The sequence below is a fragment of the Streptomyces sp. NPDC002867 genome, from assembly GCF_053591895.1.
Window position 1 is genome coordinate 171,071 of the sequence record NZ_JBSFUR010000002.1, and the last position, 55,444, is coordinate 226,514.

The 55,444-nt window shown below is 71.4% G+C and carries 51 protein-coding genes, 2 tRNA genes and 2 pseudogenes (1 of these 55 only partly in view); 29 read left to right on the plus strand and 26 right to left on the minus strand.

What is annotated here, in order from left to right:
• On the plus strand, positions 1-494 hold the end of the coding sequence (locus ACWD0A_RS02335) for a hypothetical protein (RefSeq protein ID WP_451294037.1). Its footprint begins 1,000 nt before the window's first position; only the last 494 of its 1,494 coding nucleotides appear in the window; its start codon lies off the left edge, out of view; it ends in the stop codon at positions 492-494.
• 22 nt (positions 495-516) lie between these two features.
• Here the strand turns inward: ACWD0A_RS02335 and ACWD0A_RS02340 are convergent, their stop codons facing one another.
• Both ACWD0A_RS02340 and ACWD0A_RS02345 read right to left on the minus strand, forming a co-directional pair.
• A complete protein-coding gene (locus tag ACWD0A_RS02340) occupies positions 517-1,833 on the minus strand; it encodes a serine/threonine protein kinase (protein ID WP_451293785.1) in 1,317 nt (438 codons plus the stop codon).
• Between the two features lie 47 nt (positions 1,834-1,880).
• Positions 1,881-2,429 carry a helix-turn-helix domain-containing protein gene (locus ACWD0A_RS02345; RefSeq protein ID WP_177149333.1) on the minus strand — a complete coding sequence of 183 codons (549 nt, stop codon included), beginning with the start codon at positions 2,427-2,429 and terminating at the stop codon, positions 1,881-1,883.
• A 190-nt stretch (positions 2,430-2,619) separates the two neighbouring features.
• Between ACWD0A_RS02345 and ACWD0A_RS02350 the strand changes: the two genes are divergently transcribed.
• The 3 genes and pseudogenes from ACWD0A_RS02350 to ACWD0A_RS02360 all read left to right on the plus strand — a co-directional run.
• A tRNA-Ala gene (locus ACWD0A_RS02350) sits at positions 2,620-2,692 on the plus strand.
• A complete protein-coding gene (locus ACWD0A_RS02355) occupies positions 2,656-3,444 on the plus strand; it encodes an Lrp/AsnC family transcriptional regulator (protein WP_451294039.1) in 789 nt (262 codons plus the stop codon). The genes ACWD0A_RS02350 and ACWD0A_RS02355 overlap by 37 nt, the downstream gene beginning before the upstream one ends.
• 39 nt (positions 3,445-3,483) lie before the next feature.
• Positions 3,484-3,840, plus strand: a pseudogene (locus tag ACWD0A_RS02360) (DUF6344 domain-containing protein); the annotation flags it as partial.
• A 205-nt stretch (positions 3,841-4,045) separates the two neighbouring features.
• Here the strand turns inward: ACWD0A_RS02360 and ACWD0A_RS02365 are convergent.
• Positions 4,046-4,726, minus strand: a complete 681-nt coding sequence (locus ACWD0A_RS02365; RefSeq protein ID WP_451294041.1) for a DUF5324 family protein — start codon at positions 4,724-4,726, stop codon at positions 4,046-4,048.
• A 279-nt stretch (positions 4,727-5,005) separates the two neighbouring features.
• Between ACWD0A_RS02365 and ACWD0A_RS02370 the strand changes: the two genes are divergently transcribed.
• Both ACWD0A_RS02370 and ACWD0A_RS02375 read left to right on the plus strand, forming a co-directional pair.
• On the plus strand, positions 5,006-5,539 hold the full coding sequence (locus tag ACWD0A_RS02370; RefSeq protein ID WP_451293787.1) for a peptidylprolyl isomerase: 534 nt from the start codon (positions 5,006-5,008) through the stop codon (positions 5,537-5,539).
• A 95-nt stretch (positions 5,540-5,634) separates the two neighbouring features.
• Positions 5,635-6,531 carry a rhomboid family intramembrane serine protease gene (locus ACWD0A_RS02375; RefSeq protein ID WP_451293789.1) on the plus strand — a complete coding sequence of 299 codons (897 nt, stop codon included), beginning with the start codon at positions 5,635-5,637 and terminating at the stop codon, positions 6,529-6,531.
• A 261-nt stretch (positions 6,532-6,792) separates the two neighbouring features.
• Here the strand turns inward: ACWD0A_RS02375 and crgA are convergent, their stop codons facing one another.
• Complete coding sequence (crgA, locus tag ACWD0A_RS02380) at positions 6,793-7,050, minus strand: cell division protein CrgA (protein WP_177149338.1); 258 nt, start codon at positions 7,048-7,050, stop codon at positions 6,793-6,795.
• Between the two features lie 141 nt (positions 7,051-7,191).
• On the opposite strand from crgA, the gene ACWD0A_RS02385 reads away from it, so the two are divergent.
• From ACWD0A_RS02385 to ACWD0A_RS02410, 6 genes are read left to right on the plus strand one after another with little or no spacing between them, the layout of a single operon-like run.
• The gene (locus ACWD0A_RS02385; RefSeq protein WP_451293791.1) at positions 7,192-7,959 is read left to right on the plus strand and encodes a DUF881 domain-containing protein; all 768 of its coding nucleotides are present in this window, start codon (positions 7,192-7,194) and stop codon (positions 7,957-7,959) included.
• Positions 7,960-8,010: 51 nt separating this feature from the next.
• The gene (locus tag ACWD0A_RS02390) at positions 8,011-8,712 is read left to right on the plus strand and encodes a class E sortase (protein WP_451294043.1); all 702 of its coding nucleotides are present in this window, start codon (positions 8,011-8,013) and stop codon (positions 8,710-8,712) included.
• A gap of 57 nt (positions 8,713-8,769) precedes the next feature.
• A complete protein-coding gene (locus tag ACWD0A_RS02395; RefSeq protein ID WP_451293793.1) occupies positions 8,770-8,943 on the plus strand; it encodes a hypothetical protein in 174 nt (57 codons plus the stop codon).
• Positions 8,940-9,578, plus strand: coding sequence for an aminodeoxychorismate/anthranilate synthase component II (locus ACWD0A_RS02400; protein WP_177149341.1), 639 nt, complete (start codon positions 8,940-8,942; stop codon positions 9,576-9,578). Before ACWD0A_RS02395 ends, ACWD0A_RS02400 begins: the two co-directional genes overlap by 4 nt.
• Complete coding sequence (locus ACWD0A_RS02405) at positions 9,575-10,945, plus strand: class E sortase (protein WP_451293796.1); 1,371 nt, start codon at positions 9,575-9,577, stop codon at positions 10,943-10,945. Before ACWD0A_RS02400 ends, ACWD0A_RS02405 begins: the two co-directional genes overlap by 4 nt.
• 39 nt (positions 10,946-10,984) lie before the next feature.
• Entirely contained in the window at positions 10,985-11,662 is a 678-nt protein-coding gene (locus ACWD0A_RS02410; RefSeq protein WP_451293798.1) for a class E sortase, read from the plus strand.
• A 71-nt stretch (positions 11,663-11,733) separates the two neighbouring features.
• Here ACWD0A_RS02410 and pknB read toward each other — a convergent pair whose 3' ends face one another.
• The 6 genes from pknB to ACWD0A_RS02440 form a co-directional block, all read right to left on the minus strand.
• Positions 11,734-13,755: a Stk1 family PASTA domain-containing Ser/Thr kinase gene (gene pknB / locus ACWD0A_RS02415; RefSeq protein ID WP_451293800.1), complete on the minus strand. Its 2,022-nt coding sequence runs from the start codon at positions 13,753-13,755 to the stop codon at positions 11,734-11,736.
• 167 nt (positions 13,756-13,922) lie between these two features.
• Positions 13,923-15,383 (minus strand): peptidoglycan D,D-transpeptidase FtsI family protein, encoded by a 1,461-nt coding sequence (locus tag ACWD0A_RS02420; protein WP_451293802.1) that lies wholly within the window; start codon positions 15,381-15,383, stop codon positions 13,923-13,925.
• A complete protein-coding gene (locus tag ACWD0A_RS02425; protein ID WP_451293804.1) occupies positions 15,380-16,807 on the minus strand; it encodes an FtsW/RodA/SpoVE family cell cycle protein in 1,428 nt (475 codons plus the stop codon). The genes ACWD0A_RS02420 and ACWD0A_RS02425 overlap by 4 nt, the downstream gene beginning before the upstream one ends.
• 26 nt (positions 16,808-16,833) lie before the next feature.
• A complete protein-coding gene (locus ACWD0A_RS02430; protein ID WP_451293806.1) occupies positions 16,834-18,333 on the minus strand; it encodes a Stp1/IreP family PP2C-type Ser/Thr phosphatase in 1,500 nt (499 codons plus the stop codon).
• 141 nt (positions 18,334-18,474) lie between these two features.
• Positions 18,475-18,990 (minus strand): FHA domain-containing protein FhaB/FipA, encoded by a 516-nt coding sequence (locus ACWD0A_RS02435; RefSeq protein ID WP_177149348.1) that lies wholly within the window; start codon positions 18,988-18,990, stop codon positions 18,475-18,477.
• Positions 18,991-19,000: 10 nt separating this feature from the next.
• Positions 19,001-19,864 (minus strand): FhaA domain-containing protein, encoded by an 864-nt coding sequence (locus tag ACWD0A_RS02440; RefSeq protein ID WP_451293808.1) that lies wholly within the window; start codon positions 19,862-19,864, stop codon positions 19,001-19,003.
• A gap of 335 nt (positions 19,865-20,199) precedes the next feature.
• On the opposite strand from ACWD0A_RS02440, the gene ACWD0A_RS02445 reads away from it, so the two are divergent.
• The 4 genes from ACWD0A_RS02445 (at position 20,200) to ACWD0A_RS02460 (ending at position 23,372) form a co-directional block, all read left to right on the plus strand.
• Positions 20,200-20,286 (plus strand) — tRNA-Leu (locus ACWD0A_RS02445).
• 312 nt (positions 20,287-20,598) lie between these two features.
• A complete protein-coding gene (locus tag ACWD0A_RS02450) occupies positions 20,599-22,083 on the plus strand; it encodes a DUF2252 domain-containing protein (protein ID WP_451293810.1) in 1,485 nt (494 codons plus the stop codon).
• Positions 22,084-22,116: 33 nt separating this feature from the next.
• Entirely contained in the window at positions 22,117-22,962 is an 846-nt protein-coding gene (locus tag ACWD0A_RS02455; RefSeq protein WP_451293812.1) for a hypothetical protein, read from the plus strand.
• 65 nt (positions 22,963-23,027) lie between these two features.
• The gene (locus ACWD0A_RS02460; RefSeq protein WP_451293814.1) at positions 23,028-23,372 is read left to right on the plus strand and encodes a rhodanese-like domain-containing protein; all 345 of its coding nucleotides are present in this window, start codon (positions 23,028-23,030) and stop codon (positions 23,370-23,372) included.
• A 145-nt stretch (positions 23,373-23,517) separates the two neighbouring features.
• On the opposite strand, the gene ACWD0A_RS02465 is transcribed toward ACWD0A_RS02460, so the two are convergent.
• From ACWD0A_RS02465 to paaA, 6 genes are all read right to left on the minus strand, one after another.
• Positions 23,518-24,687, minus strand: a complete 1,170-nt coding sequence (locus ACWD0A_RS02465) for an acyl-CoA dehydrogenase family protein (RefSeq protein WP_451293816.1) — start codon at positions 24,685-24,687, stop codon at positions 23,518-23,520.
• Between the two features lie 155 nt (positions 24,688-24,842).
• On the minus strand, positions 24,843-25,898 hold the full coding sequence (locus ACWD0A_RS02470; RefSeq protein WP_451293818.1) for a 2Fe-2S iron-sulfur cluster-binding protein: 1,056 nt from the start codon (positions 25,896-25,898) through the stop codon (positions 24,843-24,845).
• The gene (gene paaD / locus ACWD0A_RS02475; protein WP_451293820.1) at positions 25,899-26,417 is read right to left on the minus strand and encodes a 1,2-phenylacetyl-CoA epoxidase subunit PaaD; all 519 of its coding nucleotides are present in this window, start codon (positions 26,415-26,417) and stop codon (positions 25,899-25,901) included.
• Entirely contained in the window at positions 26,411-27,130 is a 720-nt protein-coding gene (gene paaC / locus ACWD0A_RS02480) for a 1,2-phenylacetyl-CoA epoxidase subunit PaaC (protein WP_451293822.1), read from the minus strand. Before paaC ends, paaD begins: the two co-directional genes overlap by 7 nt.
• Positions 27,127-27,417: a 1,2-phenylacetyl-CoA epoxidase subunit PaaB gene (paaB, locus tag ACWD0A_RS02485; RefSeq protein ID WP_365994931.1), complete on the minus strand. Its 291-nt coding sequence runs from the start codon at positions 27,415-27,417 to the stop codon at positions 27,127-27,129. Before paaB ends, paaC begins: the two co-directional genes overlap by 4 nt.
• Positions 27,414-28,385 carry a 1,2-phenylacetyl-CoA epoxidase subunit PaaA gene (gene paaA / locus ACWD0A_RS02490; protein ID WP_451293825.1) on the minus strand — a complete coding sequence of 324 codons (972 nt, stop codon included), beginning with the start codon at positions 28,383-28,385 and terminating at the stop codon, positions 27,414-27,416. The genes paaB and paaA overlap by 4 nt, the downstream gene beginning before the upstream one ends.
• A gap of 114 nt (positions 28,386-28,499) precedes the next feature.
• Here paaA and ACWD0A_RS02495 point away from each other — a divergent pair, with 114 nt between their 5' ends.
• Genes ACWD0A_RS02495 through ACWD0A_RS02505 form a run of 3 tightly spaced genes read left to right on the plus strand, consistent with a single transcriptional unit; the run spans position 28,500 to position 31,179 of the window.
• Entirely contained in the window at positions 28,500-29,348 is an 849-nt protein-coding gene (locus tag ACWD0A_RS02495; RefSeq protein ID WP_451293827.1) for a DUF5819 family protein, read from the plus strand.
• Positions 29,345-30,529, plus strand: coding sequence for an HTTM domain-containing protein (locus ACWD0A_RS02500; RefSeq protein WP_451293829.1), 1,185 nt, complete (start codon positions 29,345-29,347; stop codon positions 30,527-30,529). The genes ACWD0A_RS02495 and ACWD0A_RS02500 overlap by 4 nt, the downstream gene beginning before the upstream one ends.
• Positions 30,530-30,546: 17 nt before the next feature.
• A complete protein-coding gene (locus tag ACWD0A_RS02505; protein WP_451294045.1) occupies positions 30,547-31,179 on the plus strand; it encodes a TrmH family RNA methyltransferase in 633 nt (210 codons plus the stop codon).
• Positions 31,180-31,236: 57 nt separating this feature from the next.
• Here ACWD0A_RS02505 and paaN read toward each other — a convergent pair whose 3' ends face one another.
• Positions 31,237-32,916, minus strand: coding sequence for a phenylacetic acid degradation protein PaaN (gene paaN, locus ACWD0A_RS02510; RefSeq protein WP_451293831.1), 1,680 nt, complete (start codon positions 32,914-32,916; stop codon positions 31,237-31,239).
• A 122-nt stretch (positions 32,917-33,038) separates the two neighbouring features.
• Here paaN and ACWD0A_RS02515 point away from each other — a divergent pair, with 122 nt between their 5' ends.
• A complete protein-coding gene (locus tag ACWD0A_RS02515) occupies positions 33,039-34,550 on the plus strand; it encodes a 3-hydroxyacyl-CoA dehydrogenase (protein ID WP_451293833.1) in 1,512 nt (503 codons plus the stop codon).
• On the plus strand, positions 34,547-35,146 hold the full coding sequence (locus ACWD0A_RS02520; RefSeq protein WP_451293835.1) for a TetR/AcrR family transcriptional regulator: 600 nt from the start codon (positions 34,547-34,549) through the stop codon (positions 35,144-35,146). The genes ACWD0A_RS02515 and ACWD0A_RS02520 overlap by 4 nt, the downstream gene beginning before the upstream one ends.
• A 134-nt stretch (positions 35,147-35,280) precedes the next feature.
• On the opposite strand, the gene ACWD0A_RS02525 is transcribed toward ACWD0A_RS02520, so the two are convergent.
• A complete protein-coding gene (locus tag ACWD0A_RS02525; RefSeq protein WP_373429431.1) occupies positions 35,281-35,823 on the minus strand; it encodes an Lrp/AsnC family transcriptional regulator in 543 nt (180 codons plus the stop codon).
• Positions 35,824-36,064: 241 nt separating this feature from the next.
• Between ACWD0A_RS02525 and pdhA the strand changes: the two genes are divergently transcribed.
• From pdhA to ACWD0A_RS02560, 7 genes are all read left to right on the plus strand, one after another.
• Positions 36,065-37,204 (plus strand): pyruvate dehydrogenase (acetyl-transferring) E1 component subunit alpha, encoded by a 1,140-nt coding sequence (pdhA, locus tag ACWD0A_RS02530; RefSeq protein WP_307717783.1) that lies wholly within the window; start codon positions 36,065-36,067, stop codon positions 37,202-37,204.
• On the plus strand, positions 37,201-38,205 hold the full coding sequence (locus ACWD0A_RS02535) for an alpha-ketoacid dehydrogenase subunit beta (protein WP_451293837.1): 1,005 nt from the start codon (positions 37,201-37,203) through the stop codon (positions 38,203-38,205). The genes pdhA and ACWD0A_RS02535 overlap by 4 nt, the downstream gene beginning before the upstream one ends.
• The gene (locus tag ACWD0A_RS02540) at positions 38,205-39,659 is read left to right on the plus strand and encodes a dihydrolipoamide acetyltransferase family protein (protein WP_451293839.1); all 1,455 of its coding nucleotides are present in this window, start codon (positions 38,205-38,207) and stop codon (positions 39,657-39,659) included. Before ACWD0A_RS02535 ends, ACWD0A_RS02540 begins: the two co-directional genes overlap by 1 nt.
• Before the next feature lie 171 nt (positions 39,660-39,830).
• On the plus strand, positions 39,831-40,796 hold the full coding sequence (locus ACWD0A_RS02545; RefSeq protein ID WP_451293841.1) for an NTP transferase domain-containing protein: 966 nt from the start codon (positions 39,831-39,833) through the stop codon (positions 40,794-40,796).
• Positions 40,793-42,244 (plus strand): molybdopterin molybdotransferase MoeA, encoded by a 1,452-nt coding sequence (locus ACWD0A_RS02550; RefSeq protein ID WP_451293843.1) that lies wholly within the window; start codon positions 40,793-40,795, stop codon positions 42,242-42,244. Before ACWD0A_RS02545 ends, ACWD0A_RS02550 begins: the two co-directional genes overlap by 4 nt.
• A complete protein-coding gene (locus ACWD0A_RS02555; RefSeq protein ID WP_451294047.1) occupies positions 42,196-43,320 on the plus strand; it encodes a potassium channel family protein in 1,125 nt (374 codons plus the stop codon). Before ACWD0A_RS02550 ends, ACWD0A_RS02555 begins: the two co-directional genes overlap by 49 nt.
• A gap of 10 nt (positions 43,321-43,330) precedes the next feature.
• A complete protein-coding gene (locus ACWD0A_RS02560; RefSeq protein WP_451293845.1) occupies positions 43,331-44,320 on the plus strand; it encodes an NAD(P)H-quinone oxidoreductase in 990 nt (329 codons plus the stop codon).
• Positions 44,321-44,432: 112 nt separating this feature from the next.
• On the opposite strand, the gene ACWD0A_RS02565 is transcribed toward ACWD0A_RS02560, so the two are convergent.
• From ACWD0A_RS02565 to ACWD0A_RS02590, 6 genes are all read right to left on the minus strand, one after another.
• Positions 44,433-44,975, minus strand: a complete 543-nt coding sequence (locus ACWD0A_RS02565; RefSeq protein ID WP_177149370.1) for a bacterial proteasome activator family protein — start codon at positions 44,973-44,975, stop codon at positions 44,433-44,435.
• A 111-nt stretch (positions 44,976-45,086) separates the two neighbouring features.
• A complete protein-coding gene (locus ACWD0A_RS02570; RefSeq protein ID WP_451293847.1) occupies positions 45,087-47,948 on the minus strand; it encodes an FtsX-like permease family protein in 2,862 nt (953 codons plus the stop codon).
• Entirely contained in the window at positions 47,945-48,706 is a 762-nt protein-coding gene (locus ACWD0A_RS02575) for an ABC transporter ATP-binding protein (RefSeq protein ID WP_451293849.1), read from the minus strand. Before ACWD0A_RS02575 ends, ACWD0A_RS02570 begins: the two co-directional genes overlap by 4 nt.
• Before the next feature lie 144 nt (positions 48,707-48,850).
• Positions 48,851-49,489, minus strand: coding sequence for a PadR family transcriptional regulator (locus ACWD0A_RS02580; RefSeq protein ID WP_451293851.1), 639 nt, complete (start codon positions 49,487-49,489; stop codon positions 48,851-48,853).
• A gap of 85 nt (positions 49,490-49,574) precedes the next feature.
• Complete coding sequence (locus ACWD0A_RS02585; protein ID WP_451293853.1) at positions 49,575-50,174, minus strand: hypothetical protein; 600 nt, start codon at positions 50,172-50,174, stop codon at positions 49,575-49,577.
• 220 nt (positions 50,175-50,394) lie between these two features.
• Positions 50,395-51,993, minus strand: coding sequence for a protein kinase domain-containing protein (locus ACWD0A_RS02590; protein ID WP_451293855.1), 1,599 nt, complete (start codon positions 51,991-51,993; stop codon positions 50,395-50,397).
• A 303-nt stretch (positions 51,994-52,296) separates the two neighbouring features.
• On the opposite strand from ACWD0A_RS02590, the gene ACWD0A_RS02595 reads away from it, so the two are divergent.
• On the plus strand, positions 52,297-53,835 hold the full coding sequence (locus ACWD0A_RS02595; protein ID WP_451293857.1) for a protein kinase domain-containing protein: 1,539 nt from the start codon (positions 52,297-52,299) through the stop codon (positions 53,833-53,835).
• Positions 53,836-53,856: 21 nt separating this feature from the next.
• Here the strand turns inward: ACWD0A_RS02595 and ACWD0A_RS02600 are convergent, their stop codons facing one another.
• Both ACWD0A_RS02600 and ACWD0A_RS02605 read right to left on the minus strand, forming a co-directional pair.
• Entirely contained in the window at positions 53,857-54,867 is a 1,011-nt protein-coding gene (locus ACWD0A_RS02600; RefSeq protein ID WP_451293859.1) for a phosphotransferase, read from the minus strand.
• Between the two features lie 309 nt (positions 54,868-55,176).
• A pseudogene (locus ACWD0A_RS02605) lies at positions 55,177-55,407 on the minus strand (response regulator transcription factor); the annotation flags it as partial.
• Positions 55,408-55,444 lie beyond the last annotated feature (37 nt).

Sequence of the window (55,444 nt, forward strand, 5' to 3'; positions counted from 1 at the left end):
TGAGCCCGGAGATGTCGGAGGCGTTCGGCGACAAGCCGTTCCCGCTGACGCTGCGCGTGAACGTGACCGGTCAGCCCGAGGCGGGTCCCGCCTACGAGGGTCCGGCGGGCGACTTCCAGGTCACCGAGGACGACCGGGCCGCTGCCGACAGCGGCAAGAACGCCGACGCCGCGGAGAAGAGCGGCACGATGGCGGTCGTCGCCGCGGCGGGCATCGGCGCGGGGACCGTCCTGGTGCTCGGGCTCGGCGCATGGACGCTGCTCGCACGGCGCCGGGACGGGGCGCAGGAGGGCCCAGCCACCGTCCCGGCGCAGGGACAGGGGCACGTGCCGGCGCCGCAGCAGGCCCAGGCGGTCCAGGCGCAGGACGCGCCGGCGGCCGCGTACGGCCCGCCGCCCGGGTACGGCTATCCGCCCGCGCAGCCGCAGCCCCCGCAGGGGCCGCACGGCCAGGGCTACGGGTACGGGCAGTACGGACCGCCGCCCGGCCGGTAGGCGGAAGAGCGGCGACGTCGGCTCAGGTCTGGGTGAGCGCCCAGATGCCCACGGCGAAGCACAGCAAAGCGACGATCAGAACCGGGACCGCGACCTTCGGGGGCGGTCCCGGCCGCTTCTGTGCGGCGGCATCGGGGACCTGCGGGCGCTGGGCGGTGTAAGCACGGGTGGAAGGCTGTTCGTACGGCACCGGAGCGGTGAGGGCCTGGGAGAGCTGCTCCTGCGCCGGCGCGTGATGGGGGGAGAGGCGATGCGCTGGTACGGGAGCGGGAGCGGGAGCCGGAGCCGGAGCGGGGGCGGCCGCGGGAACCGGGCTCGGCGTGGACTCCGGCTGGACCGCGTGCGGCAGCTGGGGGGAGGGCTGCTGCGGAGGCGGGGCCAGGTGGAAGCTGCCCGTCTCCGAGGCGGACTGCGGCGCAGGGGTGGCGGGCGGCGCCTGCCGGGGCGTGTCCCGGACCGGCTCCGGCCCTGCCGGGCCGAAGCCCGCCGGCAGCGGCCCGAGTTGGTCGAAGATCTCGACCGGCTCCTCGTCGGCCGCGGCCTCGGGCAGCATCTCCACGGCGGCGGTGAGCGCCTTGCGCGCACCCGTCGCCGTGCGGAAGCGGGCCTGCGGATCGGGTTGCAGCAGCCCGGCGAGCACCTGCCACAGCGGCTCGGGAATGCCCTGAGGGGCGCTCGGGGTGCCGTAGTTGGCGAAGTGCTCGATCAGCGCCTGGGAGTCGGGCTTCCGGCCCTGCAGGAGATACAGCCCGACGAGACCGACGGCGAACAGGTCGGCGGTGAAGTCCGGCTCCGCGCCCATCATCTGCTCGGGCGCGAAGTAACCGGGCGTTCCCACCACATAGTTGGTCTCGGTCAGCCGCGGCTCGCCCTTGCGCATGGAGATGCCGAAGTCGGAGACCCGCAGGTGCGGCCGGCCGGTTCCGGTGGCCTCCATCAGGATGTTGGCCGGCTTGATGTCGCGGTGCACGACCCCCTCCGCGTGCACCGCGGCAAGTCCGGACAGCAGCTGATCGAGCAGGGTGCAGACGAAGCGCGGGGGCAGCGGGCCGTAGTCGCCGATGACGTGCGCCAGCGACCCACCGCTCACCAGGTCCATGGTGAACAGGACCTTGTCGTCGTCCGCGGCCCAGCTGGCCGGGGCGAGGACGTGCGGGTGATCGATCCGCAGCGCCTGCTCGCGCACGAAGCGGAGCAGAGTGTGGGCGTCGCTCTGCTGCAGGACCTTCGCCGCCACATAGCGGCGGCGCCGGTCGTCCCAGGCGCGCCAGACGGCTCCGACACCACCGCGTCCGATCGGGTCGATCAGTTCGTACCGACCAGCGAAGACCTCACCCATTGTGCTGCGCCAGCTCCCGGTTTCCCTCGCGGCGGCGTCCGCCTCGTTCAGCTCTGGTGCGACTCGTAGTGGGCGACCGCGTCGGCGGTGCGCCCGGCGCCGTACACCCGGAGGAACTCTGCCAGTTCGGGGTGGGCGGGGGCGAGTGAGTCCGCGGCATCGATGATGTCGCCCGCCGCCGCGACCGAGCGCAGCAGCGACTGGATCTCACGCACGACGCGGCGCACGGTCGGCGCCCCGGACGTGCCCGTGGACTGGCTGGTGCCGGTGAGGACCGAGCCGCCCTGCGACTTCTTGATCTCCTCCATCCGGTCCGTGGCCTCCACGGCGCTCACGCTGCCGTCGGCCACCTGGCTCGCCAGCTCCTGCAGTGCCTGGACGCGCTGGACGACAGCGGGGTTGCCGATCTTGGCACGCTGGCCGCTCATCAGCTGGGAGAGCATCGGAGCCGACAGACCGAGCACGCCCGCGAGCCTCGCCTGGTTGAGGCCGAGGTCGTCGATGAGCCTGCGGAAGAGCGCCCCCAGCGGCTCCCCGTACCAGCTGCGCTGCAGTTCCCGGGCTCTTGCGGTCGTCTCCTGCTGCGCTGCGTCCATTGCGTCTCCCCATCGCTTCCCCAAGCGGCTTCGCTGCTGCGAACCTCGTGGTGCATCTTACGGAGCGTGTCCACGGACCGGGAGTCCCATCGGGAGTCCCAATCCTTTTGCAGAATCACGGGGGTGACCCGGTACTCTGGTGCGCGACGGTGACCGAGGAGCGTGCCTCTCGGTCGTGGTCACCTTTCCCGGGGCCTTAGCTCAGTTGGTAGAGCGCTGTCTTTGCATGGCAGATGTCAGGGGTTCGACTCCCCTAGGCTCCACAACCTCACGAGACTCCCCTGACCTGCGGAAACGCGGATCAGGGGAGTTTTTCGTGGTGTGCGGCGGTTCCGGCGGGTCAGCGAGGCGGACGTCGTCCGGCGACCCCGTCGAGGTGACGGTCCCCGGCAGTGCCGATCTGCTGGGGGACGTGCTCGCCCCGGACGGCGCGCGAGCCGGCGCGCACGCTCGAACTCGACCCGTCGACCGGGCCCTGCCCGGCGAACTCGTCACGGACGGCCGAATGGGCTGGTCCGAACTCGCGCAGCGCACCAGGATCAGCCCCGCGACCGTACGCCGCCGGCTGCGCCGTCCGACGGACGCCGAGGTCCTCACCTTCCGCTGCGACATCGCCGGAGTCCACCGCACCGTCGCGGCGCTGCCCGAGTGCCGCCCGGTCGCGGCCGTCACGGGAACCGACAACCTCTTGGCCACGCTCTGGTGCCACGACATCGGCGACATCCAGCGTCGCGAGACGGCGCTCTGCGCGCGTGCCCCCAGCCTCGCGTTCACCGGCCGGCCGGAGGCCGGCCCATCTCTCCCTGGCAGGCAGGGGGCGGGGCCCGCTGATCAGGCAGGAAACGGGGGCGGGGAGCCCCTGAGGGACACGCGCTACACGACCGCGGCAGGCCGCGCATCCCGTGCGCGGCCTGCCCACGGCGTCGCGGGAGGGGCCACACGGGTGGTGTTCATCCGAAGAACTGCGCGGGAACGGCGTCGCTCCCACACTCCTCGAGATGCGTACACATCATGAGAAAGGTATGTAAAGCGCTCAACCCGAAAGCGAGGGGTCATGGCCGCCTTCAAGGTCAGGAATCTGTGGACCGCGTTCGTCACCGCGTTCTTCGCACTGCTTGCCTCGGTGGGGCTCACCACCGCCGCCGCTGCCGCGTCGCAGCCCGCCGTCCGGACGCCCGACGAGCCGGTGAAGGCCCGTCCGCAGGTCTCCGGCGCCGTCCTGCCGGCCCAGAGCAGGAGGGCGGCCACGACTCGCTGGCTGCCCACGGCCCGGGACCGGTCGCTGCCGCCGACGATGAAGCAGCGCATCGGCGCCGAGGCCCATGGCGCCTCCCCGGCCACCAGGCACCTGCCCGCGCTCGAAGCCGACGCCGCCGACATGGCCGAGGCCGATGCCCCGGCAGCTGTCCCCGCCGTCTCGTCCGCCGTCGCCGCCGCACCCGCCGCCGCGGCGCACCCGACCGGATCCCGGTGGACGGCACGCGCGGCGCTCGCCGCGCGCCCCGCGACCGGCGCCCCGGCCGCCGCCCCGGTCCGTTCGTCCTACGCCGTAGCGGCGTGAGGCGCCGGGAGCGTCCTTCTCTCCCGGCGCCATCGCCCACAGGGACGGAATACGGTCAGCGACCCTCGTCGCGGTCCGAGGACTCCGCCTCGTCCTGCTTCATCCGGACCTCGGGATCGAGATCGGACGTGGTGCTGCCGTCGACGGATGACAGCGGTGCCCGGTCGGAGACCTCCGTGGCGGCGGGCGGTTCCACCAGCCAGTCCGGGTTCGCCTGCTTGTCCCACCACTTCCAGGCGGCGAAAGCGCCGCCGGCCAGTACGCCGGCCAGTGCAACACCCTTGAAGACACGTCCGGCCCTGGAGCGCCGCTCGTGCTTCCTCACAAGCTTCTGGATCTCCTTCACCGTCACCTGTCCGCGCAGAGCGGCCAGAGCGGCAGCAGAACGGGCCGCGGCCTCCTCCCGCACGGGCTGGGCGACGGCCACCGCGTGCCCGACACGCGGAACGGTGTAGTCAGCCGCCTGACGCGCGGCCCTCCGGGCCTGTACAGCAGCCCGGTGCGCGGCCTTGTCGATCTTTGGCGGCACATGCGGCGCCACACGTACGCCGTACTGAACACGGGCCTGAGCAGCGGCCTTGGAGACTTTTGGCGCGAGCCGTACGCGGGCTTCGCGCGCGTAGAGCGCGGCCTGGTCCTTGGCCGTGCCGGCGTAGGGCGCCACCACTTCCGCGGCGTGCTGCACGCTCTCCTTCGCCGTACCGGTCGCGGCGCGCACGCTGTCCATGCGGGTCACGGGATCCTCCTCCTCGGTGGCGTTCTGGTGGGCCTGGGGTTTGTCCCAGTTGGGCACAGTTCCGCCTTTCCACCCGATTGAAAATCATGCCTGTTGAGCGCTCCCTCGGCATGCGGGGCGGGCATCCGGGTCATGTCGGGACCTCGCGGACGACACATGCCTGTGTTCGTGGTCGGGTCGAAGAGCGCCTGTGCGACGGCTACCCCGCTGCCTTTCCGTGTACGCCGCCTCGCCGTGCGAGGATCTGGGGGGTCAGAGAAGACTTACGGAAGGCAGACCGTGGCCGAGCAGCTTTACGCCACCCTGAAGACCAACCAAGGCGACATCGAGATCCGGCTCCTGCCGAACCACGCGCCCAAGACGGTGAAGAACTTCGTCGATCTCGCGACGGGCGAGCGCGAATGGGTCCACCCGGGTACCGGCAAGAAGTCCACGGACAAGCTGTACGACGGGACCGTCTTCCACCGTGTGATCAGCGGCTTCATGATCCAGGGCGGTGATCCCCTGGGCAACGGCACCGGCGGCCCGGGCTACGAGTTCGCCGACGAGTTCCACCCGGAGCTGGCCTTCGACAAGCCGTACCTGCTGGCCATGGCCAACGCCGGCCCGGGCACCAACGGCTCGCAGTTCTTCATCACCGTGGCGCCGACCGCGTGGCTGACGCGCAAGCACACCATCTTCGGCGAGGTCGCGACCGAAGCCGGCAAGAAGGTCGTGGACGCCATCGCGGCCACGCAGACCAACCCGCGCACCGACCGCCCGCTCAACGACGTCGTGATCGAGTCGGTCGTCGTGGAGACGCGCGAGAGCTGATCCCGCGGGATTCCCGTACGGGAACCTTTTCGCCCTGTCCGTCCGTAAGGATGGACAGGGCGGTGTCGCGCGAGCCCGGAAGACGAGGGGACCTCATGGACCAGGCGCCAGGCAGTCCGCAGGAGCCGAAGGACACCCATGGCCTGCCGGGCTGCTACCGGCACCCGGGCCGCGAGACGGGTATCCGCTGCACCCGCTGCGAGCGTCCGATCTGCACGGACTGCATGATCAGCGCTTCGGTCGGCTTCCAGTGCCCGGACTGCGTGCGCACCGGGTCGGGCACGGGCCACGCGCCTGACGCGAACCGGCCGCGGACGATCGCGGGCGGGACGGTGACGGCGGATCCGCGCCTGGTGACGAAGGTGCTGCTGGCGATCAACCTCGTGGTGTTCGTCCTGGGCGCGGTGAACGACCGCCTGGTGGACGCGCTGGCCCTGGTCGGTCAGTGGCCGCCCGCGCCGTTCCTCTCCAGCGAGGGTGTCGCCGAGGGCGAGTGGTACCGCCTCGTGACCTCGATGTTCCTGCACGAGGAGATCTGGCACATCGCGTTCAACATGCTGGGCCTGTGGTGGCTGGGCGGTCCGCTCGAGCAGGCTCTCGGCCGGTCCCGCTACCTGGCCCTGTACCTGATCTCGGGACTGGCGGGCAGCGCCCTCACCTATCTCCTGGCCGATCCCGGGCATGGTTCGCTGGGGGCCTCCGGCGCGATCTTCGGCCTCCTCGGCGCCACCATGGTCCTCATGCGGCGGCTGCGGTACGACATGCGCCCGGTCGTCGCCCTGCTGGCGATCAACCTGGTGATCACCTTCTTCTGGCCGGGCATCGCCTGGCAGGCCCACGTCGGTGGTCTGATCGCAGGCGCGGCCATCGCCTACGGGCTCGTCCACGCCCCGCAGGGCAAGCGGCGCACCCCGGTCCAGATCGGCGTGTGTGCGCTCGTCCTGCTCGTCTCCCTCGTGGTCGTCGTGGCGCGGACCCTCGCGCTCACCTGACCCGGGGCGGCATCTTTCCCCAAAGTTGTCCACAGCGTGTGGCGGATCTTGTGCACGCTGTGGGAACAAGCGTGCCCCTCGTTACTGACCTGGGGTTTCGTGGTCCGAACGAGGGGCCTTCAGCTTCACCGGCCCGGCCGAGGCAATCACATCGGCGTCAACGTCCGGAGAGTTATCCACAGATCGTCTGACCTTTTCCCCTGCTGTGGACAACCGTGTGGATAACCTTAGGGCAGGGCTTGACGGCCGACGGCGCGGAAGCTACTTCCACTGCGTGGAGACACCGAAGCCCGCGGCGATGAAGCCGAAGCCCGCGACGATGTTCCAGTTGCCGAAGCTCTTGATCGGCAGGTCGCCCTCGGTCACGTAGAAGAGAACGATCCAGGCGAGACCGATCAGGAACAGCGCGAGCATCACCGGCGCGACCCAGCTGCGGCTGGTCAGCTTGATGTTCGTGGCCTGCTTCGAGGCCGGCGGCGGCGTGAAGTCGGCCTTCTTGCGGATACGTGACTTCGGCACGAGGGACTCTCCTGTCGATGCGCTTGCGTGACCGCGCAGGTAACTGTGGCTGGCGCCGGGGCCGGCGCGAGGGGGACCATCGGCTCCCCCGGGCGTCCGTTAGCGTAGTGCTTCCGCGGTGCCGAAGGAGATAAGGGTACGTTGCGCAATTCTGCCGACTCCCCGCAAGGGGCGGTTCGCCGCACGAGGTGGCGGCCCGTCCGGCTGCTCACGGCTGCCGTTTTCGCCCTCGCCGGTCTGATCTTCGTCACGAGCTTCAACACCGCCAAGGGCACGGATCTGCGCACCGACGACTCCCTGCTGAAGCTCTCCGACCTGATCAAACAGCGCAGCGCCGTCAACGGCGACCTCGAGGAGTCCACCGCGGCCGTACGCGACGACGTCGACGCCCTCGCCCAGCGCGACGACGGCTCGACCCAGGCGGAGGACGCCAGGCTCAACGCCCTGGAGGAGTCCGCGGGCACCGAGAAGCTGAGCGGCAAGGCCGTGACCGTCACGCTCGACGACGCCCCGCCGAACGCACAGGCCGCTCCCGGCTACCCCGAGCCCCAGGCCAACGACCTGGTCATCCACCAGCAGGACCTGCAGGCCGTGGTCAACACGCTGTGGCAGGGCGGGGCCCAGGGCATCCGGGTCATGGACCAGCGGCTGATCTCCACCAGCGCCGTACGGTGCGTGGGCAACACGCTGATCCTCCAGGGGCGCGTCTACTCCCCGCCCTACAAGATCACCGCTGTCGGTGACCAGGAGGCACTCAAGAAGGCGCTCGCGAAGTCACCCGCGATCCAGAACTACCAGCTGTACGTGGAGGCCTACGGCCTCGGCTGGAAAGTGGACGAGGACGAGCGGGTGACTCTTCCGGGCTACTCGGGCACAGTGGATCTCCACTACGCGAAGCCCGCCGGGTAGCGCTCAGGCCGTCCGGAGGGCGCCGCCGGTCGGTGGAGCCTGGGGGTGCACGTGAGGGTGCGGCTGCTCGTACGGACCTTCAGCGAACTGTGCATCACCGCGGGCACGTTGATCGTGCTGTTCGTCGTCTACGTGATGTTCTGGACCGGTGTCGAGGCCGAGGGTGCGACGGAAGGCGAGATCGACCGGCTGCGGGACAGCTGGACCGGGGCCCCGGTGGCGACACCCGCGCCCGACCGCACGAGGCCGGCCGCCCCCGAGGAGTACGAGCCCGGGAAGCCTTTCGCGGTCATGTACGTCCCGCGCTTCGGGAAGGACTGGGACTGGCCGGTCCTCGAGGGCACCGGCACGGGGGTCCTCAAGAAGGGGCTCGGGCACTACGCGGGGACCGCCGCCCTGGGCGAGACGGGCAACTTCGCGGTCGCCGGCCACCGCCGCACGTACGGCGACCCCTTCAAGGACTTCCCGCGGCTGCGCGCGGGGGACGCCGTCGTGCTGACGGACGGGACGACCTGGTTCACCTACCGGATCGTGAAGGCCCCCTACCGCACGCTGCCCACCGACATCGGCGTCATCGCGCCCGTGCCGGATCCGGTCGAGGCCGGCGCCGCCGGATTCGAGGGACCGGGCCGCTATCTGACGCTGACCACGTGCGAACCGGAGTGGGGCAGCAGCCACCGGCTCGTCGTCTGGGCGCACCTCGATGCGACGCAGCCTGTGACCGACGGCAAACCGCGGGCTTTCCACAGCTGACCCCCGAGGCCCGCGCCGCCCTTTAGTCTGGTGCCGTACCGAACGGAAAGGGACGGCATGTACGGCTGGATCTGGCGGCATCTGCCGGGGAACCTATGGGTGCGGGCGCTCATCTCGCTCGTGCTGGTCCTGGCGGTCGTCTACGTACTGTTCCAGTACGTCTTCCCGTGGGCGGAGCCGCTGCTCCCGTTCAACGACGTGACGGTCGACGGAGAGGGAGCGGCCCGATGAGCACACGCATCCTCGTCGTCGACAACTACGACAGCTTCGTCTTCAACCTCGTCCAGTACCTCTACCAGCTCGGCGCCGAGTGCGAAGTGGTGCGCAACGACGAGGTGTCCCTGGAGCACGCGCAGGACGGCTTCGACGGCGTGCTGCTCTCCCCCGGCCCGGGCGCACCCGAACAGGCCGGTGTCTGCATCGACATGGTCCGCCACTGCGCGGCCACGGGCGTGCCCGTCTTCGGCGTCTGCCTGGGCATGCAGTCGATGGCGGTGGCCTACGGAGGCGTGGTCGACCGCGCGCCCGAACTGTTGCACGGCAAGACCTCGCTGGTCACCCACGAGGGCAAGGGCGTCTTCTCCGGGCTGCCGTCGCCCTTCACGGCGACGCGCTACCACTCGCTGGCCGCCGAGCCCGCCGACCTGCCGGCCGAGCTCGAGGTGACCGCCCGTACGGCCGACGGCATCATCATGGGACTGCGCCACCGTGAACTGCCCGTCGAGGGCGTGCAGTTCCACCCCGAGTCCGTCCTGACCGAGCACGGCCATCTCATGCTCGCCAACTGGCTGGTGCAGTGCGGCGACGCCGGAGCCGTCGGGCGTTCGGCAGGGCTCGCACCGGTGGTGGGCAAGGCACTGGCGTGAGCGCCGTGCGCCCCGGGCACGAGCACGAGCCGGATGACGGGCGGCAGTACGGGGGCGAGGCAGGGCCCGGCTACGACCCCCTGACGGATCCCCTGCCCCCGGGCGAGCACGCCTCCCCCTGGTTCCGCGTGCCGACCGTCCCCGCGGGGCAGGAGAGCCAGGCCCTGCCGTACCCGGAGCCGCGGGCGGCAGGGGAGCCGGTCGACTGGTACGACCGCGAGGGCTACCGCCAGGACTGGTACGGCCCGGAGCCCGTAGGGGAGCCGGAGACGGCCGGGGTACGGTCGCCGTCGCACGCCCCGGTCCCGCCGCATCCGACGGTGCCCGAGGCCCAGCAGGCCGCGCCGCACACGGAGCCGTTCGAGACCGAGCAGGCCCCGGCGGAGACCGCCGTGTTCGAGACCCGGGCCCCCGAGACCCGGGCCCCCGAGACCCGGGCCCCTGAGACTCCGGCCGCGGACCACGGGCCCGCCGTCTCCGCCACCGCCCCGGTGACCGACGACGAGACTATGGCGCTGCGCACGTCCGACACGCGCCGCGCGGCCGAGATGCCTCCGCGCTCCGGCCGGGCCGATCGTCGCCGGGCGGCGAAGGGCAGGGGCCGCAGGCGGCCCGCCCCAGCGGCCGCCGAGAAGCCCGCCGGGCCCACGAAACCGATGTCGCGGGTCGAGGCGAGACGGGCAGCCAAGGCGGCGAAGGACAGTCCGGCCGTCATCGCCAGCCGCGCCATCGGCGAGCTTTTCATCACCTTCGGCGTGCTGATGCTGCTGTTCGTCACCTATCAGCTGTGGTGGACGAACGTGCTGGCGGGGCAGCAGGCCGACAAGGCGGCGACCAAGATCCAGGACGACTGGTCCAAGGGCCGCAAGCCCGATGCCTTCGAACCGGGCCAGGGCTTCGCCATCATGTACATCCCGAGGCTGGACGTCGTGGTCCCCATCGCCGAGGGCATCGACAAGAACGGCGTCCTGGACCGCGGCATGGTGGGCCACTACAGCGAGGGCAAGCTCAAGACCGCGATGCCCCACGACAAGCAGGGCAACTTCGCGGTCGCCGGCCACCGCAACACCCACGGGGAACCGTTCCGCTACATCAACCACCTGGAGCCCGGCGACCCGATCGTCGTCGAGACGCAGGACACCTACTACACGTACGAGATGGCGAGCATCCTGCCGCAGACCTCGCCGTCGAACGTGAGCGTGATCGGTCCCGTGCCGCCCGGCTCCGGTTTCACGCGGCCCGGCCGGTACATCACGCTGACGACCTGCACGCCGGAGTTCACCAGTACCTACCGCATGATCGTGTGGGGCAAGATGGTCGAGGAACGGCCGCGCAGCAAGGGAAAACCCGACGCACTCGTCGGCTGATGACGTCGGCCCAGACACTTCAAGACAGGAACAGGTGCAGTGGCACGTGCACGAAGCCGGATCGCCGGCGCCATCAGTGTCTTCGGGGAGCTGCTGATCACCGCGGGCGTGGTGCTGGGGCTCTTCGTCGCCTACTCGCTGTGGTGGACGAACGTCCTCGCCGACCGGGAGGCCTCCGAACAGAGCGACCGGATGCGCGACGGGTGGGCGAGCAGCGGTCCCGGTGAGCTGGACACCAAGGACGGCATCGGCTTTCTGCACGTACCCGCCATGAAGAACGGCGAGGTGCTGGTGAAGAAGGGCACGGACGCCAAGGCCCTCAACGACGGGATCGCCGGCTACTACACCGACCCGATCAAGTCCGCGCTCCCGTGGGACGACAAGGGCAACTTCACCCTGGCCGCGCACCGGGACGGCCACGGCGCCAAGTTCCACAACATCCACAAGCTGCGCGAGGGCGACCCGATCGTCTTCGAGACGAAGGACACCTGGTACGTCTACAAGGTCTACAAAACGCTCCCGAAGACCTCGAAGTACAACGTGGACGTGCTGCGGCCGGTCCCTGAGGAGTCGGGCAGGAAGAAGCCCGGCCGCTACATCACGCTGACGACGTGCACGCCGGTCTACACGTCGGACTACCGGTACATCGTGTGGGGCGAGCTGGAGCGCACGCAGAAGGTGGACGCACAGCGGACGCCTCCGGCCGAGCTGCGCTAGAGCCCTTCACGGCACGGGAAAGCCCCGGCACCCCTCAGGGGTGCCGGGGCTTTCCCGTGCCGTGAAGGACCTCAGTCGTCGCCGACGCCGCCGATGAAGCCGCCGCCGTTGTTGCCGCCGTTGTTGCCACCGTTGTCGCCGCCACCGCCGAACGTCGCGAGGACGATCTGCTGGCTCGGGTCTGCGGGGGTGCCGGGCGACGGGTTGGAGCCGGTCACGAGGGCGTTGTCGTCCTGCGGGTTGCCGGGGGCGATGGCGACGTTCGTGAAGCCGGCCTGCGCCAGGATCTGCTTGGCCTCGGCCACCCGCTTGCCCAGGATCTCCGAGGGCACCGGGACCTGCGTCTGCTGCGGCCCCTTGGAGACCTGGAGGGTGACCTTGGAGCCCTTGGCGACCTTGCCGGCCGGCGGGTTCTGGCCGACGACCTGGTTCGCCGGCTGGTCCGAGTCGACGTCGACCCGCACCACCTCGAACTCGAGGATCTCCAGCTGGCTCTTCGCCGTCTCGAACTGCTGGCCCACCACGTCCGGCAGGTCCCGCTTGGCCTGCTTGGCCACCGTCAGCGTGACCTCGGTGCCCTTCTCGACCATGGTCCGGCCCGGCGGGTCCTGCTCGAGGACCGTGCCCGGGTCCTCCTCGGCGGACTCCACCTCCTTGACGTCGACCGTGAAGCCGTCCTCCTCGAGGAGTTCGGTCGCCGAGTCGACGTCCTTGTCGGTGACGTCGGGAACCCTGACCTTGGGCGCGCCCTCCGACACGACCACGTTGATCGTGCTGCCCTCGGGGATCTCGCCGGTTTCCGGGTCCTGGTTGCAGATCCTGCCCTTGGGCTGGTCGCAGCGCTCGGTGCCGGACTGCTGGACCTCGACCTTGGCGTTCTCGGCGCGCTTCTCCGCTTCCTTCAAGGTCATGCCCACCAGCTGGGGCACCGGCACGTTGTTGCCGCCGCCGCTGTCGCCGAAGACCGACCGGCCGATGAGCACCGCGCCGATCAGGACGAGGATGCCGGCGATGACCAGCAGGATCGTGGAGGTGTTCGACTTCTTCTGGCGTCGGCGGTCCGGGCGGTCGTCGTATCCGCCGTAGCCGCCGTCGTCGGCGTTCAGCGGCGGGAGCATCGAGGTCTGGCCGGCCGGGTCGGCCTGGCGCAGCGCCGTGGTCGGCTGGTCGTCGGGGCCGTAGCCGCCGCCGTAGCCGACCGCGCCCATCGCGGCCGTCGCCGCGACCGGCTGGCCGTCGAGGCAGGCCTCGATGTCGGCGCGCATCTCGTCGGCGGACTGGTAGCGGTAGTCCGGGTCCTTGACCAGGGCCTTCAACACGATCGCGTCCATCTCGGGCGTGATCTCGGGGTCGAAGTTGCTGGGCGGCTGCGGCTCTTCCCGTACGTGCTGGTACGCCACGGCCACCGGGGAGTCGCCCACGAACGGCGGACGCACGGTCAGGAGCTCGTAGAGGAGGCAGCCGGTGGAGTACAGGTCGGAGCGGGCGTCGACCTGCTCGCCCTTCGCCTGCTCCGGGGAGAGGTACTGCGCGGTGCCGATGACCGCCGCGGTCTGCGTCATGGTCATGCCGGAGTCACCCATGGCGCGGGCGATGCCGAAGTCCATGACCTTGACCTGGCCGGTGCGCGTCAGCATGACGTTCGCCGGCTTGATGTCGCGGTGGACGATGCCGTTGCGGTGCGAGTACTCCAGCGCCTGGAGGATGCCGATCGTCATCTCCAGCGTGCGCTCGGGCAGCAGCTTGCGGCCCGAGTGGAGCAGCTCACGCAGGGTCGACCCGTCGACGTACTCCATGACGATGTACGGGATCGAGACCCCCGCGCCCCCGCCGGGGGCGCCGTCGTACACCATGTCCTCGCCGGTGTCGTAGACAGCGACGATCGCCGGGTGGTTGAGCGAGGCGGCCGACTGGGCCTCACGGCGGAACCGGGCCTGGAAGGACGGATCGCGGGCCAGGTCGGCCCGCAGCGTCTTCACGGCGACGGTGCGGCCGAGCCGGGTGTCGTGGGCGAGGTAGACCTCGGCCATGCCACCACGGCCGAGCACCGAGCCCAGTTCGTACCGGCCGCCGAGGCGACGCGGCTCTTCCATAACCTTCCAGCCCTCTCCGTCAGTCCCGACCGCACCCGTGTGTGGTCCGCCGGTGTGCTGTTCGCGCATACGCTACCGGGCACGTACTGCTTGATCCGCCCGGTAGCGGCAGCTGATACCCGACCGGTATCGCAATGTGCAGGTATGCGGGTCGGGAGTGATCCTCGTCACTCCTGTTCGTCGAGCACCGCCTTCATCACGGCCTTGGCGATGGGGGCGGCGAGGCCGCCACCCGAGATGTCGTCGCGGCGGGCGTTGCTGTCCTCGACGACGACAGCGACGGCGACGGGGGACCCGTTGTCGTCCTTGGCGTACGAGATGAACCAGGCGTAGGGGTTCTTGCTGTTGTTCTCGCCGTGCTGGGCGGTACCGGTCTTGCCTCCGACCTTGACGCCGCTGATCCGCGCGTTGTTGCCGGTGCCGTTCTCGACGACGTTCTCCATCATCTGCTGGAGAAGCTGGGCGTTCTTCGCGGAGATCGGGCGGCTCATCTCCTCCGGCTCGTTCGCCTGGATGACGTCCAGGGTGGGCGACTCGAGCTTGTCGATCATGTATGGCTTCATCAGCCGGCCGTCGTTGGCGATGGCCGCCGTGACCATGGCCATCTGGAGCGGGGTGGCCGCGGTGTTGAACTGGCCGATGGAGGACTGCGCGTTCCCGTCCCGGCTCATGTTCTTGTCGTAGACGGAGGCGGCGGCGCGGACCGGGGTGTCGATCTCCGGGTTGTTGAAGCCGAACCTCTCCGCCATCTCGACCATCTTGTCGCGGCTCACGTCGTCGCCGAGCTTGGCGAAGACCGAGTTGCAGGAGACGCGCATCGCCTCGTTCAGGCTGGCGTTCTCGCAGCCGCTGGCGTGGTTCTCCATCGGCGTGCGGGTGCCGGGCAGGATGTACGGCTCCGGGGTATCGGTCGCGGCGTCGATGTCGTCGATCTTGCCGTACTCGAGGGCCGCGGCGGCCGTGACCACCTTGAACGTGGAGCCGGGCGGGTAGGTCTCGCGGAGCGCGCGGTTGAGCTTCGGCTTGTCCTTGTCCTTCTCCAGGGCGATCCACGCCTTCTCGTCCTTGGCCGAGTAGCCGGCGAAGGAGGAGGGGTCGTAGGACGGCGTGGAGGCGAGGGCGAGGATCTTGCCGGTCCTCGGGTCGATGGCGGCGACGGCGCCCTTCTTGTCACCGAGCCCCTTGAAGGCGGCCTCCTGGGCCTTGCCGTTGAGGGTGGTGACGACGTTGCCGCCCTTCTTCTTGTCACCGGTGAACATCGACATGGTCCGGTCGAAGAAGAGCTGGTCGGAGTTGCCGCTGAGAATGCCGTCCTGGAGCTTCTCGAGCTGGTTGGCGTCGTACGCCTGCGAGGCGTACCCGGTCACCGGCGCCCACATGGGGCCGTTGACGTAGGTCCGCTTGTACGTGAAGTCGGTGTCGTCCGTCTCGACGGAGCCGGTGACGGCCTTCCCGTCGACGATGATGTTGCCGCGCTCGTGGGCGTAGCGCTCGATCTGGACACGGCGGTTGAGCTTGTGCGTGTTGAGCTCGTCGGCCCGGACGTACTGGAGCCAGTTGTCCCGGATGAGCAGGGCGAGGACGAGCAGCCCGCAGAAGATCGCGATCCGGCGCAGGGGCTTGTTCACGGTCGGACCACCTGGGTCATCTCGGCGTCGGGGGACGGGGCGGGCGCGGGCGCGGGGCGGCGCGCCGTGTCGCTGATCCGGATCAGGATGCCGATCAGGGCCCAGTTGGCGATCACGGAGGAACCGCCGGCGGCGAGGAACGGCAGGGTCATACCGGTCAGCGGGATGAGGCCCATCACACCGCCGGCGACGACGAACACCTGGAGCGCGAAGGCGCCGGACAGGCCGATCGCGAACAGCTTGCCGAACGGGTCCCGGGCGGCGAGCGCCGTGCGGACACCCCGCTCGATGAGCAGGCCGTACAGCAGGAGGAAGGCCATGGCGCCGGCGAGCCCGAGTTCCTCACCGACGGTGGCGAAGATGAAGTCGGAGTTGGCGGCGAAGCCGATGAGGTCGGAGTCGCCCTGCCCCAGACCGGTGCCGAGTGTTCCGCCGGCGCCGAAGGACATCAGGACCTGTGTCATCTGGTCACAGGCGTAGGCCATGTTGGTGCCCGCGGGTGCGGTCTCCAGACACCCGAAGGGGTCGAGCCATGCGGCCACACGGGACTGGACGTGGCTCGCGAACTGCGAGACGACGACCGCACCGCCCGCGGACATCAGCAGACCCATGACGATCCAGCTGGTCCGCTCGGTGGCGACGTACAGCATGATCACGAACATGCCGAAGAACAGCAGCGAGGTACCGAGGTCGTTCTCGAAGACCAGCACCAGCAGGCTCATGGCCCAGATCGTCAGGATCGGTCCGAGGTCGCGCCCGCGCGGCAGGTAGAGCCCCATGAAACGGCGGCTGGCCAGCGCCAGCGCATCCCGTTTCACCATGAGGTAGCCGGAGAAGAAGACCGCGATGACGATCTTCGCGAACTCGCCGGGCTGGATCGAGAAGCCGCCGACGCGGATCCAGATCTTGGCGCCGAAGACGTTCGCGCCGAGGCCCGGAACGAGCGGAAGCAACAGCAGAACGAGTGCCGCCGCCATCGAGATGTAGGTGTAGCGCTGAAGGATGCGGTGGTCCTTCAGCATCAGCAGCACACCGACGAACAGAGCGACACCGAGAGCCGAGTACATCAGCTGGTTGGTGGCCTGTGCGGAGAAGTCGGCACGTGCCTGAAGCCGCGGTGACTGGTCGAGGCGCCAGATCAGCACCAGGCCGAGTCCGTTCAGCAGCGTCGCCAGCGGCAGCAGCAGCGGGTCCGCGTACTTGGCGAACTTGCGCACCACGAGGTGGGCGACGCCTGCGAGCAGACCGAGGCCGAGCCCGTAGCCGAGCATGCCCGTGGGCACCTCGCCGTCGAGAGCGAGCCCGGCGTTGAGGTAGGCGAACACCGGAATCGCGACGGCGAACCCGAGCAGCATCAGCTCGGTGTTCCGTCGGCTCGGTGCGTCGATCGCGCCGATCGTGGTCGTGTTGGTGACAACGCTCATGGTGGAGAAGGCCCCCTACGGCCCTGTTACTGCTTGCCGCAGTTCGAGGCCAGCTTCTGCTCCTCCTCCGAGAGGGTGGGACCCGGAGAGGGAGCGGCTGCGTTCGGCTTGGTCTTGGACGTCTGCGTGGTGGGCGTCCCGGCGGCTCCGTCGGCCTCGCCCTCGCCCTCACCGGGCGGTGGGGTGCTGGCGCGGTCGGCCGCCTCGCGGCGCTGCTCGTCCTTCTTGCAGGCGGTTGCCTGGCGGGCGAGCTCGTCGACCTTGGCTCTGGCCTTGTCGAGGCTGTCCTCGGTGATCGTCGCCTCCACCTGCTTGCGCTGGTAGGGCGGTAGGTACTTGAGTTCGATCTCGGGGTGGTCCTTCTCCACATCCGAGAGCGAGACCCAGGCGAGGTCCTGGCTGATGCCCCGGTAGAGCGCGACGTGCTCGTCCTTCGAGCCGACGTAGTACTGGGTCTGGGTCCAGCGGTAGCCGCCGTACAGTCCGCCGCCCACGACCGCGAGGGCGAGGGCGACGAAGAACGACCGCTTCAGCCACTTGCGGCCGCCGCGCCCTTTGACGAAGTCGTCGTCGGTGTAGGACCCGAAGGAGCCCTCCGGCGGCATGCCGCCGTACCCGTCGCCGGATCCGGGCGGGCCGAAGCTGCCGCTGGGAGCCTGCGCCGCCGAGGGGCGGCCGAGGCCCGCCGCGCGGCCGGCCGGGGTCTGCATGGCGCCGCCGTCGTTCAGCTGGTGCTGGTTCTCGGCGACCGCGCCGACGACGACCGGGGTGTCGCTCAGACGTCCGGCCAGCGTGTCCCCGGAGTCGGTGTCGAGGACGTCCGCGACGATGCAGGTGATGTTGTCGGGACCGCCGCCTCGCAGGGCGAGCTGGATCAGGTCCTGCACGGTCTCCTGCGGGCCCTGGTAGCTGGCGAGCGTCTCCTCCATCGTCTGGTGGGAGACGACGCCGGAGAGGCCGTCGGAGCAGATCAGGTAGCGGTCGCCGGCGCGGACCTCGCGGATGGAGAGGTCGGGCTCGACATGGTCGCCGCTGCCCAGCGCGCGCATCAGCAGGGAGCGCTGCGGGTGGGTGGTGGCTTCCTCCTCGGTGATGCGGCCCTCGTCGACGAGCCGCTGCACCCAGGTGTGGTCCTGCGTGATCTGGGTCAGCACGCCGTCGCGCAGCAGGTACGCGCGCGAGTCGCCGACGTGGACGAGGCCGAGGCGCTGACCGGTCCACAGGAGCGCGGTGAGCGTGGTGCCCATGCCCTCGAGCTGGGGGTCCTCCTCGACCATCATCCGGAGCTGGTCGTTCGCGCGCTGCACGGCGCTGCCGAGCGAGGTGAGGATGTCGGAGCCGGGAACGTCGTCGTCGAGCGTGACGAGCGTGGAGATGACCTCGGAGGAGGCGACCTCGCCGGCGGCCTGGCCGCCCATGCCGTCGGCGATGGCGAGCAGGCGCGGGCCGGCGTAACCGGAGTCCTCGTTGCCTTCGCGGATCATGCCCTTGTGCGATCCCGCGGCGAAACGCAGAGAAAGACTCATGCGCACCTCGCCCGTCGGCTCGCCGCTTGACTGTCGCGCCAGCCGGTCTCGAGCCACACTGCCCACCCTCCGGTCGGGAGTCCGTGCCGGTCCCCCGTGGGGACCGCTGCGACTCGCTCGCTCCGCTCGCTCATTGTCGTACTACTTCCGCAGCTCGATGACGGTCTTGCCGATGCGGATCGGCGCGCCCAGCGGAATCGGTGTCGGGGTGGTGAGCCGGGTCCGGTCGAGATAGGTGCCGTTGGTGGACCCGAGATCCTCGACGATCCACTGGCCGTCTCGATCGGGGTAGATCCTGGCATGCCGGCTGGAGGCGTAGTCGTCGTCCAGCACGATGGTGGAGTCGTGCGCGCGGCCCAGGGTGATCGTCTGGCCCTGGAGGGCGACCGTGGTGCCCGTGAGGCTGCCCTCCGAGACGACGAGCTTCGTGGGCGCCCCCCTGCGCTGGCGGCCGCCCGCCTGCTGGCGCTGCTGCTGCTGCGGGGCAGCGGCCTGACGCGCCTGCTGGGGACGGGCGTCCGCCGTGCGGCGCGAGCCGCGCTGCGTGACGCGCGTCCCGAACAGGTCGCTGCGGATGACCTGAACGGCCACGATGACGAACAGCCAAAGAACGGCCAGGAAACCTAGCCGCATGACCGTCAGGGTCAGCTCTGACATTGCCCCCGCTTCACCCTTCGGCTTGCCGGTAAACGATGGTGGTGCTGCCCACGACGATCCGCGAGCCGTCGCGGAGCGTAGCGCGGGTGGTGTGCTGCCCGTCCACCACGATGCCGTTGGTGGACCCGAGATCCTGGATCGTCGAGGGCGTTCCGGTCCGGATCTCACAGTGCCGGCGCGATACGCCGGGGTCGTCGATCCGCACATCGGCGTCGGTGCTGCGACCCAGCACCAGCGTCGGGCGGGAGATCTGATGGCGGGTGCCATTGATCTCGATCCAGCGGCGTACCTGTGCGTTCGGCAGGGCGCCCGGGCCGGGCACGCGCTGGCCGGCCGCGGGGCCGGGGCGCCGGTCGCCGGGCATGCCGGGCGGCGGCGCGGCCGGCATGGGCGGTGCGCCGGCGATGGGGGTCCCCCCGCCGTAGGCAGGGGGAGGGTAGCCGTAGCCGCCGCGGGGTGTGCCCTGCGGAGCGGCGGGTGCGCCGGCGTTTTGTGACGTACTCGACGCCAGAGTGCGGCTGCGCACGCGGTACAGACCGGTGTCGAGGTCGTCCGCCTTCTCCAGATGGACCTTGATCGGGCCCATGAAGGTGTAGCGCTGCTGCTTGGCGTAGTCGCGGACGAGGCCGGACAGCTCGTCGCCGAGCTGGCCCGAGTACGGGCTCAGGCGCTCGAAGTCGGGCGCGCTGAGCTCGACGATGAAGTCGTTGGGGACGACCGTCCGCTCGCGGTTCCAGATCGTCGCGTTGTTGTCGCACTCGCGCTGGAGGGCGCCCGCGATCTCGACGGGCTGGACCTCGGACTTGAACACCTTGGCGAAGGTGCCGTTGACCAGGCCTTCGAGACGCTGCTCGAAACGCTTCAGGACTCCCATGGGGCACCTCCTCCGTCGTTGTCGCCCTGGTACTGCTTACAGATCGTATCCACGCGTCGGGAAATCGGCTGGTTCCCCTTGTCTGCCCCGTCGATGAGTGTCACCTCTCACACGGATCGTAGAGGCGGCCTGAGAACAGTGTCCCGCACCCTGGGTACATCAAGGAGGAGTGGGGGCAGGCCGCTCGTCGTTCCCGCTCCCTTGCCCCGTTCCCTGTTCGTTCCGAGGGGCCCCGAAACAACGGATGTGAATCCACCCTGTGCAGCGTGCTAATCTTCTGCATGTCGCCAGGGGGCAGCACCGGAACGGTGAAGCGCCCGACGACAACACCCAATGCGCGGGTGGCGGAATAGGCAGACGCGCTGGATTCAGGTTCCAGTGCCCGCAAGGGCGTGGGGGTTCAACTCCCCCCTCGCGCACCAACCATGGAGACGGGTCTCCACCGGACGAAAGTCCCGGTGGGGGCCCGTTTCTCGTTGTGCCCGTTGTCGGCCCGGCCTCTGCGGGCGGCCGGGGTGTATGGGCGGGGGTGCGGCGGCTCGATGTTTCACGTGGAACATCACGGGCCGAAGGTGGCCTGGTGGCGGGACATGACGGGCTCTGTGGCGGTGGCCACATGGGCGACCGAAGAGCGGCGGACAGGGTTTTCCACAGGGGCAGACGGCTGTTGTGGCCCGGCGGTACGGTCTTGGCAGTTGATGTTGAGGGCGTACGACGCCGGGGGAGGCCGCGGCATGGACGAGGCCGAGATGTTGGTGCCGCCGCAGCGGCCGGGGAGCGGCGTGGCGGGCGGAGGGGCAGGTGAGCGCATCCCGGAAGTGCCCGGATTCGCTCCCCGCAGGGTGACGAAGGGCACGGCGGCCGGAGGTTCGCCGAAGGACCTGGGCAAGGCGTTGCGGGCGCGGGTGCCGCGGTCCGGGCACGATTCGCTCGTCCTCACGACCGGGCGGCCCGATGCCACGCGGGCGGTGGAGGAGTCCAGCCGGGGCCGCGTGCCCGAGCTGACCCCGATACGGGTGGGGAGGATGGCGGCCTCGCCGTTCGCCTTCCTGCGGGGCTCGGCCGGACTGATGGCGCACGACCTGGTGGGCACCCCCGTGACCGGGATCGGCGCCCAGATCTGCGGCGACGCGCACGCCGCGAACTTCGGCCTCTACGGGGACGCCCGCGGCCGCCTGGTCATCGACCTCAACGACTTCGACGAGACCGTCGTCGGCCCCTGGGAATGGGACGTCAAGCGGCTGGCGGTGTCGCTGGTGCTGGCCGGTCGGGTGGCGGGGGCGGACGAGGACGTCTGCAGGGCGGCTGCCTTCGACGCCGTGGGCGCCTACCGCCGCACCATGAGGCTGCTGGCGAAGCTGCCGGCGCTGGACGCGTGGAACGCCATCGCCGACGAGGAGCTCGTCTCGCACACGGACGCGCGGGATCTGCTCGGCACCCTGGAGCGTGTCGCCGAGAAGGCCCGCAACAACACCAGCGCCCGCTTCGCCGCGAGGTCCACGGAGCCGGTGACGACGGGCGAGGGCGGCGAGGCCGGCCGCCGCTTCGTGGACGCGCCGCCGGTCCTGCGGCGAGTGCCGGACGAAGAGGCGTCGATGGTCGCCGCGTCCCTCGGCCCGTACCTGGCCACGGTCTCCGAGGACCGGCTGCCGCTGCTCGCGCGGTACGCGATCCACGACGTCGCCTTCCGCGTGGTGGGCACCGGAAGCGTCGGCACACGGTCGTACGTGGTGCTGCTGCTCGATCACCGGGGCGACGCGCTGGTGCTGCAGGTGAAGGAGGCACGGGCCTCGGCGCTGGAGCCGCATCTGCGCGCCGCCGGCTTCCCGGTGCGGCAGGTGGAGCACGAGGGACGGCGCGTGGTGCTCGGTCAGAAGCGGATGCAGGTGGTCAGCGACATCCTGCTCGGCTGGACGACGGTGGACGGACGGCCGTTCCAGGTGCGGCAGTTCAGGAACCGCAAGGGCAGCGTGGATCCCGCCGCTCTGGCGCCCGACCAGGTCGACGACTACGGACGGATGACCGGCGCGCTGCTGGCGCGGGCGCACGCCCACAGTGCCGATCCGCGGCTCCTGGCCGGCTACTGCGGCAAGAGCGAGGAGTTCGACGAGGCCGTCGCGTCCTTCGCCGTCACCTACGCGGACAGGACCGAGGCGGACCATGCGGATCTGCTGGCCGCGATCAAGAGCGGGCGCATAGCCGCCGAGCTGGGGGTGTGACCGGGCGGCCCGCCGCGCCCGTAGTCTGGACGGGTGACCCAGGAAGCCGCCGGGGGACCGACCACCCGGAACGACGAAGAGCGCGACGCGCACCAGGACGCACAGCCGAGGCCCGAGGCCCGGCTCGCGCAAGCGGTGCGTGTGGCCGAGCAGGCGCTGATCGAGTTCGAGATCGCGCTGGAGACGTTCCGGGTGGAAGTGGAGAACTTCTCCCGGCTGCACCACCAGAAGCTCGGACCGATGTACGCACGGCTGGACGAGCTGGACGCCCGGATCGCCGAGGCCCGGGCGGCACGCAGCGGCGACCCGGAGGACCTGCGCAAGGCGCAGGAGGCCCGGGCCATGGTGATGCCGATGCCCGGCGTCGACGAGCTGTTCCACGGCTGGGTGGACAGCGACGGCCTGTCCCCCGAGGCCGCCGCGATGCTCACCGAGCAGCCGGTGCGCGCCCCCAAGCGGGTGCGGCCCAGTGAAGAGGCCCGCAAGCTCTACCGGGAGCTCGCGCGCAAGGCGCATCCCGACCTGGCACAGGACGAGACGGAGCGGGCCCGGCGCGACGAGTTCATCGCCCGGGTGAACGCCGCCTACGGCCTCGGTGACGAGGCCCGGCTGAGGGAGCTGGCCGAGGAGTGGGAGGCCGGTCCGGTGGCGCCTGAGCCGCAGCTCAGCGAGAGCGAGGAGCTCTACGCCCGGCTGGAGTGGCTCTCGCAGCGCAAGGAACTGCTCACCACGGTCGCCAAGGAGCTCGAGGAGAGCGCCATCGGCGCGATGCTGCGGATGGCGCCCGACGATCCGGACGCGCTGCTCGACGAGATCGCCGAGCAGTTGCTCGCGCAGGTCGCCGAGCGAGAGAAGGAACTGGCCGGCCTGGTGGAGTAGGTTTTTGCGAGGCCCGCAGGCGGCCCCCCCCGCCGCCGTGTACGTACGAGAGAAGGCATTGCCCCATGAACTTCGCCCCGCTGCCCTCCGTGGAAGCCGCGGCGGTACCGGCCGACGGTCTGGTGCTGGACGTCCGTGAGGCCGACGAGTGGGCGGCCGGTCACGTCGAGGGGGCGCTGCACGTCCCGATGAGCGACTTCGTCGCCCGCTTCGGTGAGGTGACCGAGGCGGTGGCGGACGGACGTCGCGCCTATGTGATGTGCCGGGTGGGCGGGCGTTCCGCGCAGGTGACCCAGTACCTGGTGCAGCAGGGCATCGACGCGGTGAACATCGACGGCGGCATGCTCGCCTGGGACGGCGCGGGCCGCCCGATGGTGGCCGAGGGCGGGGCCCCGGCCTTCGTGCTCTGATCCTGGCCGGGCGGGCGGCACCGGGTCAGCGGCGGCGCCCGCACCGGCGATCCGGCTCCGGCTGCGGCGGACGACCGGCTGCGGCCGGCAGCCGACGGCCCGGGCGGTCGGTCCTGGGACGGGACGTGGCCTCCAGCGCGAGCCGCTAGCCGAGCGGATGGGCGGCGAGCAGATCGCCGAGGGCCTCTTCGTGGGCGGCGGCCGGGCCGAGGGAGAGTTCCAGCTGCTTGGCCCAGGCATGGAAGCGGTGGAGCGGATAGTCGGTGTCCGCGCCGAAGCCACCGTGCAGATGCTGGGCTGTCTGCACCACCCGGCGCACCCCTTCGGACGCCCAGATCTTTGCGACCGACACGTCGGCCGCGACGGGCAGAGCGACGGCGGACGCCGTGCCGGACGCACCGGTCTCCCCCGGCTCCGTCAGGCGCCAGGCGGCCTGCCACAGGGTGGCCTCCATGGCGCGCAGGTCGATGTAGCGGTCGGCCGCCTGGACGGCGACCGCCTGGAACGTCGCCAAGGCAAAGCCGAACTGTTCGCGCTTCGCCGTGTAGCGGCTCGTCATCGTGAGCACCGCTTCGCCGAGGCCCAGCGCCAGCGCGCACGTGCCGGTCGCCAGGAGCCGGTGCAGCCATTCCCACGAGCCGTCCGCGTCGACGACGGCGGAGTCGTCCACCCGGACGGAGTCCAGGGTGACCTCGGCGAACAGCTCGCCGTTGGTGGAGATCTGCTCCGCGAGCGCGAGCCCAGCGGCGTCCTGGGGGACCAGGGCGAACAGGGCACGCCCGTCGTCGGTGTGCGCGGGCACGGCGATCCGGTCCGCGCACTGGGCCCAGGGCACGCCGGTCTGCACCCCGTCGAGGACCCATCCGCCGTCCGACCCATCCGCCCGGCGCGCGGCCACGGCGAGCTCGGCGGGATCGTGGCCGGTGCGGCCGTTCGCCCCCGCCGTCAGGATCAGCTCACCGCGGACGACCCGGGGGAGGATCTCGGCGCGCAGAGCGGGGCTGCCGTGCCGGGCCACCGCCATGGCGACCGCGCTTGTCTCCAGCAGGGGCACCCTGGCCAGCACCTTCCCGGCCTCGCGCAGCACCAGGCACAGGGCGATCGGGTCCAGGCCCGCTCCGCCGTGGTCCGTCGGCAGGACCAGGCCGAGCAGGTCCGCACGCGCGAGGCCGGCCCACAAGGCGCGGTCGACGTCATCGGCCACCGCGCCCGGCGTCAGTGCCGGGCTGGGCACCGCATCAGGCGCCACGTCCGCAAAGACGGCCTGGGCGGCCTCCACGGCCGCTTGCTGCTCCTCGGTGAAGGTGAAGTCCACTGTCCCGTCCTCCCGCACGCACCAGCACAACGGCACCGGTGGAGGCCAAATCTGACGGATCGTCAAGATAGGGCACGGTGCCGGAAATGAACACAGCGCGTGCGGGGCGGAATGCGGGTAGGGGCGATTTTCGGGGCAGGTCGGGACGGACCGCGTCAGCGGTCGAAGTCCAACTCCACCTCCGCTGTGGCCGGATGGGACTGGCACGCGAGGACGTAGCCCGCCTCGGTCTCCTCCGGCTCCAGCGCGAAGTTGCGGTCCATGCGGACGTCTCCGGAGACCAGGAAGGCGCGGCAGGTGCCGCAGACGCCGCCCTTGCAGGCGTATGGAGCGTCCGCACGACTGCGCAGCACGGTTTCCAGCAGCGACTCCCCTTCCTGCACCGGCCATGTACCGGACCGGCCGTCGAGCGTCGCCGTCAGGGACGCATGGGCGGGAGCCACCACCGGAGCGGCGACCGGGGCCGAGCCGTCGTCCACGTGGAAGATCTCCTGATGGATGCGCCCGCGGTCCACTCCGAGTCCGCGGAGGGCCTGCTCGGCTCCCCGCACGAGTCCGAAGGGCCCGCACAGGAACCAGCCGTCCACGTCCGCCACCGGAAGCAGCGCCGGCAGGAGGGCCGTCAGCCGCTCCCGGTCCAGCCGACCGGACGGCAGTCCCGACTGCTGCTCCTCCCGGGACAGCACGGTGACCAGGTGGAAGCGGTCCGGGAAGCGGTCCTTGAGGTCGGCGACCTCCTCCAGGAACATCGTCGACGCCGCCGTGCGGTCGCTGCGGATCAGACAGAACCGGGCGTCCGGCTCCTCGGCGAGCAGAGTCGCGGCCATGGACAGGACCGGCGTGATGCCGCTGCCGCCGACCACCGCGGCGAAGTGCCCGGGGCGGGGCGGCAGGAGGAACCGGCCCATCGGAGGCATGACCTCGACGACGTCGCCGACGGCCAGCTCCTTGAGGGCGTACGTCGAGAACTCGCCGCCGTCGACCAGGCGGATGCCCACGCGCAGGACGGGGACGCCGCCGGCGGGGACGGCCGGGGAGCAGATCGAGTACGTGCGACGGATCTCCTCGCCGTCCACGACCCGGCGCACGGCCAGATGCTGGCCCGGGGTGTGGCGGAAGGTCTCGTGCAGCTCGGGCGGCACCTCGAAGGTGACGGCCACCGAGTCGTCGGTGAGCTGCTCGACGGCGCCGACCCGGAGCGGATGGAACATCTACAGCTCCTTGAAGTGGTCGAAAGGTTCGCGGCAGGAGACGCAGCGGCGCAGGGCCTTGCACGCCGTCGAGGAGAACCGGCTGAGCAGCTCGGTCTCGGTCGACCCGCAGTGCGGGCAGAGCACGGCGAGCGTCAGCTGCACCGGTCCCTCGGCACGGTGGGGGCGCGGCGGCGCTATGCCGAACTCGCGGAGCTTGCGCCGCCCTTCCTCACTGATGTCGTCCGTGGACCAGGCGGGGGAGAGCACCTTGACGACCGAGACGTCCGCCATCCCGTGGTCGTGCAGCACTCGCTCGATGTCCGCGGCCATCGCCTCGACGGCCGGGCAGCCCGTGTACGTCGGGGTCAGCTCGACCTCGACACGGTCGGGGCCGACCAGGTGGACCCCGCGGAGCACTCCCAGCTCCTCCAGGGTCAGCACCGGCAGCTCGGGGTCGGGAACGGACCCGGCCAGTCTGCGCAGCTCCGCCTCCAGCGCCGTGTCACCGGCGGGCGGCTCCTGTGTCCCGGTCACCATGACGCCCCCGGATGACTCCGGCGCAGATGCTGCATCTCGGCGAGCATCCGGCCGAACGGCTCCGTGTGCAGGCCCTGGCGCCCTGCCCCGGCCGACCAAGCGCCCTTGCGCGGCCCGTCCGGGACGGTCAGCGTCGCCTGCTTCAGCACGCCGGTGACGTACTCCAGCCAGGCCGACTCCAGCGCCTCCCACTCGACGTCCACGCCCTCGACCGGCTGGAACATCTCGCCGGTGAACCGCCACAGCGCCTCGCACGCCGCCTGCATGCGCTCATGGCTCTCCGCGGTCCCGTCACCCAGCCGCGCGACCCAGTGCTCGGCGTGGTCGCGGTGGTACGCGACCTCCTTGACCGCCTTCGCCGCGAGTCCGGAGAAGGGGCCGTCACCGGCGGCGAGGGTCTCGTAGAGCATGCCCTGGTAGCCGGAGAAGTAGAGCTGGCGGGCCATGGTGTGGGCGAAGTCGCCGTTCGGCTGCTCGACCAGCTGGAGATTGCGGAACTCGCGCTCCTCGCGCAGGTACGCGAGCTCGTCCTCGTCACCGACGAGCGAGAGCAGCACCCTGGCCTGGCCCAGCAGGTCGAGGGCGATGTTGGCGAGGGCCACCTCCTCCTCGAGGACGGGAGCGTGTCCGGCCCACTCCCCCAGCCGGTGCGAGAGCACCAGCGCGTCGTCGCCGAGCGCCAGGGCCGCGGTGTGCACGGGCGTGCTGCTCACAGGTGCTTCACTCCTTCGGGGATCTCGTAGAAGGTCGGGTGGCGGTACGGCTTGTCGGCGGCCGGGTCGAAGAACGGGTCCTTCTCGTCCGGCGAGGAGGCGGTGATCGCGGCGGAGGGCACCACCCAGATCGAGACGCCCTCGCTGCGCCGGGTGTAGAGGTCGCGCGCGTTCCTCAGGGCCATGTCGGCGTCCGGGGCGTGGAGGCTGCCCGCGTGCGTGTGGGACAGGCCGCGGCGCGAGCGCACGAAGACCTCCCACAGCGGCCATTCGGTCGAGCTGCTCATGCGGTCGCCTCCCCGGACTCGGTGTGCGGTGCTGCTGGTCTGTGCTTGTCGGCGTACGCCGCGGCCGCTTCGCGGACCCACGCGCCCGCCTCGTGCGCCCGGCGGCGCTGGCTGATCCGCTGTTCGTTGCACGGCCCGTTGCCCTTGAGGACTTCCTGGAACTCGGACCAGTCGATCGCGCCGAAGTCGTAGTGGCCCCGCTCCTCGTTCCACCGGAGGTCCGGGTCGGGGAGCGTCAGGCCGAGCGCCTCGGCCTGCGGGACGCAGATGTCGACGAAGCGCTGACGCAGCTCGTCGTTCGAATGCCGCTTGATCTTCCAGGCCATGGACTGGGCCGAGTGCGCGGAGGCGTCGTCCGGCGGGCCGAACATCATCAGCGAGGGCCACCACCAGCGGTTTACGGCGTCCTGTGCCATCGCGTGCTGCTCCGGCGTGCCCTGGGAGAGGGTGAGCAGCAGCTCGTAGCCCTGGCGCTGGTGGAAGGACTCCTCCTTGCAGATACGGACCATCGCGCGGGCGTACGGACCGTAGGAGCAGCGGCAGAGGGGGACCTGGTTGGTGATCGCGGCGCCGTCGACGAGCCAGCCGATGGCGCCGACGTCCGCCCAGGTCAGGGTCGGGTAGTTGAAGATCGACGAGTACTTCTGGCGGCCGGCGTGGAGCTTGTCGAGCAGCTCGTCGCGGCTGGTGCCCAGGGTCTCGGCGGCGCTGTAGAGGTAGAGGCCGTGACCGGCCTCGTCCTGGACCTTGGCCATCAGGATCGCCTTGCGGCGCAGCGAGGGCGCCCGCGTGATCCAGTTGGCCTCCGGCTGCATGCCGATGATTTCCGAGTGCGCGTGCTGGGCCATCTGGCGGACGAGCGAGGCCCGGTACGCGTCCGGCATCCAGTCGCGCGGCTCGATGCGCTCATCGGCGGCCACGGCGGCGTCGAACGCCGCCTCGTACGCCTCCGGTGTCACTGTCGTCATCCGGGCCCCCTACCGACCGATCGTTCGGTTCATCGACTTCAATGGTGAGTCGACGGCCCTTATGGTGTCAAGCCTGTGGATAACCGAGGCGTACAACAGGGGATCGGGGCGGGGATGGAGTCCTTCGAGCACAGGGACGGCACGGGTGGGAGCCTCGGCTCCAGGCCGCCCGCGCCGCGGTCGCCGGAAGGGGACGCGATACCGGTCAAGGACGCGATACCGGTCAAGGTCCCCCCGCCCGGCCCGCCCCCGGTCGGTCCGGCCGAGGCGGGCGTCGCCCCGAGCGGCCCGGAACCTTCCGACCGCGGCATCGCCGCGCTGTCCCTTCCGTACCAGGTCACTGCAGCCGTCTTCCTCGCGCTCGTCGCCGCCGTCGCGTGCGTCCACCTGACCATGGTCTTCCTCCACGTCGCCCCCTCCAACACGGTCACGAAGAGCCATGGTGAGGCGGTCCAGATATGGGTCTACCCCGAGTTCGAACAGAACTGGAAGCTTTTCGCCCCCAATCCGCTTCAGCAGAACATCGCCGTGCAGGTGCGGGCCGAGTACACCGCCGAAGACGGCAGTCGCCGGACCAGTGAATGGCTCGATCTGTCCGCACAGGACGGTGAGGCCATCCGCGGCAGCCTCGTCCCCAGCCACATCGACCAGAACCAGCTCCGCCGCGGCTGGGACTTCTTCCTCGGCTCCCACGACAACGAGGCCCGCCCCGACGGCCTGCGCGGCAGGCTCTCCGAGCGGTACATGCGCCGCATCGTGATGCTGCGGCTGGACGGCATGGACCTGGGAGGACCCGTCCAGCGCGTCCAGCTCAGGTCGTCGACCCGTGCGATCGAAGCGCCCGCGTGGAGCGGCGAGAGGACCGACACCCGGCCCGTCCACCGGGTCATGCCGTGGTGGACGATCACTCCGGCCGATCTGCCCGCCGGTGTCGACAACGGCGAGAAGGCGGCGGGCAGGTGAGCACCACCACTGTGGAGCGCGGCGCGGCCCGCATCGTCCGGCGCGTCACGGCGACGGCCTTCGGGCCCTACCAGACCGCGATCGTCCGGATCGGGTTCGGCACCACCTGGCTGCTGTTCCTGCTGGTCGAGCTGCCGAACCGTCATCAGCTCTACGGGCCCGGCGGCCCCTGGAGCTGGGACATGGGCCGGGAGCTGGTCGCCAACAACAACGCCTTCACCGGCCTGCTGTGGTCGGACAGCGGCCTGTGGTTCGAGACCGTCTACGGCCTGTCCATGGTCGCGAGCCTGCTGCTCATACTCGGCTGGCGCACCCGCGCCGCGTCCGCGCTGTTCATGTTCGGCGTGCTGTCCCTGCAGAACCGCTCGATCTTCGTCGGCGACGGCGGCGACAATGTCGTCCACCTGATGGCGATCTACCTCGTCTTCACGCGCTGCGCCCAGGTCTGGTCGCTCGACGCCCGCCGCGCGGCGCGCGCACTGCCCGGCGTGCCCCCTCGGGACCGCGTCGGACCCCTGATGTGGGCGGTGCTCGGAGCCGGGCTGCTCGTCGGTACCTTCCTCAACGGGCCCGGCCGGGTGCTCTGGCTGTTCTGGCTGCTGTGGGCGGCCCAGGGGCTGTGGTGGCTGCTCTCCCGGGAGGCCCCCCGAAGCCAGCCGCGCCTGCTGCTCGACGTCCTGGCCAACGTCGTCCACAACTGCGCTCTCGTCGTGATCATGGCCGAGGTCTGTCTGATCTACGCGACCGCCGGCTGGTACAAGATCCAGGGCACGCGCTGGCAGGACGGGACGGCCCTGTACTACCCGCTCAAGCTCGACTACTTCACGCCGTGGCCGGCCCTGTCCGACGCGCTGGCCACCAGTGGTCTGCTGATGCTGGTGCTCACCTACGCCACGGTCGCCGTCCAGGTCGCGTTCCCGTTCACCCTCTTCAACCGGCGGGTCAAGAACGTCCTGCTGGTCGCCATGATGCTGGAGCACGCGGGCATCGCCGTGCTGCTCGGGCTGCCGGTCTTCTCGCTCGCCATGATCGCCGCCGACGCCGTCTTCCTGCCGACCGCGTTCCTGGTGTGGCTCGGTGCGCGGGCGGCCCGGGCGCGGGACCGGGTGTTCTCGCGGAAGCCGGCCCAGGGGCAGCCGGAACGGGAGAGCGGCGAGGTGCCCCGTACGCTCGTCGGGTGAGCACCACCGAGGAACCGATGCAGTACGACGAGGGCTACGGCCCCGAGGTCGGCGTGGGACCGCACCCCCTGCCGTGGCCGCAGGACGAGCGGTACGACCCGAAGCTCCTGGCCGAGGGCGACCGCCGCAACGTCGTCGACCGGTACCGGTACTGGACGCGTGAGGCGATCGTCGCCGATCTGGACACCCGGAGGCACGGCTTCCATGTGGCCGTCGAGAACTGGGGCCATGACTTCAACATCGGGTCCGTGGTGCGTACCGCGAACGCCTTCCTCGCGAACGAGATCCACATCGTGGGCCGCCGGCGCTGGAACCGGCGCGGGGCCATGGTCACCGACCGGTACCAGCATGTGCGCCACCACCCGGACACGGCGTCCCTGACCGCATGGGCGGCCTCGGAAGACCTGCCGATCATCGGTATCGACAACCTGCCGGGCGCCGTGCCGCTGGAGCGGACCGAGCTGCCGCGCCGCTGTGTGCTGCTCTTCGGCCAGGAGGGACCGGGGCTGACGCGGGAGGCGCGCGAACACGCGGCGATGGTCTGCTCGATCGCGCAGTTCGGCTCCACGCGGTCGATCAACGCGGGCGCTGCGGCGGCCATCGCCATGCACGCGTGGGTGCAGCGGCACGCGGACGTGCCGCTGCCCTGAGGGCGGACTTTCCTTCCGGGCGCGGCGGGCCGGCGACCAACCGGCCCGCCGGGCGCGTCAGGCCTGGCGCCGCACCTCGACCACACGGAAGCGGTTCGAGACGAACGCGCCGTCGCACAGGGCGGCGTTCGCCGCGGGGTTGCCGCCGGAGCCGTGGAAGTCGGAGAACGCCGCGGTCTGGTTGACGTACACCCCGCCGGTCAGGTTCAGCGAGAGCTGGGCCGACTCGTCGAGGCAGACCTCTTCCAGCGCGCGCTCCGTCTCCTCGGACGTGGTGTACGCCCCGACCGTCATGGCGCCCTTGTCGCGGACCGTGCGCCGCAGCAGGTCCAGCGCGTCCGCCGTCGAGTCCATGGCCACCACGAACGACACGGGGCCGAAGCACTCGGAGAGGAACGCGGGCTCCGCGTCCTGCGCCTCCCAGTACTTGCGTGCGCCGTCGAGCTTGACGATCACCGGAGTGCGCACGGTCGCGTCCGGAAACTCCGGATTGACCACCTCGCGCGAGGGGAGCGCCACCTCGCCGAGCTCGGCCGCCGCCTCCAGACGGGCCTTCACGTCGGGGTTGACCAGGGCGCCCAGGAGGGCATTGGCCCGGGCGTCGTCGCCGAGCAGACCGCCGACGGCCGCCGCGAGGTCGGCCGCCACCTCGTCGTACGTCTTCGGGCCCTGATCGGTGGTGATGCCGTCCCGGGGGACCAGCACGTTCTGCGGGGTGGTGCACATCTGGCCGCTGTACAGGGACAGGGAGAAGGCCAGGTTGGACAGCATCCCCTTGTAGTCGTCGGTGGAGTCGACGACGACCGTGTTGACGCCGGCCTTCTCGGTGTAGACCTGCGCCTGGCGTGCGTTGGCCTCCAGCCAGTCCCCGAAGGCGGTGGAGCCCGTGTAGTCGATGATCCTGATCTCGGGGCGGGTCGCCAGCGTCTTCGCGATGCCCTCGCCCGGGCGCTCGGCGGCCAGGCAGACCAGGTTGGCGTCGAAGCCCGCCTCGGCGAGGACCTCGCGCGCCGCCTTCACGGTGAGGGCGAGGGGGAGCACCGCGCGCGGGTGCGGCTTGACCAGGACCGGGTTGCCAGTGGCCAGGGAGGCGAACAGCCCGGGGTAGCCGTTCCACGTGGGGAAGGTGTTGCAGCCGATCACCAGGGCGATGCCGCGGCCGGCCGTCGTGAAGGTCTTGCGCAGCTCGAGGGGGTCGCGCTTGCCCTGGGGCTTGGACCAGTCGGCCGCGGCCGGGGTCCGGGTCTGCTCCGCGTACGCATACGCCACGGCCTCCAGGCCGCGGTCCTGGGCGTGCGGGCCGCCCGCCTGGAACGCCATCATGAACGCCTGCCCACTGGTGTGCATCACCGCGTGGGCGAACTCGTGGGTGCGGGCGCTGATGCGGGAGAGGATCTCCAGGCAGACCACGGCGCGCGCCTCGGGGCCGGCCTCGCGCCAGGCCGCCATGCCCGCGCGCATCGCGGGGAGCAGCACGTCCAGATCCGGGTGGGGGTACTCGATGCCCAGCTCCGGCCCGTACGGCGAGGTCTCACCGCCCGTCCAGCCGTCCGTGCCCGGCTGGTCCAGGTCGAAGCGGGTGCCGCGCAGCGCCTCGAAGGCCGCGAGGCCGTCCGCGGGGGCGCTGTCGCCGTACGCCTTGGGGTGCTCCGGGTGCGGGGACCAGTAGGCGCGCGTGCGGATCGCTTCGAGGGCCTGGTCGAGCGTGGGCCGGTGGGTCTCGGTCAGCTGCTGCATGACGGACCAACTCCTCGTCGAGCTGGGCAGGGAACTAGTGACAGAGTTAGAGTAACCGAACGATCGGTCGGTACAAGGGGGCCTGTCGAAGCTGTGGACAACTCATCGGGGAGGATCGCTCCATGACCGCCATCGACACCAGCCGCACCGTCGCCGTCGTCGGCACCGGCACCATGGGCCAGGGCATCGCGCAGGTCGCCCTCGTCGCGGGCCACCCCGTGCGGCTCTACGACGCCGTGGCCGGCCGGGCCGGTGAGGCCGCGGACGCGATCGGCGCGCGCCTGGACCGGCTGGTCGAGAAGGGCCGCATGGACGCCGGGGAGCGCGACGCCGCCCGCGCGCATCTCGTCCCGGCCGCGGACCTGGCGGAGCTCGCCGACGCCGCGCTCGTCGTCGAGGCGGTCCTCGAACAACTGGCGGTCAAGCAGGAGCTCTTCGCCGAGCTGGAGAAGATCGTCTCCGACGACTGCCTGCTCGCGACCAACACCTCCTCCCTCTCGGTCACAGCCGTCGCGGGAGCCCTCCGCGCTCCGGGCCGCTTCGTCGGCCTGCACTTCTTCAATCCCGCACCCCTCCTCCCCCTGGTCGAGGTCGTCAGCGGTCACGCCACCGACGAGGAGACCGCCACGCGCGCGTGGGCGACGGCCGCGGCCTGGGGCAAGACGCCCGTGCGCTGCGCGGACCTGCCCGGCTTCATCGTCAATCGCATAGCCAGGCCCTTCTACGCCGAGGCCTTCGCCGTCCACGAGGAGCACGGCATCGACCCGGCCACCATCGACGCGATCCTGCGCGAGAGCGGCGGCTTCGCCATGGGCCCCTTCGAGCTCACCGACCTGATCGGCCAGGACGTCAACGAGGCTGTCACCCGCTCGGTGTGGGAGTCCTTCTTCCACAGCCCCAAGTTCCAGCCGTCCCTCGCCCAGCGCCGGCTCGTCGCATCACGCCGGCTCGGCCGCAAGTCAGGCCACGGCTGGTTCTCGTACGCCGAGGGCGCCGCGCGGCCCGCGCCGGCCGACGCGGGACCCGAGGACGCGCCGGAGTACGTCATCGCCGAGGGCGACCTCGGACCCGCCGCAGAACTGATCGGGATGATCCGCGAGGCGGGCATCACCGTGCGGCAGGAGGACGAGGACAAGGGCACCCGGCTGATCCTGCCGAGCGGCGGGCAGCTGGTGCTGGCGGACGGGCAGATCTCCGCGGAGTTCCGCGACGTCGTCTACTTCGACCTCGCCCTCGACTACCGGACGGCCGGCCGGATCGCCCTGTCCGCGGCGGCCGATGTCCAGCAGGACACCCTCGCGCAGGCCACCGGCCTGTTCCAGGCGCTCGGCAAGCGGGTCAGCGTCCTCCCCGACATACCCGGCATGATCGTCGCCCGTACGGTCGCGATGCTCGGCGACCTCGCGCTGGACGCCGTCACCCGGCGGGTCGCCTCCGCCCAGGACATCGACACCGCGATGCGGCTCGGCGTCAACTACCCGCTGGGGCCGGTCGAATGGAACGAGAAGCTCGGGCGCGACTGGGCCTGGGAGCTGCTGGCCAACCTCCACCAGTCCGTGCCGACCGGCCGTTACGCGCGCACGCTGGGACTGCACCAGTGGTCGTACGGCTCCCCGCTCGAGGACGCGTCATGACCACGCCCAAGCGGGACACGTACACCCCCGAGACCCTGCTGACCGTCGCGGTGCGGATCTTCAACGAGCGCGGCTACGACGGCACGTCCATGGAGCACCTGTCCCGGGCCGCGGGCATCTCCAAGTCCTCGATCTACCACCATGTCGCGGGCAAGGAGGAGCTGCTGCGCCGGGCCGTCAGCCGGGCCCTGGACGCCCTGTTCGCGATCCTCGAGGAGGACGGCGCCGTGGCGGGCCGGGCCGTCGAGCGCGTCGAGTACGTCACCCGGCGCACCGTCGAGGTGCTCATGGCCGAACTGCCCTACGTGACGCTGCTGCTGCGCGTCCGCGGCAACACGAAGACCGAGCGGTGGGCGATGGAACGCCGCCGTGAGTTCGACCAGCGGGTCGCCGACCTGCTGAAGGCGGCCGCCGCGGAGGGGGACCTGCGCGCCGACATGGACACCCGGCTGGCGACGAGGCTGCTCTTCGGCATGGTGAACTCCCTCGTCGAGTGGTACCGCCCGCACGCGGGCGGCGGATACGACGGGGAGCAGGTGGCCGAGGCGGTCGTGCGGATGGCCTTCGACGGGCTGCGGACGGACGTGCCCGCCTGAGCCGTCCCCGGGCGGGCGGCGGACAGGCTGCCCCGGGGGCGTTTCACGCAGGCCTGCCCAGCGCCTGAACCAGTCCACCGGACGGTCTCCGGACGGGTGGTATCTGAGGCGCCCCCGCGTGCCGTCCCTCGCTCCTACGGGCCCTCCGGCGGTTCCGCGTCGGGGGCCAGGCCGGCGGCCGTGCCGGGCGGGCCGGGCACCGGGTCGAGGTCCGTCTCCTCGAAGACCAGCAGCGTGCGCGTCGACAGGACCTCGGGGATGGACTGCAGCCTGGTCAGGACCAGTTCGCGCAGGGTGCGGTTGTCGGGCGTGTGCACGAGGAGCAGCACGTCGAAGTCGCCGCTCACCAGGGCGATGTGCGCGGCTCCCGGCAGGGCCTGGAGCTGTTCGCGCACGGTCCGCCAGGAGTTCTGCACGATCTTGAGCGTGATGTAGGCGGACGCGCCCTGGCCCGCACGCTCGTGGTTCACGCGGGCGCTGAAGCCCCGGATCACGCCGTCGTCGATGAGCCGGTTGATCCGTGCGTACGCGTTGGCGCGCGACACGTGCACCCGCTCGGCCACGGAACGGATCGAGGCGCGGCCGTCCGCCTGGAGCATCCGCAGGATGTCGCGGTCGATCGCGTCCAGGGGGCGCGGCGGCGGCGTCTGCTCCGCGCGGTCCCCGTCCTGGGCCATTTGTTCAGTCGGCATGTCCCCCCGCCTTCCCAGCATGGACGACCTGTCTCCATCTCAAGCTGTGGAGAACCGTTTGTCCACAGGCTGCCCGCGCCTGTAGCCAAAATGCGTCCACGACCGAACAATCGGTAGGTGAGGCGCGCCACACTCGCGACGCCTCCCGTTCGCATTCGTCGTCGCCTTCGTCTTCGTTGATCGTCGGCGCTCCCACGAGGAGGTGCTCGCGTTGAGAAAGAGCAGCATGACGGTCCAGGAGCTGCCCGGTGACGCTGCCGTCTACCGGCCCACCCCGCCCCCGGCCTGGCAGCACCGCACCGACCCCGCACCCCTGCTCCCGGACCCGGAGCCGTTCCGCGTGCTGGGCACCGAGGCAGCCGCCGCGGCCGACCCCGAGCTGCTGCTCCGGCTGTACGCGGAGCTCGTCCGCGGCCGGCGGTACAACGCCCAGGCGACCGCTCTCACCAAGCAGGGCCGGCTCGCCGTCTACCCGTCGAGCACCGGACAGGAGGCGTGCGAGGTCGCCGCGGCGCTGGCGCTCGAGGAGCGGGACTGGCTCTTCCCGAGCTACCGCGACACCCTCGCGGCCGTCGCCCGCGGGCTCGACCCCGTGCAGGCCCTGACCCTGCTGCGCGGCGACTGGCATACCGGCTACGACCCGTACGAGCACCGCATCGCGCCCCTGTGCACCCCGCTCGCCACCCAGCTGCCGCACGCTGTGGGGCTGGCGCACGCGGCCCGTCTCAAGGGCGACGACGTCGTCGCGCTCGCCATGGTCGGCGACGGCGGCACGAGCGAGGGCGACTTCCACGAGGCACTGAACTTCGCGGCGGTGTGGCAGGCCCCCGTCGTCTTCCTCGTCCAGAACAACGGCTTCGCGATCTCCGTGCCGCTGGCCAAGCAGACCGCCGCGCCCTCCCTGGCCCACAAGGCCGTCGGGTACGGCATGCCCGGCCGCCTCGTCGACGGCAACGACGCCGCCGCGGTGCACCAGGTGCTCGGCGAGGCTGTCGCCCGGGCCCGGCGCGGTGGCGGTCCGACGCTGATCGAGGCCGTCACCTACCGCATGGACGCCCACACCAACGCCGACGACGCCACGCGCTACCGGGGCGACAGCGAGGTCGAGACCTGGCGGGGGCACGATCCGATCCTGCTGCTGGAGCGCGAGCTGACCGAGCGCGGACTGCTCGACGACGACCGCCGCAGGACGGCCGCCGACGCCGCCGAATCGATGGCGGCCGACCTGCGCGAGCGGATGAACGCCGACCCGGTCCTCGACCCGATGGACCTGTTCACCCACGTCTACGCGGAGCAGACCGGCCAGTTGCGTGAGCAGGCGGCGCAGCTGCGCGCCGAGCTCGACGCCGAGGGAGAAGCACGATGACCACGGCTGCCGTGAAGCCGGCGACCATGGCCCAGGCCCTCCAGCGCGCGATGCGCGACGCGATGGCCGAGGACCCCACCGTCCACGTGATGGGAGAGGACGTCGGCACGCTCGGCGGTGTCTTCCGGGTGACGGACGGGCTCGCGAAGGAGTTCGGCGAGGAGCGCTGCACCGACACGCCGCTGGCCGAGGCCGGCATCCTCGGCACGGCCGTGGGCATGGCGATGTACGGGCTGCGGCCCGTCGTCGAGATGCAGTTCGACGCCTTCGCCTACCCCGCGTTCGAGCAGCTCATCAGCCATGTCGCCCGCATGCGCAACCGCACTCGCGGGGCCATGCCGCTGCCGATCACCGTCCGCGTGCCCTACGGCGGCGGGATCGGCGGCGTCGAGCACCACAGCGACTCCTCCGAGGCCTACTACATGGCGACCCCGGGTCTCCACGTCGTCACGCCCGCCACGGTCGAGGACGCCTACGGGATGCTGCGGGCCGCGATCGCCTCCGACGACCCCGTGGTCTTCCTGGAGCCCAAGCGGCTGTACTGGTCGAAGGCGCAGTGGTCGCCGGAGGCCCCCACGGCCGTCGAGCCGATCGGCCGCGCCGTCGTGCGGCGCCCCGGCCGCAGTGCCACGCTCATCACCTACGGGCCCTCCGTGCCCGTCTGCATGGAGGCCGCCGAGGCGGCCGAGGCCGAGGGGTGGGACCTGGAGGTCGTGGACCTGCGCTCGCTGGTTCCGTTCGACGACGAGACGGTCTGCGCCTCCGTTCGGCGGACGGGCCGTGCGGTCGTCGTCCACGAGTCCACCGGCTTCGGCGGTCCCGGCGGCGAGATCGCCGCGCGGGTGACCGAGCGCTGCTTCCACCATCTGGAGGCGCCCGTGCTGCGGGTCGCCGGGTTCGACATCCCGTATCCGCCGCCGATGCTGGAGCGTCACCACCTCCCGGGCGTGGACCGGGTGCTCGACGCGGTGGCACGGCTGCAGTGGGAGGCGCAGAGCTGATGGCGCAGGTGCTCGAATTCAGGCTGCCCGACCTCGGTGAGGGACTGACCGAGGCGGAGATCGTGCGCTGGCTGGTGTCCGTGGGCGACGTCGTGGCGATCGACCAGCCCGTCGTCGAGGTGGAGACGGCCAAGGCGATGGTCGAGGTGCCGTGCCCGTACGGAGGCGTCGTCACCGCGCGCTTCGGCGAGGAGGGCACCGAGCTGCCCGTGGGCGCGCCGCTGCTGACCGTCGCGGTGGGGACGATGGACGCGGACACCGCGGGCATCGCGGGTTCCGGTGGCGCTGCCGGATCGGCCGCCGACACCGAGGGCACCGGCACGGAGACCTCCGGGAACGTGCTGGTCGGGTACGGGACCGGGGCCCCGACGGCCCGCCGACGACGCATCCGGCCCGCCACGGGCACACCATCCGCCGGTGGCGCCGGCCGCATCTCGCGCAACGCGCCCGCTGCCGCCCTCCGGCAGGGGGACGCGGCGGTGGCCACGGGGACCGGCCCCGCCCTTGGCACGTCGGCGAACAAGGCTGCTGCCGAGCGGGCGCCGCAGGACGGCCCCGTCGCCGTCATCTCGCCGCTCGTGCGCAGGCTCGCCCGTGAGCACGGTCTCGACCTGCGACACCTCGCCGGATCCGGCCCCGACGGGCTCATCCTGCGGGCCGACGTCGAGCGGGCCGTGAGCGCCGCCGACACGCAGCTCCAGGCTCCGGCCGCACCGCAGCCCGTGGCCTCGCGGACCGAGGCGTTCCGGCCCTCGGCGTCGGCACAGGGCGAGCGCGTTCCGCTGCGGGGAGTGCGCGGAGCCGTGGCCGACAAGCTCTCGCGCAGCCGGCGCGAGATCCCCGACGCCACCTGCTGGGTCGACGCGGACGCCACCGAGCTCATGGCCGCCCGTGTGGCGATGAACGCGGCGGGTGGAGAGAAGATCTCTCTCCTCGCGCTTCTCGCCCGAATCTGCACGGCCGCGCTCGCGCGGTACCCCGAGCTCAACTCCACTGTGGACACGGAGGCCCGCGAGATCGTGCGGCTCCCCGAGGTGCATCTCGGTTTCGCGGCACAGACCGAGCGGGGTCTGGTCGTGCCCGTCGTCAAGGACGCGCACACCAGGTCGGCGGAGTCGCTCACCGCGGAGTTCGCGCGGCTGACGGAGGCGGCGAGGCAGGGGACGCTGACTCCGGCGGACCTGACGGGCGGCACGTTCACGCTGAACAACTACGGGGTCTTCGGGGTCGACGGCTCCACCCCGATCATCAATCATCCGGAGGCCGCCATGCTCGGCGTGGGCCGGATCGTGCCGAAGCCGTGGGTGCACGAGGGCGAGCTGGCGGTACGTCAGGTGGTCCAGTTGTCGCTGACCTTCGACCACCGGGTCTGCGACGGCGGCACCGCCGGCGGATTCCTGCGCTACGTCGCCGACTGCGTGGAGCACCCGTCGGTCCTGCTGCGCACCCTGTAGGACATCCCGGCACACCGCCGGGGACGCGCGCACCCTGTAGGGCACCCCGGCACACAGCCGGGACACCGCCGGCAGACAGCCGCGACACCCGCGGGCACGCCCCGGACCGAGATCCGACCGGAGATCGGGACGGGGCTCCCCGCCTGCCACGATCCGGCCCATACTGCATGGGTGACCGCGAAGACCGCGTACGACGCCATCGTGCTCGCCGGAGGCGCCGCGAAGCGCCTGGGCGGAGCCGACAAGCCCGCGGTGAGCGTGGGCGGGCGGGCCCTGCTCGACCGGGTCCTCGGCGTGTGCCGGGACGCCGGGCGCACCGTCGTCGTCGGCGGACGCCGCCCCACCGCCCGCCCCGTCGTCTGGGCCCGCGAGGAGCCACCGGGCGGCGGGCCGCTCGCCGCGCTCGACGCCGGAGTCCGGCAGTGCGACGCACCGGCGGTGCTCGTGCTCTCCGCCGATCTGCCGTTCCTCGGGCCGACGACCGTGCGGCGCCTGCTCTCGGCGCTCGACGAGAGCGACCGGGAGGCGGCACTGCTGACCGACGCCGACGGCCGCGACCAGCCTCTCGTTGCCGCCTACCGCACCGAGCCGCTCCGACGTGAACTCGCTCTCCTCGCGACCGAACACGGCACCCTTTCCGGACTGCCGCTGCGTCTTCTGGCACAGGAACTGGACCTCGCCCGGGTTGGGACCGACCCTCTCGCCTCCTTCGACTGCGACACCTGGGAGGACGTTTCCGCTGCCCGGGCCCGTATCAGGGAGCATGGCTACGTGCTGGATGAATGGATCACCGCAGTCAAGGACGAACTCGGCGTCGAACTCGACGTCGACACCCGTGTCCTGCTCGACCTCGCCCGCGATGCCGCGCACGGAGTCGCCCGCCCCGCCGCGCCGCTGACCACCTTCCTGGTGGGTTACGCGGCCGCCCGGGCAGGCGGCGGACCGGAGGCCGTGGCCGAGGCCGCCCGCAAGGCCGTCGCTCTCGCGACCCGCTGGGCGGAGGAGACCGAGCAGGCCGCCGGGCCCGCACCCGGGGCGGCCGGGACCACCCCCGCCGCTTCCGGGACCGAACGCGGCGCCGGCGGTACCGGCGCCTCCGACGACCCACGCAAGAACGGCGAGGCCGAAGCCGGATGACCGGCCACGACGACACATCGGGCCGCCCCGGCGCCGGACCTGCCCACGAGGACTCGCCTCCCGGCGGGCGGCGGCAGGAGCGCGTCCACGACGCTCCCCGCGCCGCCCCGCGCCCACAGGAGCTGGCCCCCGAGGGCGACCTCGACGGAGTGGACGAAGCCCTCGCCCTCGTCGGCCCGCGTGACCGGCAGCCCGGCCGTGCGGCTCCCGGCGCTGCCGCTCCCGGGCGCCACCGCGCCACCTCCTGGCCCGAGGCACGTTCCCTCGCCGCCCGTATCGGACGCGCTTCCGCCCCGCGGACGCGGAGCGCGGCCCTCGGCGATGCGCTGGGACAGGTCATCGCCGAGCCGCTCGTGGCGCTGTGCGACCTCCCGTCCTTCGACACCTCCGCCATGGACGGCTGGGCGGTCGCCGGCCCCGGGCCCTGGCGCCTGGACACGGAGGCGTCCGTCCTCGCCGGGCACGGCGAGGCGCGGCCCCTCCCCGACGGCACGGCGGTACGCATCGCCACCGGCGCACGGGTGCCGCCCGGCACGACCGCCGTCATCCGCAGCGAGCACGCCCGTGCCGGTTCGGCCCCGCAGCAGCTGCACACCGAGCGTGAGGTCGTCCCGGGCCAGGACATCCGGCCGCGCGGCCAGGAGTGCCGAACGGGCGACCAGCTCCTGCCCTCCGGCTCCCAGGTGACCCCGGCCGTCCTGGGGCTGGCCGCGGCCGCCGGTTACGACCACCTCGTGACCGCCGCCCGGCCGCGTGTCGAGGTCCTGGTGCTCGGCGACGAACTGCTCAGCTCCGGGCTCCCCCACGACGGCCTCATCCGTGACGCACTCGGCCCGATGATCGGTCCCTGGCTGGCGTCGCTGGGGGCCGAAGTCGTCGCGACCCGGCGGATCGGCGACGACGCCGAGGCCCTGCACCGTGCCGTCACGACCTCCGACGCCGACCTGCTGATCACCACCGGCGGTACGGCGGCGGGGCCCGTCGACCACGTCCACCCGGTGCTGCGCAAGGCGGGCGCCGAGCTGCTGGTCGACGGAGTCGCCGTACGGCCCGGCCACCCCATGCTGCTCGCCCGGCTCGCTCCCGGCCGTCATCTGGTGGGCCTGCCCGGCAATCCCCTGGCCGCCGTCTCGGGTCTGCTCACGCTCGGCGAGCCGCTGCTGCGCGGACTCTGCGGGCGACCGCCCGCGGTTCCGTACAGCCTGCCCGTTCGGGATGCGGTGCACGGCCACCCGCACGACACCCGGCTCGTGCCGTTCGTGCACGGCGAGGATCTGCTCGTGCCGCTCCACTACAACGGTCCGGCGATGCTGCGGGGCATCGCGGCCGCCGACGGTCTGGCCGTGGTCCCGCCCGGTGGGGCACAAGCCGGTGACGAGCTGGAAGTCCTCGACCTGCCCTGGGCCGCCTGGACGCCGCCGACCGCCGAGGGAGGACGTTTCACGTGAAACTTCCCGGCCACGACGCCATGGCCCGGAATGCGGACGAACAGCTGATCACGAGCCGGGTGAAGCTTCCCCGACGGGTCGTCGAGCGTCCGATGCAGCAGGTCAGCAAGCGCCTGCTGATGGCCCTGATGGTGCTCGTCATCACGGTGCTGCTCGTCTGGAGCGACCGTCACGGTTACCACGACAACGCCGACGATTCCGTCGACTTCCTCGACTGTGTCTACTACGCGACCGTCACCCTCTCCACCACGGGGTACGGCGACATCGTTCCCTACAGCGACGCGGCCCGGCTCACGAACGTGCTGCTGGTGACCCCGCTGCGTGTGCTCTTTCTGATCATCCTGGTCGGCACCACCCTCGAGGTCCTCACCGAACGCACCCGGGAGGAGTGGCGACTGAACCGCTGGAGGTCCACCTTGCGCGAACACACCGTCATCGTCGGCTTCGGCACGAAGGGACGATCGGCGATGATGACGCTCTGCGCCACCGGGCTGCGGAAGGACCAGATCGTCGTCGTCGATCCGAGCAGCAAGGTGATCGAGGCGGCCAATGCCGAGGGCTTCGTCGGTGTGGTCGGCGACGCCACCCGCAGCGACGTGCTCATCAGGGCCGAGCTCCAGAAGGCCCGCCAGATCATCGTCGCCCCCCAGCGTGACGACACCGCCGTGCTGGTCACCCTGACGGCCCGCCAGCTCAACCGCGGTGCCAAGATCGTCGCCGCCGTCCGGGAGGAGGAGAACGCGCCGCTGCTGCGCCAGTCCGGCGCCGACGCGGTCATCACCAGCTCGGGCGCCGCCGGCCGGCTACTCGGCCTGTCCGTGCTCAGCCCCAGCGCCGGTACGGTCCTGGAGGACCTGATCCAGCAGGGCAGCGGCCTCGACCTCATCGAGCGGCCGGTGATAAAGGCCGAGGTGGGCCGCAACGTGCGGGAGACGGACGACCTGGTGGTCAGCGTGCTGCGGGGGCACAGGCTGATCGGCTACGACGACCCCGCGGCGAGCCCCCTGCAGCTCACCGACCGGCTCATCACCATCGTCCGCTCACAGAACGACCAGACGACCGGCGGCCGGGAGTAGCCTCGCGGCCATGTATGCGATCACGATTCCCGAACCCGGTGGTCCCGAGGCCCTGGTCTGGGCCGAGGTCCCCGACCCCGTACCCGGCGAGGGAGAAGTCCTCGTCGACGTCGTCGCCAGCGCCGTCAATCGCGCCGATCTGCTGCAACGGCAGGGCTTCTACGACCCGCCGCCCGGCTCCTCCCCCTACCCCGGCCTCGAGTGCGCGGGCCGGATCTCCGCGCTGGGACCCGGAGTTTCGGGCTGGGCCGTCGGCGACGAGGTCTGCGCGCTGCTCGCGGGCGGCGGATACGCCGAGAAAGTCGCCGTACCGGCAGGGCAGTTGCTGCCGGTCCCGTCCGGAGTGGATCTGGCGACGGCCGCGGCGCTGCCCGAGGTCACCGCGACCGTGTGGTCCAACGTCTTCATGATCGCCCACCTGCGGCCGGGCGAGACCCTGCTCGTCCACGGTGGCGCGAGCGGCATCGGGACGATGGCGATCCAGCTGGCCAAGGCCGTGGGCGCGCGGGTGGCGGTGACGGCGGGCAGCCCCGAAAAGCTGGCGCGCTGCGCGGAGTTGGGCGCCGACATCCTGATCGACTACCGCGAGCAGGACTTCGTCGAGGAGATCCGCAAGGCGACGGACGGCGCGGGTGCCGACGTCATTCTCGACATTGTCGGCGCCAAGTACCTGGACCGGAATGTCCGGGCGCTGGCGGTCAACGGCCGGCTCGCCGTCATCGGCCTCCAAGGCGGCGTGAAGGGCGAGCTGGACCTCCGCGCCCTGCTGGCCAAGCGGGCGGCGATCACCGCCACCTCACTGCGCGCCCGCCCGATGGGCGAGAAGGCGGCCATCATCGCGGCCGTGGCCGAGCACGTCTGGCCGCTGATCGCAGCCGGTCGGGTACGCGCGGTCGTGGACCGCCATGTGCCGCTGCCGGACGCCGCCGAGGCCCACCGGGCGCTGGAGTCCGGTGACCATGTGGGCAAGGTGCTGCTGATCGCGCCCGAGAAGCCCTGAGGGGCGTACGCCACGCCGAAGGCCCGGCCCACCGAGCGGTGGGCCGGGCCTTTCGCTGTCCGGCCATGAAGCCGTGCCTGGTGACGGCCGTGCCCGGCTGCGCCGATCCTGGTTACAGATACGGGCCGGAGCGGATCGCTCCGTGCTGCCCGCCCTCGTCGTCGTCGTGCGGGGCGCCGGGCGGCAGGGCGCGGCGCATCTGCTCCAACTGAGCCCTTGCGGCCATCTGCTGGGCGAACAGCGCCGTCTGGATACCGTGGAAGAGGCCCTCCAGCCAGCCGACCAACTGAGCCTGGGCGATGCGCAGTTCTGCCTCGGAGGGAATCGCGTCGTCGGTGAACGGGAGGGACAGGCGCTCCAGTTCCTCGACGAGCTCGGGCGCGAGGCCGTCCTCGAGCTCCTTGACCGAACCGCGGTGGATCTCCTTGAGCCGGACGCGGCTGGCCTCGTCGAGAGGCGCCGCCCGCACTTCCTCCAGAAGCTGCTTGATCATGCTGCCGATGCGCATGACCTTCGCAGGCTGTTCGACCATCTCCGTCACCGGGACCTCGCGCGACTCGTCGTCACCGTCACCGCCGCCGAGCGCCATCCCGTCCTGTCCCACCACGAGGACGTGGGGGCTCTCCTGCGACCGTTCATTCCTCGGCATCTCCATGCCGCCATTCTCTCGTACATGGGCGTCACCACACGGTGTGCCCCCGCAGGAAGGTGATCCACCCTCCTGCGGGGGCACGAAATCGCAGCGCACGGCTGCGGCCGGGTCCTCTCAGGTCGCCTCGCGGCGGGCGAGCGCCCCGCGGGAGCGGGTGACCAGGGCCGCCAGCAGGGCCGCCCCCACCGGCACGGCGACCAGCAGCGTGGCCAGCGTCTCCCACGGCACCACGATCGGCACGTACGGCAGCTCGCCCGCGCCCCAGCCGTTGTCGAGGGCCTCCTGGTACCAGCCCATCTGCTGACGCTTCTCGGTCAGCCGCAGGCCGACGGCCGGCAGGACTCCCGCCGCCGATCCCAGCACCACGCCCATCGCGGCGACCACGCCGCACTGGAACCCGCTGAGCGTCCGGCGGACCCGCGGCGGGGCGCCGACGGCGGCCAGCGTCTTCAAATCGGCCTCCGCGTCGGCCTGCGCCAGGCCCGTGGCGATACCCGCCGCACCGATGGTGATCAGTCCGGCGAAGACGGTCAGCGCCAGCAGCACGATGCTGTTCTCGCTGGTGTAGCCCTCCTCGACGTGCAGGCTGATGTCCGCGCCCGTCCTGTCGAGCTCGTCGTCGAGCTTCTGACGCTGCTCGGTGGTGGGCATCTCCTCGGTGGAGAAGTAGGCGCCGATCGGGACCGTGTCGAAGCCGGCCTTCCTGGCCGCCGCCGGCGGCACGACGAGCCTGACGCCGTACGCCTCCGGCGTGCCGGCGACCTGGTGGACGGGCAGGCTCTTGATCTTTCCGGGAGCCTCCTTGCCCTGCTCCATGGCCCTGTCGGCGGCCTCGATGTCGGTGATCAGCCGGATGTCGACCGAGCCCCGGGCGTTGACGTTGCGCTTGTCGAAGGAGACCGCCCGTCCGGCGGCCAGGGCCTTCTCGGCGGCCGGGTCCTCGATGCCGAGCACCTTGAGCAGCTTCTCGTCGCCGACGAGAAGCCCGCCGTCGGTCGGCACCCCGTAGCCGTCACGTTCCTGGCAGCGCCAGTCGTCGGCGAGCTTGCGGCGTTCGGCCTTGCTGAACTTCTCGGCCGGATCCTCGTCGGGCTTGGCGGCGTCCGTCGCCCACAGGGGGCATTCGTGGGCCTTGGGCACGATCACTTCGTAGCGGCCGCAGCCCTCCCGCGGCTCGTACATCGAGCAGTTCTTCTTGCCGACGGCGATGCGGTCCACATCGGCCCGCACATCGACGGGCAGCAGCTTCTGCACCGTGGCGCGCACGCCCGGCACGTCGCGCCCGCCCGCCTCGTCTATCGTCACCGAGACAGCTCCGTACGGCAGTTGCGCCTGGTACTCGGCCCTGCGCTGGGTGTCGTCGCTCGCCGCGTACGTCGCCACGGCCACGGTGCCGGCCACCGCGGCGAGCACCGCGGCGACAGCGGGAGCCGTACGGCCCCGGTTGCGCACGGCGTCGCGCAGCGCGAGCCGTGGAGAGAGCGGCAGCAGACGGCCGGTCCGGCCGAACAGGCCGACCAGAGCCGGGGTCAGCGCGACCACACCCAGCTCGGCCAGGGCGCTGCCGCCCGCCACCACGACGAACTGGTCCGTCATCGTGGACCCGTACAGCGCGATGGAGGCACCGAGGGCGACCGCGACCAGGCCGATGACCGGCAGCACACGGCTGCTCCTGCGCACACCGCGGCGGCCGGTGAGGGAGGCGAGGACGGACTGCCGGGACGCCGTGATCGCGGGGACGATCGCGGCCAGCAGACCGGTCAGCACGGCCAGCAGGGCGATCGCCAGGAGTTCCAGGGGCCGTATGTCGAAGCTGCCGAAGCGCTGGCCCATGTAGTCCTCCAGCACCGGCTGGAGGGTGAAGGTCAGGATGAGGCCGAGCAGGGTGCCCACGACGGCCGCGGCGACGCCGATCACCAGACCGCCCGCGAGGACGATGGCCCGGATGTGGCGGCGGTCGCCGCCGTTGGCCCCCACGAGACCCAGCTGACGGCGCGAGCGGCGCGCGCCCACGGCGAACGCGGGCCCGGCGAGCAGGCAGATCTCCAGCATGGCCAGACCGACGACCGTGCCCACGGCGGCGAGCGCGGCGGCCTTGGCGGCGGTGCTCTCCTCGTAGTTGCCCCAGTCCTCCTTCTGGAACAGCGGCACCTCGGAGTCGGCGGGCGGGTTCAGGGCCACCGCACGAGAAAGAACCGTCACACCCTTGGCGTTGATCTCCTGGACCGTGTTCCACGTGAAACCACCGGGCACGGTGACGAGAAGGCTCGTGCCGGCCGAGGGCCCCGGCAGCCCGGCGGCCTCCAGAGCCTTGGCGAGCGGGGCGATCAGGGCGCCGGGAAGGGCGTTGACCTGGTCGGTGTCCAGTTCGTCGGGGAGCTCGTACGCACCGACGATCGTGTACGCGCGGTCGAAGCCGCGCGCGGTCAGCTTCGAGCCGACCTTCAGGCCGCTGCTCTCGAGGAAGTGCGTGGTGGCGGCGACCTCGTCGGACTTCTGCGGCAGCCTGCCGGTGACGACCGGCATGATGCCCCGGGCCATCGGGTCGGAGGCCTTCAGCTCACGGATCTCCGTCGGCAGCAGACCGTGGGTCGTACGGAGCTTGGCGTAACCGGTCGTGTCCGTCAGCGTCTTGGCGCCCGCGGGCAGAGCCTTGGCGATGTCCGTGCTGCCCTCGGGAAACGGCTTGTCGTCGAAGTCCTCGGCCGGAGCGTAGTTGTTGCCGTCCGGGGCCTGGAGGATCGGGACGCCGCCCATGCCGGGATCGGAGAGCCGCGCGTCCGCGGCGCCGATCCGGCGCGCCAGACTCTGCTCGGTCGACAACTCGGCGCTGCGCACGGTCAGATCGGCGGCGCTCACCCCGAGGATGGGCAGCGCGATCATCGCGAGAACCAGGAAGCTGCGCCCCTTGGAGCGCCAGGCGTCGCGGCGCGCGATACGGATCGCGGCCCGCCAGGAGTGGTACCAGGTCGTCACAGCTCGGCCGCCTGGCCAGAGAGCAGCGAGTCCGCCTCGCTGCGGACCGTCTGGTCGACGACCGCGCCGTCCCGCAGGAACACGACCCGGTCGGCCCATGCGGCGAACCGCGGCTCGTGGGTGACCAGGATGCCGGCTGCGCCGGCGTCGCAGCGCGCCCGCAGCAGCGCCAGCACGGACTCTCCGGTCTCGGAGTCGAGGGCGCCGGTGGGCTCGTCGGCGAGCACGAGCCGGCGCTCGCCGACGAGGGCGCGGGCTATGGCGACGCGCTGCTGCTGACCGCCGGACATCTCGTCGGGGAAGCGGTCGGCGAGGTGGCCGAGCTCCATCTCCGCCAGGGCCGCGAGTGCTTCGGTGCGGGCCTTGCGGGCCGAGGTGCCGTCGAGTTCACGCGGCAGGGCGACGTTCTCGGCAGCGGTGAGGGCGGGAATGAGGTTGTAGTCCTGGAAGACGTACCCGATGCTGCGGCGGCGCAGGGCGGCGAGCGTCTTGCGGTCCGCGGTGGTGATGTCGGTGTTCTCGACGATCACCCGTCCCGACGTCGGGACGTCGAGCCCGCCCGCGATGGTGAGGAGCGTGGACTTGCCGGATCCCGACGGGCCCATGACGGCGACGAGTTCACCGGGGAAGACGTCGAGGTTGATGCCGCGCAGGGCGTGCACCTCGGTGGCTCCGCTGCCGTGGACGCGCGTCAGCTGCTGGAGTTGCAGCACGGGATGCTGCGACGGAAGTGGCTGTGGTGACTGGTGTTGGGACATGGATGGTTTCCCCCTTGAGCGGGTGAGTACACACGGGCGGTGTACGAGAGGTCGAAAGGGGCCTCGGGAGGCCGGAGGGCGGCCGGGGCGGACGCCCGGGGCATACGGGGTGCCGCGTGCCCGTCGAAGAAGCCGTAGCGGGTCCTACGCCGGTCCGGTGCGCCGGCCCGAGGCCGACGTCCGGTCCGGCGCGGGCGACGGCGCAGGAGGCGCGACCGGCGGCGGGGCCTGCCGGGCCGCCGCGGAGAGCCTGGTGAGCCTCATCTCGCAGTGGTCGAGCCAGCGGGCTTCCGCCTCGGTCTGGAAGATCAGCTGTTCCAGCACCAGCAGCCAGGCCACATCGTCGCGTTCCTGGGAGCCACCGCTCTCGATCGCGGCCAGCGCCTGCGCCTTGAGCCGGGTGTAGTCCTGCATCGCCTTCACGGAGTGACGGCGCTGGGACTGGATCACGGAGCGGATGTCCACGCCGGGCGTCCCGACCGCCATGGCGAGCTTGATGGCGAGTTCGTCACGGGGCGGACTGCTGCGGTCCACGGGCGCCGCGAACCACTGCCTGAGCTCGGCGCGGCCCTTGTCGGTGATGACGTAGAGCGTGTGGCCCGCCTCGTCCTCGCCGTCCTGGACGACCATGCCGTCGCGTTCGAGGCGACCGAGGGTCGTGTAGACCTGGCCGACGTTCAGCGGCCAGGTGGCGCCCGTGCGCGACTCGAACTCGGAGCGGAGCTGGGAGCCGTAGCGCGGGCCGGTTTCCAGGAGGGCGAGAAGCCCGTGACGGATCGACATACTCGGTATGTATACCGGGTATGCCGCCGGGGGCCAACCGTCCCCGGAAGGACGTGCGGGGTCCGTCTTGAGGAGGACGGCTGTGTCAGCGGCGGCGCAGACGGATGCCGAGGAAGCCGATCCCGAGGCCCATCAGGGCCATGCCGACGCCCAGCGACAGCGGTGAGATCTGGTGCGCGACCGGCGTGGGGGCGGAATGAGGTCCCTGGTCACCGGCCTCGGCCGGTGACCGGTGCGGCGGCGCGGGCGACCCTGCGCCTGCTGATCCGGCGTCCTCGTCCCCCCGGGGCGCCTCGTCATCCGCAGAAGGGGGATGGTCCCCCGCGTCTGCCGTTCGGGGCGCCTGCCCCGGGGCGGAGAGGGACGGCGCCGCCGAGCGGGAGGGCTGCGGTGAGCGCCGCGCGGACTCGGAGGCGGAGGCGGCGGGGGAGGTGGCGCTGCGCGCGGGGTCCACGGACGGGCTCGCGCTCCCGCTCCCCGTCGGCTGCGGCCGTCCGGGCCGCGGCCGGCCCTGGCCCGCCTGCCGGCCGGCGAACGAGGTCGAGGGTGTGGGCGACGGCTTCACGACGGGCCGGGGCATCGGGGGCCCGGACGGCTCGGCGTGCGCGGCCGGTGCGAGGGGAAGGGCCGTCAGCGCGAGCGATGCGACGGTGATCGCGCACCGGGCGCGGAGTTGTGGAATCACCGGAGGGCCTCCCGTGACGGGGCACCGAGTCGCCGAACTGATCGAGAACGGACTCAGCGTCACATGGAGGATCAGATCCGGCATCTCGGGCGCTCGGGCCCGGGCAGCGCCTCCGGCGGGGAGCTTGCGCGCAACGGCCGAGGCCCGGTACACGGATGGTGTACCGGGCCTCGGCCGAACGGCGTACCGCCGGGCCGCTCCGCACTGGCCCCCTGGGGGACTAGTCGGCGCGACCGGTGGACACCTCGAGCATGAACGTCGTGTTCTTCTCGGAGATCTCCGTGTCCGCCAGCGGGAACTGCGAGAGGACGATGTCCTCGCCCCACTGCGCGTTGGCGACTTCCTTGATGTTGAGCTTCCAGCCCATCGTGTCCGCGCATTCCTTCACGGACAGGACGTCCTTGTAGACGAAGTTCGGCGCCTGGACCTTCGACGGGTCGTCGTAGCCCTCCTGCGCGTTCGAGCACTTCGTCTTGTCGATCGTGCGGTTGCGCTCGGGGCCCTTGTAACTCGCGTCCTGCGACGCGCTCGTCGACGGGTCGCCACCCCCGCCCGCCTCCGTCCCCGAGCCGTCGCCGTTCAGCGCGATCGCCGTGACCAGGCCGCCGACGGCGAGGAGCGCCACCGCGACGGCGCCCACGATCACGGGCATGTTCCGCTTGCCGCCGCCGCCCGACGCGGGCGCCGATGCCGGGGACATGGTGTACGGCGGCGGCGTGGAGGCCGCCGGGGGCTGCGTCTGGTACGCCGGGGCCGGGTAGCCGTAGTGCGGCGTGGGCGCCGGGGCCGGGGTGGGCGGACCGTACGGGCCCTGCTGGTACGGCGTCTGGACGCTCTGCGGGGCGGGCGTCGCCTGGTCCAGCGGCGGGAAGACGGCGGAGCCGACCCCCGAGCCGCTGTTCGCCGGTGCGCCGCCGATGATCACGGGGGCGCCGGTCAGTCCGGCGCCCGCGACCCGGGCGCACTCGTCGCGCATCGCGGCCGCGCTCGGGAAACGCTCGTTCGGGTTCTTCTTCAGCGCCCGGGCGACCAGTGCGTCCATCGCCGGGGTGAGGGAGCGGTTGATCGTCGACGGGGCGACGGGCTCCTCCTGGACGTGCGCGTACGCGATGGCGAGCGGCGAGTCCGCGTCGAAGGGCAGCCGTCCGGTCAGCAGCTGGAAGAGCATGATGCCGACCGAGTACAGGTCGGAGCGGGCGTCCACGCCGCGGCCCAGGGCCTGCTCGGGCGACAAGTATTGGGGAGTGCCGACGACCATGCCGGTCTGCGTCATGGAGGTGACGCCCGACTGCATGGCGCGGGCGATGCCGAAGTCCATGACCTTGACCACACCGCGCTTGGTCATCATCACGTTGCCCGGCTTGATGTCGCGGTGGACCAGGCCCATCTCGTGGCTGGTCTCCAGCGCGGCCAGCACGTCGGCGGTGACCTTGAGCGCCTTGTCGGCGGGCATCGCCCCGTACTGCTGGATGTCCGCGGCGAGGACCGAGCCGAGCGGCTGGCCCTCGACGTACTCCATGACGATGTAGGGCATGAGCGAGCCGTCCAGCTCGTCCTCGCCCGTGTCGAACACCGAGACGATGTTGGTGTGGGACAGCTTGGCGACGGCCTGCGCCTCGCGGCGGAAGCGCTCGCGGAAGGACTGCTCCCGGCCGAGCTCCGTGTGGAGCGTCTTGATCGCGACCTGGCGGTCCAGCGCGGAGTCGTACGCCAGATATACGGACGCCATGCCGCCTTCGCCGAGCAGGTCGCGAAGCTGGTACCGGCCGCCCGCTACGGAACCGCCCGCATAGCGGCCCTGTGCGCCGTCCTGGCTCATCTCGTGCTTCCCCCTGTGCGCGCGGTGGCCGCGGCTGATCCGGATTTACGGGCCAAGTCTGCCCCAGGGCACCGACACGTCAAGCCGGGTGCCCGTTCCGTGACCGTACGCACAAGAAGCGTCTCGGAAGCGTTACAGGAACAGCATGGAATTTGCGCGGGCCGGTGGACTGCGGCTTTGATGGCCGGTCTCCTTCGAAACCGGCCTGTCGTCCGAAGGCTGTAGCGTGGCGTGGCACAAGCACCCTGAGGACAGCGGCCCCGCACGCACCACGCAAGCGGACAGATACGACGGCGAGGACTGATGGCACCCGAACCCGAAGCAGACGGCGGCGGAGTGCCGGAGTCGGCGGAAGCCTGGGGCGTCGGCGGACTGGTCGGTGACGGCCGCTACCGGCTGACGCACCGTCTCGGCCGCGGTGGCATGGCCGAGGTGTTCGCGGCGGAGGACGTACGGCTCGGCCGTACCGTCGCCGTCAAGCTGCTGCGCGCCGATCTCGCCGAGGACCCTGTCTCCAAGGCCCGGTTCACGCGCGAGGCGCAGTCGGTCGCCGGCCTCAACCACCATGCCGTGGTGGCGGTCTACGACTCCGGCGAGGACGTCGTCGGCAGCCAGACCGTCCCCTACATCGTGATGGAGCTCGTCGAGGGCCGCACGATCCGCGATCTGCTGGTCAACGCCGAAGCCCCGCCGCCCGAGCAGGCGTTGATCATCGTCTCCGGCGTTCTGGAGGCCCTCGCCTACTCGCACCAGCACGGCATCGTGCACCGCGACATCAAGCCCGCCAACGTCATCATCACCAACTCCGGTGCGGTGAAGGTGATGGACTTCGGCATCGCCCGCGCCCTGCACGGCGCGCAGTCGACGATGACTCAGACCGGCATGGTCATGGGCACGCCGCAGTACCTCTCCCCCGAGCAGGCGCTGGGCAAGGCCGTCGACCACCGTTCCGACCTGTACGCCACGGGCTGCCTGCTCTATGAACTGCTCGCGCTGCGGCCCCCGTTCACCGGTGAGACGCCGCTCTCGGTCGTCTACCAGCACGTGCAGGACATCCCCGTCCCGCCGTCCCAGGTCCTGGACGCGGTGCCGCCGGAGCTCGACGGCCTGGTGATGCGCTCGCTCGCGAAGGACCCGGACGACCGATTCCAGAGCTCCGAGGAGATGCGCGGACTCGTCCAGTACGCGCTGCAGATGCTCCAGCAGCAGGGCGGCCACACGGGCGTCTGGAACACCGGCCCGGTCGACCTGTACGACCCCGGGAGCACCCCGCCCGGCGGCATGACGGGACCGACCGCGGTGCACCCGGTGCACGGCGAGACCTCCCAGGGCCCGATGTTGCCGCCGCCGAACCCGCACGACGGCGGCTACGACGGCATGCACCACGGGCGCGGCGGCCGCGGCAAGGTGTGGCTGCTGGCCGCGCTCGCGGTCGTCGCGGTGGTCGCCGGCATCGCGTTCGCGTTCAACAAGGCGAACGACTCCAACAAGAACCCCGACACCACGCCGTCGGTCTCGCAGACGCCGTCCACGCCGGACGAGACACCGACGCCGTCCGACGAGGAGACGGAACCCACCGAGGACCCGGGCACCACGACCGGGGGCAACGAGCAGCCGTCCTGGACGCCGTCCGACCTCCCGTCGTACACGCCGAGCACCCCGCAGACACCCTCCGGCGACCCGACGACCAGTGCCCCGACCGACGACCCGACGGACGATCCCACCAACGACCCGACGGACGACCCGACCGACGTCCCGACGGACCCGACGGACGTCCCCACCGACCCGGCGGGCGGCACCGACGGCGGGAACGGGGACACCGCCGGCAACGAAGGCGGCTGAGAGACCGCCGCACGCGGGGGGTCATCCGGCGAAGGCGTCGCACACCGCCTCGTACTCCCGCGTCCACCAGACCGCCAGGGCCGACGCCGCAGGAAACTGCGGGTCGGCCCTTCGGTCGTGGAGCTGATAGCGCCAGCGCAGTATCCAGAAGTCGTTGAGCCGCTCCCACCACACCCGGTGCACCGCCGCGGCCAGTTCCGCCGGGTCCGCGTCCGCCGCGCGCCGGTAGGCCCGCGCGTACGCCCGCACCTTCGCCAGCTCCAGCTGTCCGGCGGGCTGGACGAAGAAGATCGCGGCGGCCCGTACCGCCTCCTCGGCCCGCGGCTGGACGCCGAGGCGGTCCCAGTCGACGATCGCGGCTGGCTCGGCGCCCCGGTACAGCAGGTTCAGCGGGTGGAAGTCGCCGTGGACCCAGCCGCCACCGCCGCCCGGCGGCGGCCTGCGGCCCGCGTGCTGGGCCAGCAGAGCCCGCCGCTGGAGCAGCCGGTGCTCGGCCAGGGTGTCGAACGAGTCGCGCGGGCGGCTGCCGCGGGCCAGCTCCAGCAGCTCGTTGATGAGCGCGAACGTCTCCTCGGGGTCGGCGCTCTCGTACGCGGCGCTCCGGCTCGCCGCGCCGTCCATGACCTGGGCCAGGCAGGTGTGCACCAGACCCAGCAGAGCGCCGAGCCGGCGCGACTGGGCGGCGCTGAGCTGGGCGCCGTGGCGGTGCCGGCCGTCGACCCAGGGGTGCAGGGCGTAACAACGGCCGCCGATCACGGCCACCGTGCCCCCGTCGGCGTCCTCCAGGGGTGGCGCGACCGGGACGCCGAGCGCCTGGAGCCTGCGGGTGGCCTTGTGCTGGCGGACGATGGCGGCCTGGTCCCCGTCGAGGTGGTGCTTGAGGAAGTACGCGCCGCGCGTGGTGGAGAGGCGGTAGCCGCGATTGAGGAGGCCCTGGGTGACGGGACGGCAGGAGAGCGGTTCGCCCACGGTGTCGTAGCGGCGCAGAAGGGCGTCGACGGGGGGCGCAGCGATAGCAGATGAGCGCGGCACCCGCCAGATGTTAGATCACACTGCGTGTCGCGCCGGTGGCTGTTCGAGGTGGCCGAACGCATGCGCGATGACGGACTGCGGGGCGACGCGCAGTGGACGGGTCGAAACCGGCCGGTCGACGGCACGGTGTTCCGCGGTGGGCATGCCTTCCCCTCTCCGTCACCGGCGGCCCCGGGCGGCACGGCCACCCGATGTCAACCGGGAGGGGGCCGAAGTCCCGGCCGGGGGGACCCGGCGGATCAGCCCGAACGGGTGACACCCCGGGCCGTGCGCCGCGATGACGCATCGCCGCCGCGGACGGCCTCGAGGGCATGTGATGTTCTCGTTCTGCGAACGGACCTCGCGGCACACCTCCACGCCGCTTCCGTCCGGCAGCCGCACGTCGAGGACCGCCACGTCGGGAGCGGTGGCGGGGATCCTGACCAGGTCGTCTTCCGCCGTACCGGCCTCGCCCACGACTTCGGTGCCGGGTTCGGCCGAAAGTAGTTCCATGCCGCCGTGGCGCACGGCCACCGGGTCGGCGAGCAGGAATGTGGTGATTTCTCCTTCTTCGTGTGCCTGGGCGTCTCACATGTTG

What these genes read in the sequence shown, in the direction of transcription:
- ACWD0A_RS02395 (WP_451293793.1), top strand. Translation starts at nt 8,770, where the DNA reads ATGTACGGCTGGATCTGGCGGCATCTGCCGGGGAACCTATGGGTGCGG.
- ACWD0A_RS02440 (WP_451293808.1), bottom strand. Translation starts at nt 19,864, where the DNA reads ATGGGAGTCCTGAAGCGTTTCGAGCAGCGTCTCGAAGGCCTGGTCAAC.
- ACWD0A_RS02340 (WP_451293785.1), bottom strand. Translation starts at nt 1,833, where the DNA reads ATGGGTGAGGTCTTCGCTGGTCGGTACGAACTGATCGACCCGATCGGA.
- ACWD0A_RS02470 (WP_451293818.1), bottom strand. Translation starts at nt 25,898, where the DNA reads ATGTTCCATCCGCTCCGGGTCGGCGCCGTCGAGCAGCTCACCGACGAC.
- ACWD0A_RS02575 (WP_451293849.1), bottom strand. Translation starts at nt 48,706, where the DNA reads ATGTCCCAACACCAGTCACCACAGCCACTTCCGTCGCAGCATCCCGTG.
- ACWD0A_RS02505 (WP_451294045.1), top strand. Translation starts at nt 30,547, where the DNA reads ATGCAGTACGACGAGGGCTACGGCCCCGAGGTCGGCGTGGGACCGCAC.
- ACWD0A_RS02580 (WP_451293851.1), bottom strand. Translation starts at nt 49,489, where the DNA reads ATGTCGATCCGTCACGGGCTTCTCGCCCTCCTGGAAACCGGCCCGCGC.
- paaD (WP_451293820.1), bottom strand. Translation starts at nt 26,417, where the DNA reads ATGGTGACCGGGACACAGGAGCCGCCCGCCGGTGACACGGCGCTGGAG.
- pknB (WP_451293800.1), bottom strand. Translation starts at nt 13,755, where the DNA reads ATGGAAGAGCCGCGTCGCCTCGGCGGCCGGTACGAACTGGGCTCGGTG.
- ACWD0A_RS02515 (WP_451293833.1), top strand. Translation starts at nt 33,039, where the DNA reads ATGACCGCCATCGACACCAGCCGCACCGTCGCCGTCGTCGGCACCGGC.
- ACWD0A_RS02495 (WP_451293827.1), top strand. Translation starts at nt 28,500, where the DNA reads ATGGAGTCCTTCGAGCACAGGGACGGCACGGGTGGGAGCCTCGGCTCC.
- ACWD0A_RS02345 (WP_177149333.1), bottom strand. Translation starts at nt 2,429, where the DNA reads ATGGACGCAGCGCAGCAGGAGACGACCGCAAGAGCCCGGGAACTGCAG.
- ACWD0A_RS02535 (WP_451293837.1), top strand. Translation starts at nt 37,201, where the DNA reads ATGACCACGGCTGCCGTGAAGCCGGCGACCATGGCCCAGGCCCTCCAG.
- ACWD0A_RS02400 (WP_177149341.1), top strand. Translation starts at nt 8,940, where the DNA reads ATGAGCACACGCATCCTCGTCGTCGACAACTACGACAGCTTCGTCTTC.
- ACWD0A_RS02540 (WP_451293839.1), top strand. Translation starts at nt 38,205, where the DNA reads ATGGCGCAGGTGCTCGAATTCAGGCTGCCCGACCTCGGTGAGGGACTG.
- ACWD0A_RS02355 (WP_451294039.1), top strand. Translation starts at nt 2,656, where the DNA reads ATGGCAGATGTCAGGGGTTCGACTCCCCTAGGCTCCACAACCTCACGA.
- ACWD0A_RS02550 (WP_451293843.1), top strand. Translation starts at nt 40,793, where the DNA reads ATGACCGGCCACGACGACACATCGGGCCGCCCCGGCGCCGGACCTGCC.
- ACWD0A_RS02590 (WP_451293855.1), bottom strand. Translation starts at nt 51,993, where the DNA reads ATGAGCCAGGACGGCGCACAGGGCCGCTATGCGGGCGGTTCCGTAGCG.
- paaB (WP_365994931.1), bottom strand. Translation starts at nt 27,417, where the DNA reads ATGAGCAGCTCGACCGAATGGCCGCTGTGGGAGGTCTTCGTGCGCTCG.
- ACWD0A_RS02520 (WP_451293835.1), top strand. Translation starts at nt 34,547, where the DNA reads ATGACCACGCCCAAGCGGGACACGTACACCCCCGAGACCCTGCTGACC.
- paaA (WP_451293825.1), bottom strand. Translation starts at nt 28,385, where the DNA reads ATGACGACAGTGACACCGGAGGCGTACGAGGCGGCGTTCGACGCCGCC.
- ACWD0A_RS02425 (WP_451293804.1), bottom strand. Translation starts at nt 16,807, where the DNA reads ATGAGCGTTGTCACCAACACGACCACGATCGGCGCGATCGACGCACCG.
- ACWD0A_RS02435 (WP_177149348.1), bottom strand. Translation starts at nt 18,990, where the DNA reads ATGTCAGAGCTGACCCTGACGGTCATGCGGCTAGGTTTCCTGGCCGTT.
- ACWD0A_RS02460 (WP_451293814.1), top strand. Translation starts at nt 23,028, where the DNA reads ATGAACTTCGCCCCGCTGCCCTCCGTGGAAGCCGCGGCGGTACCGGCC.
- ACWD0A_RS02565 (WP_177149370.1), bottom strand. Translation starts at nt 44,975, where the DNA reads ATGGAGATGCCGAGGAATGAACGGTCGCAGGAGAGCCCCCACGTCCTC.
- ACWD0A_RS02375 (WP_451293789.1), top strand. Translation starts at nt 5,635, where the DNA reads ATGGACCAGGCGCCAGGCAGTCCGCAGGAGCCGAAGGACACCCATGGC.
- ACWD0A_RS02560 (WP_451293845.1), top strand. Translation starts at nt 43,331, where the DNA reads ATGTATGCGATCACGATTCCCGAACCCGGTGGTCCCGAGGCCCTGGTC.
- ACWD0A_RS02525 (WP_373429431.1), bottom strand. Translation starts at nt 35,823, where the DNA reads ATGGCCCAGGACGGGGACCGCGCGGAGCAGACGCCGCCGCCGCGCCCC.
- ACWD0A_RS02595 (WP_451293857.1), top strand. Translation starts at nt 52,297, where the DNA reads ATGGCACCCGAACCCGAAGCAGACGGCGGCGGAGTGCCGGAGTCGGCG.
- ACWD0A_RS02450 (WP_451293810.1), top strand. Translation starts at nt 20,599, where the DNA reads ATGGACGAGGCCGAGATGTTGGTGCCGCCGCAGCGGCCGGGGAGCGGC.
- paaN (WP_451293831.1), bottom strand. Translation starts at nt 32,916, where the DNA reads ATGCAGCAGCTGACCGAGACCCACCGGCCCACGCTCGACCAGGCCCTC.
- ACWD0A_RS02430 (WP_451293806.1), bottom strand. Translation starts at nt 18,333, where the DNA reads ATGAGTCTTTCTCTGCGTTTCGCCGCGGGATCGCACAAGGGCATGATC.
- pdhA (WP_307717783.1), top strand. Translation starts at nt 36,065, where the DNA reads ATGACGGTCCAGGAGCTGCCCGGTGACGCTGCCGTCTACCGGCCCACC.